The sequence below is a fragment of the Actinoplanes sp. NPDC049316 genome (assembly GCF_040677315.1).
In the GTDB taxonomy this organism is placed as follows: Bacteria; Actinomycetota; Actinomycetes; order Mycobacteriales; family Micromonosporaceae; genus Actinoplanes.
In genome coordinates, this window is record NZ_JBFAQM010000017.1 from 1 (window position 1) to 56,721 (window position 56,721).

50 protein-coding genes, 2 tRNA genes and 2 pseudogenes (1 of these 54 only partly in view) are annotated in these 56,721 nt (G+C 72.5%); 30 read left to right on the top strand and 24 right to left on the bottom strand.

Features of this window, described 5'->3' with window-relative positions; all coding sequences use genetic code 11:
* Window positions 1–1,530 (bottom strand): TPM domain-containing protein (locus tag AB0K03_RS24095; protein ID WP_364688440.1); only part of this gene is annotated, 1,530 nt, incomplete at its 3' end.
* Between the two features lie 65 nt (window positions 1,531–1,595).
* On the opposite strand from AB0K03_RS24095, the gene AB0K03_RS24100 reads away from it, so the two are divergent.
* Window positions 1,596–2,681, top strand: a complete 1,086-nt coding sequence (locus AB0K03_RS24100) for an S-(hydroxymethyl)mycothiol dehydrogenase (RefSeq protein WP_364688442.1) — start codon at window positions 1,596–1,598, stop codon at window positions 2,679–2,681.
* Entirely contained in the window at window positions 2,681–3,286 is a 606-nt protein-coding gene (locus tag AB0K03_RS24105; protein WP_364688444.1) for an MBL fold metallo-hydrolase, read from the top strand. Before AB0K03_RS24100 ends, AB0K03_RS24105 begins: the two co-directional genes overlap by 1 nt.
* Here the strand turns inward: AB0K03_RS24105 and AB0K03_RS24110 are convergent.
* Window positions 3,283–4,629: an MGH1-like glycoside hydrolase domain-containing protein gene (locus tag AB0K03_RS24110; RefSeq protein WP_364688446.1), complete on the bottom strand. Its 1,347-nt coding sequence runs from the start codon at window positions 4,627–4,629 to the stop codon at window positions 3,283–3,285. The two genes, AB0K03_RS24105 and AB0K03_RS24110, sit on opposite strands and share 4 nt — an antisense overlap.
* Window positions 4,630–4,761: 132 nt before the next feature.
* On the bottom strand, window positions 4,762–5,829 hold the full coding sequence (locus AB0K03_RS24115; protein ID WP_364688448.1) for a DNA polymerase ligase N-terminal domain-containing protein: 1,068 nt from the start codon (window positions 5,827–5,829) through the stop codon (window positions 4,762–4,764).
* Window positions 5,830–5,901: 72 nt separating this feature from the next.
* On the opposite strand from AB0K03_RS24115, the gene AB0K03_RS24120 reads away from it, so the two are divergent.
* The 4 genes from AB0K03_RS24120 to AB0K03_RS24135 all read left to right on the top strand — a co-directional run bounded on the left by AB0K03_RS24120 (window position 5,902) and on the right by AB0K03_RS24135 (window position 11,902).
* A complete protein-coding gene (locus AB0K03_RS24120) occupies window positions 5,902–6,567 on the top strand; it encodes a helix-turn-helix domain-containing protein (protein ID WP_364688450.1) in 666 nt (221 codons plus the stop codon).
* A 328-nt stretch (window positions 6,568–6,895) separates the two neighbouring features.
* The gene (locus AB0K03_RS24125; protein WP_364688452.1) at window positions 6,896–8,005 is read left to right on the top strand and encodes an FAD-dependent monooxygenase; all 1,110 of its coding nucleotides are present in this window, start codon (window positions 6,896–6,898) and stop codon (window positions 8,003–8,005) included.
* Between the two features lie 123 nt (window positions 8,006–8,128).
* Window positions 8,129–9,880 (top strand): cytochrome c oxidase subunit I, encoded by a 1,752-nt coding sequence (ctaD, locus tag AB0K03_RS24130; RefSeq protein WP_364688454.1) that lies wholly within the window; start codon window positions 8,129–8,131, stop codon window positions 9,878–9,880.
* 651 nt (window positions 9,881–10,531) lie between these two features.
* Entirely contained in the window at window positions 10,532–11,902 is a 1,371-nt protein-coding gene (locus AB0K03_RS24135; protein ID WP_364688456.1) for an MFS transporter, read from the top strand.
* A gap of 52 nt (window positions 11,903–11,954) precedes the next feature.
* Here AB0K03_RS24135 and AB0K03_RS24140 read toward each other — a convergent pair whose 3' ends face one another.
* From AB0K03_RS24140 to AB0K03_RS24150, 3 genes are all read right to left on the bottom strand, one after another.
* Entirely contained in the window at window positions 11,955–12,542 is a 588-nt protein-coding gene (locus AB0K03_RS24140; RefSeq protein ID WP_364688458.1) for an isochorismatase family protein, read from the bottom strand.
* Between the two features lie 25 nt (window positions 12,543–12,567).
* Window positions 12,568–13,851, bottom strand: coding sequence for a nicotinate phosphoribosyltransferase (locus tag AB0K03_RS24145; protein ID WP_364688460.1), 1,284 nt, complete (start codon window positions 13,849–13,851; stop codon window positions 12,568–12,570).
* A gap of 68 nt (window positions 13,852–13,919) precedes the next feature.
* Complete coding sequence (locus tag AB0K03_RS24150; protein WP_364688462.1) at window positions 13,920–16,505, bottom strand: LuxR C-terminal-related transcriptional regulator; 2,586 nt, start codon at window positions 16,503–16,505, stop codon at window positions 13,920–13,922.
* Between the two features lie 381 nt (window positions 16,506–16,886).
* On the opposite strand from AB0K03_RS24150, the gene clpS reads away from it, so the two are divergent.
* Together clpS and AB0K03_RS24160 are read left to right on the top strand one after the other, a co-directional pair.
* Complete coding sequence (clpS, locus tag AB0K03_RS24155) at window positions 16,887–17,177, top strand: ATP-dependent Clp protease adapter ClpS (protein ID WP_364688464.1); 291 nt, start codon at window positions 16,887–16,889, stop codon at window positions 17,175–17,177.
* A 40-nt stretch (window positions 17,178–17,217) separates the two neighbouring features.
* Entirely contained in the window at window positions 17,218–17,718 is a 501-nt protein-coding gene (locus AB0K03_RS24160; RefSeq protein WP_364688466.1) for a DUF2017 domain-containing protein, read from the top strand.
* A 58-nt stretch (window positions 17,719–17,776) separates the two neighbouring features.
* Here AB0K03_RS24160 and AB0K03_RS24165 read toward each other — a convergent pair whose 3' ends face one another.
* Window positions 17,777–18,643: an aldo/keto reductase gene (locus tag AB0K03_RS24165; RefSeq protein ID WP_364688468.1), complete on the bottom strand. Its 867-nt coding sequence runs from the start codon at window positions 18,641–18,643 to the stop codon at window positions 17,777–17,779.
* Between the two features lie 364 nt (window positions 18,644–19,007).
* Between AB0K03_RS24165 and AB0K03_RS24170 the strand changes: the two are divergent.
* From AB0K03_RS24170 to AB0K03_RS24180, 3 genes and pseudogenes are all read left to right on the top strand, one after another.
* Window positions 19,008–19,510: pseudogene (locus AB0K03_RS24170) on the top strand (M67 family metallopeptidase).
* Between the two features lie 63 nt (window positions 19,511–19,573).
* Window positions 19,574–19,873 (top strand): annotated as a pseudogene (locus tag AB0K03_RS24175) (MoaD/ThiS family protein); the annotation flags it as partial.
* Between the two features lie 136 nt (window positions 19,874–20,009).
* Complete coding sequence (locus AB0K03_RS24180; protein ID WP_364688470.1) at window positions 20,010–20,975, top strand: cysteine synthase; 966 nt, start codon at window positions 20,010–20,012, stop codon at window positions 20,973–20,975.
* A 229-nt stretch (window positions 20,976–21,204) separates the two neighbouring features.
* Here the strand turns inward: AB0K03_RS24180 and AB0K03_RS24185 are convergent, their stop codons facing one another.
* A complete protein-coding gene (locus tag AB0K03_RS24185; RefSeq protein WP_364688472.1) occupies window positions 21,205–21,627 on the bottom strand; it encodes a hypothetical protein in 423 nt (140 codons plus the stop codon).
* A gap of 259 nt (window positions 21,628–21,886) precedes the next feature.
* Between AB0K03_RS24185 and AB0K03_RS24190 the strand changes: the two genes are divergently transcribed.
* From AB0K03_RS24190 to rdgB, 4 genes are all read left to right on the top strand, one after another.
* Window positions 21,887–22,633, top strand: a complete 747-nt coding sequence (locus AB0K03_RS24190; RefSeq protein ID WP_364688474.1) for an MBL fold metallo-hydrolase — start codon at window positions 21,887–21,889, stop codon at window positions 22,631–22,633.
* Between the two features lie 266 nt (window positions 22,634–22,899).
* Window positions 22,900–24,117, top strand: a complete 1,218-nt coding sequence (locus AB0K03_RS24195; RefSeq protein WP_364688820.1) for a glycosyltransferase — start codon at window positions 22,900–22,902, stop codon at window positions 24,115–24,117.
* 261 nt (window positions 24,118–24,378) lie between these two features.
* Entirely contained in the window at window positions 24,379–25,107 is a 729-nt protein-coding gene (rph, locus tag AB0K03_RS24200) for a ribonuclease PH (RefSeq protein WP_364688476.1), read from the top strand.
* Window positions 25,104–25,718, top strand: a complete 615-nt coding sequence (gene rdgB / locus AB0K03_RS24205) for an RdgB/HAM1 family non-canonical purine NTP pyrophosphatase (RefSeq protein ID WP_364688478.1) — start codon at window positions 25,104–25,106, stop codon at window positions 25,716–25,718. The genes rph and rdgB overlap by 4 nt, the downstream gene beginning before the upstream one ends.
* Window positions 25,719–25,732: 14 nt before the next feature.
* Here the strand turns inward: rdgB and AB0K03_RS24210 are convergent, their stop codons facing one another.
* Complete coding sequence (locus AB0K03_RS24210) at window positions 25,733–25,942, bottom strand: hypothetical protein (RefSeq protein WP_364688480.1); 210 nt, start codon at window positions 25,940–25,942, stop codon at window positions 25,733–25,735.
* A 158-nt stretch (window positions 25,943–26,100) separates the two neighbouring features.
* On the opposite strand from AB0K03_RS24210, the gene AB0K03_RS24215 reads away from it, so the two are divergent.
* Window positions 26,101–27,351 (top strand): hypothetical protein, encoded by a 1,251-nt coding sequence (locus AB0K03_RS24215; RefSeq protein WP_364688482.1) that lies wholly within the window; start codon window positions 26,101–26,103, stop codon window positions 27,349–27,351.
* On the opposite strand, the gene hutH is transcribed toward AB0K03_RS24215, so the two are convergent.
* The 6 genes from hutH to AB0K03_RS24245 are packed head-to-tail and all read right to left on the bottom strand — an operon-like array spanning window position 27,348 to window position 34,974.
* Window positions 27,348–28,883, bottom strand: a complete 1,536-nt coding sequence (hutH, locus tag AB0K03_RS24220) for a histidine ammonia-lyase (protein WP_364688484.1) — start codon at window positions 28,881–28,883, stop codon at window positions 27,348–27,350. The two genes, AB0K03_RS24215 and hutH, sit on opposite strands and share 4 nt — an antisense overlap.
* Window positions 28,880–30,028 carry an imidazolonepropionase gene (gene hutI / locus AB0K03_RS24225; RefSeq protein ID WP_364688486.1) on the bottom strand — a complete coding sequence of 383 codons (1,149 nt, stop codon included), beginning with the start codon at window positions 30,026–30,028 and terminating at the stop codon, window positions 28,880–28,882. Before hutI ends, hutH begins: the two co-directional genes overlap by 4 nt.
* Entirely contained in the window at window positions 30,025–31,299 is a 1,275-nt protein-coding gene (locus AB0K03_RS24230; protein WP_364688488.1) for a formimidoylglutamate deiminase, read from the bottom strand. The genes hutI and AB0K03_RS24230 overlap by 4 nt, the downstream gene beginning before the upstream one ends.
* Entirely contained in the window at window positions 31,296–32,480 is a 1,185-nt protein-coding gene (locus AB0K03_RS24235) for an allantoate amidohydrolase (RefSeq protein ID WP_364688490.1), read from the bottom strand. Before AB0K03_RS24235 ends, AB0K03_RS24230 begins: the two co-directional genes overlap by 4 nt.
* On the bottom strand, window positions 32,477–34,114 hold the full coding sequence (hutU, locus tag AB0K03_RS24240; RefSeq protein ID WP_364688492.1) for a urocanate hydratase: 1,638 nt from the start codon (window positions 34,112–34,114) through the stop codon (window positions 32,477–32,479). The genes AB0K03_RS24235 and hutU overlap by 4 nt, the downstream gene beginning before the upstream one ends.
* A gap of 11 nt (window positions 34,115–34,125) precedes the next feature.
* Window positions 34,126–34,974: a MurR/RpiR family transcriptional regulator gene (locus AB0K03_RS24245; protein WP_364688493.1), complete on the bottom strand. Its 849-nt coding sequence runs from the start codon at window positions 34,972–34,974 to the stop codon at window positions 34,126–34,128.
* A 141-nt stretch (window positions 34,975–35,115) separates the two neighbouring features.
* Here AB0K03_RS24245 and AB0K03_RS24250 point away from each other — a divergent pair, with 141 nt between their 5' ends.
* The 5 genes from AB0K03_RS24250 to AB0K03_RS24270 are packed head-to-tail and all read left to right on the top strand — an operon-like array spanning window position 35,116 to window position 38,482.
* The gene (locus tag AB0K03_RS24250) at window positions 35,116–35,541 is read left to right on the top strand and encodes a hypothetical protein (protein WP_364688495.1); all 426 of its coding nucleotides are present in this window, start codon (window positions 35,116–35,118) and stop codon (window positions 35,539–35,541) included.
* Entirely contained in the window at window positions 35,535–35,768 is a 234-nt protein-coding gene (locus tag AB0K03_RS24255; RefSeq protein WP_364688497.1) for a helix-turn-helix transcriptional regulator, read from the top strand. The genes AB0K03_RS24250 and AB0K03_RS24255 overlap by 7 nt, the downstream gene beginning before the upstream one ends.
* Entirely contained in the window at window positions 35,765–36,739 is a 975-nt protein-coding gene (locus AB0K03_RS24260; RefSeq protein WP_364688499.1) for an NAD(P)-dependent alcohol dehydrogenase, read from the top strand. The genes AB0K03_RS24255 and AB0K03_RS24260 overlap by 4 nt, the downstream gene beginning before the upstream one ends.
* Before the next feature lie 30 nt (window positions 36,740–36,769).
* Window positions 36,770–37,531: an MOSC domain-containing protein gene (locus AB0K03_RS24265; protein ID WP_364688501.1), complete on the top strand. Its 762-nt coding sequence runs from the start codon at window positions 36,770–36,772 to the stop codon at window positions 37,529–37,531.
* A 42-nt stretch (window positions 37,532–37,573) separates the two neighbouring features.
* On the top strand, window positions 37,574–38,482 hold the full coding sequence (locus AB0K03_RS24270; protein ID WP_364688503.1) for an expansin EXLX1 family cellulose-binding protein: 909 nt from the start codon (window positions 37,574–37,576) through the stop codon (window positions 38,480–38,482).
* Here the strand turns inward: AB0K03_RS24270 and AB0K03_RS24275 are convergent.
* Entirely contained in the window at window positions 38,479–38,997 is a 519-nt protein-coding gene (locus AB0K03_RS24275) for a GNAT family N-acetyltransferase (protein ID WP_364688505.1), read from the bottom strand. The two genes, AB0K03_RS24270 and AB0K03_RS24275, sit on opposite strands and share 4 nt — an antisense overlap.
* Before the next feature lie 350 nt (window positions 38,998–39,347).
* Between AB0K03_RS24275 and AB0K03_RS24280 the strand changes: the two genes are divergently transcribed.
* Both AB0K03_RS24280 and AB0K03_RS24285 read left to right on the top strand, forming a co-directional pair.
* Window positions 39,348–39,572, top strand: a complete 225-nt coding sequence (locus AB0K03_RS24280) for a type II toxin-antitoxin system VapB family antitoxin (protein ID WP_364688507.1) — start codon at window positions 39,348–39,350, stop codon at window positions 39,570–39,572.
* Window positions 39,569–39,982: a PIN domain-containing protein gene (locus AB0K03_RS24285; RefSeq protein WP_364688509.1), complete on the top strand. Its 414-nt coding sequence runs from the start codon at window positions 39,569–39,571 to the stop codon at window positions 39,980–39,982. Before AB0K03_RS24280 ends, AB0K03_RS24285 begins: the two co-directional genes overlap by 4 nt.
* A 279-nt stretch (window positions 39,983–40,261) precedes the next feature.
* Here the strand turns inward: AB0K03_RS24285 and AB0K03_RS24290 are convergent.
* The 7 genes from AB0K03_RS24290 to AB0K03_RS24320 form a co-directional block, all read right to left on the bottom strand.
* Window positions 40,262–40,334 (bottom strand) — tRNA-Leu (locus tag AB0K03_RS24290).
* 227 nt (window positions 40,335–40,561) lie between these two features.
* Window positions 40,562–42,430 (bottom strand): methyl-accepting chemotaxis protein, encoded by a 1,869-nt coding sequence (locus AB0K03_RS24295; protein WP_364688511.1) that lies wholly within the window; start codon window positions 42,428–42,430, stop codon window positions 40,562–40,564.
* Window positions 42,431–42,592: 162 nt separating this feature from the next.
* The gene (bcp, locus tag AB0K03_RS24300) at window positions 42,593–43,063 is read right to left on the bottom strand and encodes a thioredoxin-dependent thiol peroxidase (protein WP_364688513.1); all 471 of its coding nucleotides are present in this window, start codon (window positions 43,061–43,063) and stop codon (window positions 42,593–42,595) included.
* Window positions 43,060–44,052: a hypothetical protein gene (locus AB0K03_RS24305; protein WP_364688515.1), complete on the bottom strand. Its 993-nt coding sequence runs from the start codon at window positions 44,050–44,052 to the stop codon at window positions 43,060–43,062. Before AB0K03_RS24305 ends, bcp begins: the two co-directional genes overlap by 4 nt.
* Window positions 44,049–44,777 carry a thioredoxin domain-containing protein gene (locus tag AB0K03_RS24310; RefSeq protein ID WP_364688517.1) on the bottom strand — a complete coding sequence of 243 codons (729 nt, stop codon included), beginning with the start codon at window positions 44,775–44,777 and terminating at the stop codon, window positions 44,049–44,051. Before AB0K03_RS24310 ends, AB0K03_RS24305 begins: the two co-directional genes overlap by 4 nt.
* Window positions 44,774–45,268, bottom strand: a complete 495-nt coding sequence (locus AB0K03_RS24315) for a MauE/DoxX family redox-associated membrane protein (protein ID WP_364688519.1) — start codon at window positions 45,266–45,268, stop codon at window positions 44,774–44,776. The genes AB0K03_RS24310 and AB0K03_RS24315 overlap by 4 nt, the downstream gene beginning before the upstream one ends.
* 96 nt (window positions 45,269–45,364) lie before the next feature.
* Entirely contained in the window at window positions 45,365–45,901 is a 537-nt protein-coding gene (locus tag AB0K03_RS24320; RefSeq protein WP_364688521.1) for a sigma-70 family RNA polymerase sigma factor, read from the bottom strand.
* A gap of 132 nt (window positions 45,902–46,033) precedes the next feature.
* On the opposite strand from AB0K03_RS24320, the gene AB0K03_RS24325 reads away from it, so the two are divergent.
* The 6 genes from AB0K03_RS24325 (at window position 46,034) to AB0K03_RS24350 (ending at window position 54,348) form a co-directional block, all read left to right on the top strand.
* Window positions 46,034–47,695 carry a copper resistance protein CopC gene (locus tag AB0K03_RS24325; RefSeq protein WP_364688823.1) on the top strand — a complete coding sequence of 554 codons (1,662 nt, stop codon included), beginning with the start codon at window positions 46,034–46,036 and terminating at the stop codon, window positions 47,693–47,695.
* A gap of 168 nt (window positions 47,696–47,863) precedes the next feature.
* Window positions 47,864–51,232: a hypothetical protein gene (locus AB0K03_RS24330; protein WP_364688523.1), complete on the top strand. Its 3,369-nt coding sequence runs from the start codon at window positions 47,864–47,866 to the stop codon at window positions 51,230–51,232.
* Window positions 51,233–51,295: 63 nt separating this feature from the next.
* Entirely contained in the window at window positions 51,296–51,595 is a 300-nt protein-coding gene (locus tag AB0K03_RS24335) for a pentapeptide repeat-containing protein (protein ID WP_364688525.1), read from the top strand.
* A 94-nt stretch (window positions 51,596–51,689) separates the two neighbouring features.
* Entirely contained in the window at window positions 51,690–52,280 is a 591-nt protein-coding gene (gene orn, locus AB0K03_RS24340; protein WP_364688527.1) for an oligoribonuclease, read from the top strand.
* Window positions 52,281–52,455: 175 nt separating this feature from the next.
* Window positions 52,456–52,531: transfer RNA gene (locus AB0K03_RS24345), tRNA-His, on the top strand.
* A 416-nt stretch (window positions 52,532–52,947) separates the two neighbouring features.
* Window positions 52,948–54,348 (top strand): LPXTG cell wall anchor domain-containing protein, encoded by a 1,401-nt coding sequence (locus tag AB0K03_RS24350; protein ID WP_364688529.1) that lies wholly within the window; start codon window positions 52,948–52,950, stop codon window positions 54,346–54,348.
* Between the two features lie 384 nt (window positions 54,349–54,732).
* Here the strand turns inward: AB0K03_RS24350 and AB0K03_RS24355 are convergent, their stop codons facing one another.
* Window positions 54,733–55,338: a MarR family transcriptional regulator gene (locus tag AB0K03_RS24355; RefSeq protein WP_364688531.1), complete on the bottom strand. Its 606-nt coding sequence runs from the start codon at window positions 55,336–55,338 to the stop codon at window positions 54,733–54,735.
* 415 nt (window positions 55,339–55,753) lie between these two features.
* Between AB0K03_RS24355 and AB0K03_RS24360 the strand changes: the two genes are divergently transcribed.
* A protein-coding gene (locus tag AB0K03_RS24360) for a DHA2 family efflux MFS transporter permease subunit (protein WP_364688533.1) crosses the window boundary here: on the top strand, window positions 55,754–56,721 show its 5' portion. Its footprint extends 622 nt past the window's final position; the window shows 968 of its 1,590 coding nt (coding positions 1–968); its start codon is at window positions 55,754–55,756; the stop codon falls past the right edge of the window.

Here is a 56,721-nt window from a genome sequence, read left to right on the forward strand (position 1 = left end):
CTGGCCGGGAGCGCCGCCGGCGCCCTGGCCGGGAGCGCCGCCGGCGCCCTGGCCGGGAGCACCGGCCGAGCCGCCGGTGCCGGCACCGCTCGAGGTGATCGCCGCGCGGCCGGCCGCGATTTCCACCTCCAGCTCGGCGATGAGCGCGTCGGCGGCGCTGCGGGCCGCGGTCAAGTCGGATGCCGCGCGGTGCACGGCCGCCACCAGCTGCTCGGCCTGCCCCACCGCCTGCTCGGCGGCCCGGACGGCGAGCGCCGCCTCAGCCCGAGCCCCGCCCGGCACCCCGGCCCCGGGCCCGGGCCCGGCCGCCTCGTCCGGTCCGTCGTCCGAGGTCGTCGCCGCGTCCGGGGCCCCGGCTCCGGGCCCGGCCGCGTTGCCCCGTCCGTCGTGTGAACTCGTCGCCGCCCCCGGCGTTTCCGCGGAGGTGAGCGCCGCACGCGCCCGTGCGATCGCGTCTGCCGCGAACTGCAGGCGTTCCCGGGCCTGGTCGACGTTTCCCGAGACGCCGGTCACCGTCTGGCCGTCGTACTCGGCGAGGAGCTTCCGCCGGACCGCCGCGGCCTCCAGCAGCGTCGCCTCGGCCGCGCGTCGCCGCTGGTCGGCCTCCGCCGCCGCCTCGGCCGCGCGGCCCTCCAGGTCGCGGAGCTCGTCGAAGGCCTCGGACTCCGCGTCGAGCCGGTCGTCGGCCGCCCGGCAGCGGGCGATGATCTCGGTGAGGGTGCGGCGGCGCGCCTCCTCGGCGGGTGCCGGCTCCTCCTCGAGGGTCATCCGGAGCCGGAAAGCCTCGGCCACGTCCTGGCGGGACGCCTCCAGCGCCGCGCGGAAGCGGGCTGTCTCGGCCTCGCCGTACTGGGCGGTGGCCAGGGCCAGCTCGCTCTCGCTGGCGCGCAGGTCGTCGTCGAGCTCGATCAGGAGCGCGTTGGCCTGGGCGGTCAGCTCGGCCGTCGGCGGCCCTTCCGGCTGGGCGGGAGCGGCCGGGCGGGCGCGGCGCCGGCGCAGGAAGACCCAGAGGAGGCCGCCGGCGATGACCGCCGCGAGGACCACGAAGATCCACACGTACGAGGCTGAGCCGCCGCCGGCCGCCTGCTCGTAGCCGGAGGTGGCCGCCACCACCGCGCCGGCCCAGTCGTTGCGGCTCAGCGCGGGCTCGATGTCGTCCCGTTCCACGTTGCGCAGTTCGGTGTCGGAGAAGCGGGAGTCCTGCGGGAACGACGTCCAGTACGCCCGGTCGCGAACGGCCACCGCCAGCAGCGCGTCGCGGTCGCCGAGGTCGCTCAGGCGGGCCGTCTGCTCCGTCCACTCCTGGGCCGGGGTGCCGTCGAAGGAGTCGACGTACACGACGAAGAGCTGGATGCCGGTCTTCTGCTGTAGCGAGCTCAGCGCCGCGTCCACCCGCGCGCGGTCGCCGCCGAGCGCGCCGGCCGAGTCGGTCACCTGGGTGGCCAGGCGGGACGGCGGATCCGCCCGGGCCGGCGCGGGCACGAGCAGCAGGGCCAGAGCGATCAACAGGATCCGGCGGGCGAACGTCACCCGCTCACCGTAGATCCTGGGACCGACACTTCGCGCCGCCGGGCGCGGGTGGCAAGGTGGTCATCATGAGCCAGCGAGTCAACGGAGCCATCGCCCGGGCCAAGGGTGCACCCGTCGAGGTCACCACCGTCGTCGTGCCGGATCCCGGCCCCGGCGAGGCCGTCGTCCGCATCCAGGCGTGCGGTGTGTGCCACACCGACCTGCATTATCGGGAGGGCGGGATCAACGACGACTTCCCGTTCCTGCTGGGCCATGAGGCGGCGGGCATCGTGGAGACGGTCGGCGAGGGCGTCACCGACGTCGCCCCGGGCGACTTCGTGGTGCTGAACTGGCGGGCCGTCTGCGGTCAGTGCCGCGCCTGCCGCAAGGGCAAGCCGTGGTACTGCTTCAACACCCACAACGCGGCTCAGAAGATGACGCTCGAGGACGGCACCGAGTTGTCGCCCGCCCTGGGCATCGGCGCGTTCGTCGAGAAGACGCTGGTGCACGCCGGTCAGTGCACGAAGGTGGACCCGGCCGCCCGGCCCGCCGCGGTGGGCCTGCTCGGCTGCGGGGTCATGGCCGGCATCGGCGCGGCCATCAACACCGGCGGCGTGACCCGCGGCGACTCGGTCGCCGTCATCGGCTGCGGCGGGGTCGGCGACGGGGCCGTGGTCGGCGCGGCGCTGGCCGGCGCCTCCACGATCATCGCGATCGACACCGACGACCAGAAGCTCGAGTGGGCCCGCAAGTTCGGCGCCACCCACACGATCAACGCGCGGGGCACGGACGTGGTCGCCGCGGTGCAGGAGCTCACCGGGGGCAACGGCGCGGACGTCGTCGTCGAGGCGGTCGGCCGCCCGGAGACGTACAAGCAGGCCTTCTACGCCCGTGACCTGGCCGGCACGGTGGTGCTGGTCGGGGTGCCGACCCCCGAGATGACGATCGAGCTGCCGCTGCTCGACGTCTTCGGCCGCGGCGGGGCGCTCAAGAGCAGCTGGTACGGCGACTGCCTGCCGTCCCGCGACTTCCCCATGCTCACCGACCTCTACCTGCAGGGCCGGCTCGACCTCGACGCGTTCGTCACCGAGGAGATCCGGCTGGACCAGGTCGAGGAGGCGTTCGGCAAGATGCACACCGGCGGCGTGCTGCGCTCGGTGGTGATGTTCTGATGGGCGTGCGCGTCGATCACGCGGTTACCAGCGGCACGTTCTCGCTGGACGGGGAGACGTTCGACGTCGACAACAACGTGTGGGTGGTCGGCGACGACAGCGAATGCGTGGTCGTCGACGCTCCGCACTCCGTACCCGCGATCCTCGAGGTGGTGGACGGCCGCAAGGTCGTCGCGATCGTCCTCACCCACGCCCATGACGATCACGTACGCGTCGCCCCGGAGCTCGCGGAGCGCACGGGCGCGCCGTTGCTGCTGCACCCGGCCGAGGACGTGCTGTGGAAGCTGACGCACCCGGGCGTGCCGATGCCCGCGCCGCTCGCCGACGGCCAGGAGATCACGGTCGCCGGCACGACGCTGCGCGTGCTGCACACGCCGGGTCACAGTCCGGGGGCCGTCTGCCTGTACGCGCCGGACCTGGGCTGCGTCTTCACCGGTGACACCCTGTTCCAGGGCGGCCCGGGCGCGACCGGCCGCTCCTACAGCGACCGGCCGACGATCGAACGGTCGATCCGGGAACGGCTGCTCTCCCTGCCCGGCGACACCGTGGTGCACACCGGCCACGGCCCCGACACCACGATCGAGGCGGAGTCGAAAAGCCTCTAGGCCGCGTGGGCGTAGGCGGGCACCGAGCGGTCGGCGAGCAGGTCGAGCGTGAGCGCGGCGGTCCAGCTGAAGCTCGGCGCCCCGATGCCCCGGCCGGTGACGGGGTGGAAGTACTCGAAGTGACCGGAGCCGTGGACCAGCCGCAGCATCGCGAGGCGGAGGTCCTCGGCCTCGTCCCGATACCCGTGCACCAGCATGCCCCGGCGCAGCAGCCAGTTGACGTTGATCCAGATCGGCCCTCGCCAGTAGCGCAGCGGGTCGAAGCCGGGCGCGGTCCGGTCGTAGCTCGGCACCGGCAGGCCGGTGGCCTCGGGCAGGCCGAAGCGCGGCGACGCGGCCTCCGCCATGACGGCGGCGGCCCGGTCCGCCGTCAGGTCCGGCAGCATCAGCGGAAGCAGGCCGTTGATGCATCGGGCCGGGCTCAATGCACGGGTACGCACATCGCGCGAGCGGAACGTGGCCGTGCTCTCGTCGTACAGGTGTCGGCAGACAGCCTCGGTGATCTCCCGTGCCCGACGCCGGTGCCTGCCGGCGTCGGCGCCGACCACCCCGGCGATGTGGGCGAGGGCCAGTTCCGCGGCGGCCAGGATCGAGTTGAAGCCGGGGCACTCCACGACGAAGCCGTGCCGGTGGGTGAGGTCCGTGTCGGCGTACCCGCCGTCCCGGTAGTTCGCGACCAGCCCGACATACCGGGCGTAGTCCAGGTCGGTGGGGCGGTGCGCGGCGTCGGCGACCTCGAGGTCGCGGCGACGGAAGCGCCGCAGCAACCCCAGATCGGCCGGTACGGCGGCCAGCGCCGCATCCCATGACGGGCTGTTGTCGAGGCCGGACTCCCACGGGTGCACGATGCTGGCGAGCCCGTCGCCACCGGCGTCGCGGCGTCCGCTCAGGTAGTCCTGCTGAGCCACGAGCCGCGGGTAGAGCCACTTGAGCTGGTCGCCGGCCTCGCGGGCGCACACGGCGCCGTGCGAGACGGCACGTCGGTAGACCTCCCAGGCGGCGAGGGCGTGCAGCGGCGGCTGGGTCAGCCCGGTGCTGCCGCGGGCCGGCCGTCCGGCGTACGCGGGCACGTCCCAGAACGCCGGCCCGGGGAAGTAGTCGCCCTCGGCGGTGCCCGGGTCGAAGACGATGTGCGGCACCCGGCCGTCGGGCCACTGCGCGTCGAAGAGGCTGCGCAGGTCGCGCCACGCGCGCGTCGGATTCACGTACGCGAGCCCGATGGCGATGAATGCGGCGTCCCAGCTCCACTGGTGCGGGTAGAGACGGCGCGACGGCACCATGTGGTCGGCGGACCAGTTCGTGTCGAGGACGGCAGCGGCGGAGTTCCACAGTTCAGCAGACATGTCACGAGTCACAGCGCAGGTCGGGAGCATCTGCATACTGACCTTTCCGCCGCCGGGACCAGCAAACCTCCCTGATCGGACGGGCCGCGCCGAGCTGAAGCACTATCGGCGGAAATACGGCGCTTCGCGTCATCACGCGTCGATCGAGAGCCAGAGCCGGCTGCGCCGCCCCGGCAAATACGGCGAGTCGAGGCGCTTCGCGACGATGCCGCCGAGGCCCTGCGCCCGGGCCGCCTCGAGCGCGAAGGTGCCACCACCAGGGAAGTACGGCGGCGTCTGCCAGTTCTCACCGGCCACGCCGAGCCCTTCCAACAGCTCCCGTCGCTCGGAGTAACGCATGAGTTCCACCGTCGAGTGGCCTTCCAGCCACAGCAGGTCGTACGCCAGGAACTGCACCGGGGTCCGCTCGGCCGCCCGGCGGGCGGCCGCGGGATCGCGCGGGGCCTTGCGGCGTTCGAGCAGGTCCGGCGACACGGACGAGCCGTCGAAGGCCGCGATCTCGCCGTCCAGGACGGCTTCCAGGGGCGCGAGCGCCTCCCCGAGCGGCCGCACCTCCGGATACCACGAGGTGACGTCGTCACCCGCCGCGTCGGTCAGGCGTACGCGACCGCCGGAGACGTACGCGATGGTGCGGCGGCCGGCCCAGCTCAGCTCGTACCCCCAGTCGCCGTCGTCCGGGGGCAGCCCGGCGGCCCTGGTCGCGAGCATGGGTTCGACGGCCTCGGGCATGCTCTCCCAGCCGGGCTCCGGCGGGTCCATGCGGCGCACCATCCAGTCGCGGCCACCGGTCTGGAAGAACACGTACCGGCCCGAGGTGCGGTCGCCGTGGAACGTGACACCGATCTCGTCGTCGCGCCATTTGTCCGCCTCGTACGTGCCGCGGTCGTGGATCGTCATGCGGCCGCCGCCGTACTCGCCCTCCGGGATGTCGCCGGCGAAGTCGAGGTATTCCAGCGGGTGGTCCTCGGTGTGTTTCGCCAGGTAGTTACGGGCCCGGTCGCGGGGGAGGCCGCGTGGCACGGCGAACGACACGAGGACGCCGTCGCGTTCCAGCCGGACGTCCCAGTGCAGGCTGCGGGCGTGGTGCTGCTGGATGACGAACCTGTTCCGGCCCGTCGGCCGGGGCCGGCCGCGCGGTACGGGCTCCGGCGTGCGCCGCGCGTCTCGCTTGCGCCGGTACTCGGCCAGTTGGTCGGTCATTCATCGATTGTCCGCCCGAACTACACCAGTGTCATTCGCTGAACTGTCGTACCCCCGTGGCACGGTCGGCCCATGTACGCCGAATGGCCCTCGACCCTGCCGCACGTGATCGCGTGGCGCAGCACCGTGCCGCCCGGCACCCCGCCGAAACGCATCCTGCCGGACGGCTGCCTCGACGTGATCTGGCAGGACGGCCGGGTCTTCGTGGCCGGACCGGACACGACGGCGCAGCTCGCCGCCGTGCCGCCGCACAGCCGGCTCTTCGCCGTGCGTTTCGCCGACGGCGTGGGTCCGTCCGTGCTCGGTGTCCCCGCCGACGAGCTGACCGACCGGCGGGTGCCCTTCGACGCGCTCTTCAGCCCCGCCGAGACGCGCCGGCTGGCCGAGGCCGGCGATCCGCTCGCCGCCCTCGAGGCCTTCACCCTGCGCCGGCGGCACCGGCCGGACCGGGCGATGGTCGCGCTCGCCGCCGGCGCCCGGGCCGGCGCCCCGATCGGCGCGATCGCGGAGTCCTGCGGCCTCAGCGCGCGGCACCTGCACCGGCGCTGCACAGCCGCCTTCGGGTACGGCCCGAAGACGCTCGCCAAGATCATGCGGATGCAGCGCGCCGTGGCGATGGCCCGGCGCGGCCGCCCCTTCGCCGACGTCTCCGTCGCAGCCGGGTACGCCGACCAGGCCCACCTGGCCCGCGACGTGAGGGCGCTGGCCGGGGTGCCGCTGAGCAGGCTCGTCCGATGAGGACCGTCCCGCGCGCCGCCGGGCCGGGGGTGCGGATCGTCCCGCGCGCCGCCGGGCCGGGGGTGCGGATCGTCCCGCGCGCGGCCGGGCCGGGGGTGCGGATCGTCCCGCGCGCGGCCGGGCGGGTGGGCGATGAGGATCGTCTCGCGTGCCGCCGGGCCGGGGATGGGGCTCGGCCGGGCGCGGCCGGGCCGGTGGATCGGACACTTCGGAGTGTCCGTCTCGAACAAAACGGACGTGACCAACGACGCGGGTTTCGTGGTTCGGTGGCGGCCGGTAGTGTCTTGGCTCCGACGCGTATCGAACACCCCTCGGAGGCGGTGCTGCGATGACCTTGCGCATCCTTGTCGTGGGCGCCGGCGTCAGCGGTCTCGCCGCCGCCCGAGGCCTCCGGATCGCGGGCTTCCGCCCCGACGTGGTGGAGGAGCTGCCCGCCACCATGCTGCCGGGCGCCGGCATCTACCTGCCCGGCAACGCCTCCCGGGCGATGCGCCAGCTGGGCCTCGACGCTCCGCTGCGCCCGCTCGGCGATCTCATCTTCCGGCAGGTCTTCCAGGACAGCGCCGGCCGTGAGCTGTTCGAGATGGACGTCGCCGCGCTCTGGGCAGGCGTCGGGGAGTCCCGCGCCCTCGCCCGCGCCGACCTGCAGCAGGTGCTGCTGACCGGCGTCGGTGGCGAGGTGCGCTACGACATCGCCGTGCGTGACCTGGCGATCGTCGACGGCGCTGCCAAGGTCGAGTTCAGCGACGGCGCCGTCGCCGAGTACGACCTCGTGATCGGCGCGGACGGGCGGCGCTCCACGGTGCGGGCCAAGGCCGGGCTCGGCGGGGCGGCGACCCCGACGGGCCAGATCGTCTACCGCAGCGTGGTCGGCGGCGGGCCGCCGCTCAGCGACTGGACGGCGCTCCTCGGGCGCCGTTCGCAGTTCGTGGCCATGCCGATGGGTGGCCGCCGGCTGTACTGCTACGCCGACGAGACGGTCGATCCCTCCGCGGCGAACCCCGCGGACCCCCACGCCCGCCTGCGCGAGCTGTTCGGCGGCTTCGGCGGCTGCGTTCCCGCCGTCCTCGACGCGATCGAGAAGGTCCAGGTGGCGCGGACGGACGAGGTCGTGATCGACGGCTGGTCGACGGGGCCCGTGCTGCTGGTCGGTGACGCGGCCCACGCCACCGCGCCCAGCCTGGCTCAGGGCGCGGCCATGGCGCTGGAGGACGCCGTCGTGCTCGGTGAGGTCCTCAAGGCCGCCGGCGGCGACGTCCCGGCGGCGCTGCGGGCGTACGAGCAACGCCGGCGCGGACGCTGTGACCAGGTGCGCGAGCGCACCCGCGAGCTCGACCGGACCCGCGACGTGCCGCCCGGAGACCGCGACCCTATGCTGCGGGAGCGGGGTCAGCAGATCTTCACCGATCAGTACCGCGGGCTGGTCGAGCCGTTCTGAGACCCGGGTGGTCTTTGGTCACCCCGCGCCCGCCGGGGGTCGGCGGGGGACTATTCTGCCTGCGAGGTACGCCCTTCACGCGGGCGTACGCAGTGGGACGAAACGAGACACCGGAGGCTATCCGTGACGACCGTCGCGCCTAAGCCGATCGTGACCAGGCCCTGGCCGGTCAGGCAGCAGGTCAAGGGTTCGGCCATCGCGCGGATCCTGCGGACGACCGACGCGAAGCAGATCGGGATCATGTACATGATCACGGCCTTCGTGTTCTACATCCTCGGCGGGTTCATGGCGCTGCTCATGCGCAGCGAGCTCGCCCGCCCGGGCATGCAGTTCCTGTCGCCGGAGCAGTACAACCAGCTGTTCACGATGCACGGCACGATCATGCTGCTGTTCTTCGCGACGCCGATCGTGTTCGCATTCGCCAACTTCGTGGTCCCGATCCAGATCGGCGCCCCCGATGTGTCGTTCCCGCGGCTCAACTCGTTCGCGTACTGGCTGTACCTGTTCGGCGGCACGATCACCATCGCCGGCTTCCTGACGCCCGGTGGCGCGGCGGACTTCGGCTGGTTCGCGTACACGCCGCTCAGCGACTCCCTGCACTCTCCGGGCGTCGGCGGCAACATGTGGGTGGTCGGCCTGGCGCTCTCCGGCCTCGGCACCATCCTGGGCGGCGTCAACATCATCACGACGATCATCACGCTGCGCGCGCCCGGCATGACGATGTTCCGGATGCCGATCATGACGTGGAACATCCTCGTCACCAGCCTGCTGGTGATCATGGTCTTCCCGTTCCTGGCCGCCGCGCTGTTCGCGCTCGCCGCCGACCGCATCCTCGGCGCCCACGTGTTCGACGTGAACACCGGCGGGCCGATGCTCTGGCAGCACCTCTTCTGGTTCTTCGGCCACCCCGAGGTCTACATCATCGCGCTGCCGTTCTTCGGCATCATCACCGAGGTCATCCCGGTCTTCAGCCGCAAGCCGGTCTTCGGTTACAAGGGCCTCGTCGGCGCGACGCTGCTGATCGCGGCGCTGTCGATGAGCGTGTGGGCGCACCACATGTTCGTCACCGGCCAGGTGCTGCTGCCGTTCTTCAGCTTCCTGAGCTTCCTCATCGCGGTCCCGACCGGCATGAAGTTCTTCGTCTGGATCGGCACGATGTGGCGGGGCCAGATCAGCTTCGAGTCTCCGATGCTCTTCGCCATCGGCTTCCTGGTGACGTTCCTCTTCGGTGGTCTCTCCGGCGTGCTGCTGGCGGCCCCGCCGATCGACTTCCACGTCTCCGACTCGTACTTCGTCATCGCGCACTTCCACTACGTGCTGTTCGGCACCATCGTGTTCGCGGTGTTCTCCGGCATCTACTTCTGGTTTCCGAAGATGTTCGGCCGGATGCTCGACGACCGCCTGGGCAAGGTCCACTTCTGGCTGACCTTCATCGGCTTCCACACCACGTTCCTGGTGCAGCACTGGCTGGGCGCCGAGGGCATGCCGCGCCGGTACGCCGACTACCTGCCCACGGACGGCTTCACCACACTGAACATGATCTCCACGCTGGGCGCGTTCGTGCTCGGCGCGTCGACCCTGCCCTTCATCTACAACGTGTGGAAGTCGTACAAGGTCGGCGAGCTCGTCACGGTCGACGACCCCTGGGGCGCCGGCAACTCCCTGGAGTGGGCGACGAGCTGCCCGCCGCCGCTGCGCAACTTCGACCGCATGCCGCGCATCCGCTCGGAGCGCCCGGCCTTCGACGCGAAGTACCCGGAGCTGGCCGCGGGTGAGCAGTCCATCTCCGGCCCGCCGGAGGGCGGCGCCCGCATGCTGCACCCGGACTCGGACGGCGGCGCCACCTACAAGGAAGACCTCAGCGACCACAAGTAAGCAGAGCTGACGCTCGCGTAGCACCGAGAAGCCCGCCCCGGGGTCCGACCGCCTGGGCGGGCTTTTCCGTGCCTCACGCCTGCCCGCACCCAGCCCGACCGCCCGAACGTCCCTGACCACCGGCCCTGGTCGCCGCCTTACCACCGCGCCGGCCGCCGGTCGCCGGTCGCCCCGGCTGCGGCGCCGAGCCGTCCCGGCCGCTGCGCCGGCCGCAGCGCATCGCACGTGGCCTTGCCGGGCTGTTTGTGCCGCCGAAGCGGTCGCCTCGGTGCCGCTCAGCTGCACCCGCTCGCGCAGCGGTCGCGTCGGCCCCGCCGGGCTGCGCCGGCTCGCGCGGCGGGCTGCAGCGGTCGCGTCGGCCCCGCCGGGCTGCGTCGGCTCGCGCGGCGGGCTGCAGCGGTCGCGTCTGCCCCGCCGGGCTGCGTCGGCTCGCGCGGCGGGCTGCAGCGGTCGCGTCTGCCCCGCCCGGCCGCACTGACCCCCAGCAGGGCCGCAGCGGCTGACCCCCGCGCCGCACATGCCCGTCCCGGCAGGCCGTTGCGCACAGCGATATCCGGCCCGTGACGCGGGGCTGCCCGGGGTGAGCTCCGTCAAATGCATTGGGAATGTCGTACCCCTGGCGGAGACTGTCGGGCGGAGGTTAGGACCGCAATGACACTCACGCCTTACCGGGAGACGCTCGCCCTGCGCGGGATCAAGTCGCTGCTGATCGTGGCGACGCTGGCCCGTATTCCGATCACCGCCGGGAGCGTCGTGCTCACCCTGCACGTCACCCAGGACCTCGGTCTCGGGTACGGCGCCGCCGGGCTGGTGGGGGCCGCCTTCACCGTCGCCGCCTCGCTCGGCGCCCCGGTGATGGGCCGGATCACCGACCGCAAGGGGCTGCGTCCGGTCCTGGTCCTCACCACCGTGGCCGAGGTGGCGTTCTGGACGGCCGCGCAGGGCGTCCCGTACTGGGCGCTGCTCGTCGCCGCCCTGATCGGTGGCTTCCTGACCTTGCCGGCGTTCGCGGTGGCGCGGCAGTCGATCGCCGCGCTCGCGCCCGAGTCGCACCGGCTTCCCGCCTTCGCCCTCGACTCCATCACCACCGAGCTGTCGTTCATGGCGGGGCCCGCGCTGGGCGTGCTGATCTCCACGACCGCCGGGGCCCGGGTGGCGATGCTGGTGGTCGGCGGCGGCATCCTGCTGTCCGGCGTCGGGCTCTACCTGCTCGACCCGCCGATCCGCGGCCACGACGAGGCGCCGATCTCCGCCGGTCACCGGGTGCCCCGCAGCGCCTGGCTGCGTCCCCGCCTCATCGCCGTGCTGGCCATCACCAGCGCCGCCACGCTGGTGCTCAGCGGCACGGACGTCGCCGTGGTCGCCATGCTGCAGCACTCCGGCGAAGTGGAGTGGACGGGGGCGGTGCTCGCCATGTGGGCGGCGTACTCGTTGCTGGGCGGATTCACGTACGGGATGGTCCGGCAGGGCCTGCCGCCGCTGCTCCTGCTCGCCCCGATGGCCCTGCTGACGATCCCGGTCGGCCTCGGCGGCTCGCACTGGTGGCTGCTCGGGCTGCTCCTGCTCCCGGCCGGCGCCCTGTGCGCGCCGACGATCACGGCCACGGCCGACGCGGTGAGCCGTCTGACGCCCGCCGCGGCGCGCGGGGAGGCGATGGGGTGGCACAACTCGTCGCTGACCGTCGGCGTGGCGCTCGGTGCCCCGCTGGCCGGCGTCGTGATGGACGCGCTGTCGCCGACCTGGGGCTTCGCCACGGTCGGCGGGGTGGGCGTGCTGGTCGCGCTGCTCGTCGCCCCGATCGAGCTGCGCCGCCGCCGCGCCGAAGAGGCCGCGGAGGCCGAAGAGCCCGAAGAGGCCGCGGAGGTGGTCGAGGCGGCCACCGAGACCGCGCGGGAAGCGACCGCCGAGCCGGCCGCGCAGGGCGCCGGGACCACGGCCGTTGAGGTCGGCGCGTGGGAGAACGGCGCCGCGGGACCGGCTGTGGCCTTCCCCGCCGAGGATGCGCCGACCGCGGCTCGCTAGAGACGGTTCCGCGGGCCGGTCGGCGACCACCGGCCGGCCCGCGGATGCCCGGTCAGCCGGCGAGGACGACCGGCGTCCCGGTCGTCGTGACCGCCGCCTCCTCGAACTGCCGCAACGCCGCCGCGGTCGTCGCCTCCGCGACCCCGGCCGTCATCCCGAGCAGCACGGTCGTCTCGAAGCCCGCCTTGCGCGCGTCCAGGGCCGTCGCGCGGACGCAGTGGTCGGTCGCGATGCCCACCACGTCGACCTCGGTGACGTCGCGGGCGCGCAACCAGTCCGCGAGGTGTTCGCCCGCGTCGGTGTGGCCTTCGAAGCCCGAGTACGCCGCCGCGTGCTCGCCCTTGTGGAACACGGCCTCCACCCGGTCGGTGGCCAGGTCGGGGTGGAAGTCGGAGCCGGGGGTGCCGACCACGCAGTGGGCCGGCCAGGAGTCCACGAAGTCGGGGTGTGCGCTGAAGTGCGCGCCCGGGTCGATGTGGTAGTCCTTCGTCGCCACGACGTGGTCCCAGCGGCGGCCGGGGTCCGCGGCGGTGAGCGCCGAGGAGATGGCCGCCGCCACGCCCGCGCCGCCCTGGACGGCCAGCGAGCCGCCCTCGCAGAAGTCGTTCTGCACGTCGACGATGATCAAGGCTCGAGTCACGAGGACCTCCGATTTTCTCAGGGACTCAGCTGTGGACCACGGTGACCGGGATCGCCGGGTCACCGGCCGACAGCTTCAGACCCTCCCACGGGATGGAGATCAAGCACTGCCGGAGGTGGTCGCGGGACTCCTGCAGCGTCGGCAGGTCGGCGATCTCGCCGCCCGCCACGAACGAACGCTGCAGCAGCCGGTCGTTGGCCTGGTGGTCCGGCACGCCCTGGGAGACGATGATCTCCTCGGTGGCCGTACCCGTCGGCTTGTGGCGCCGGATCGCCGTCTTGCGGCCGCCGACCGTCGCCTTGTTCTCCGAGCGCTTGACCACCGGGCGGCCCTCGACCTCGACGAGCTTGTAGACCAGGCCGGCCGTCGGTGCGCCCGAGCCGGTCACCACCGCGGTGCCGGCGCCGTACATGTCGACCGGTTCCGCGGCGAGGGTGGCGATGGCGTACTCGTCCATGTCGCCGGAGACGACGATCTTGGTCTCCGTGGCGCCCAGCGAGTCGAGCAACTCGCGGGAGTGCTGGGCCAGCACCGACAGGTCGCCCGAGTCGATGCGGACGGCGCGCAGGTCGGGGCCCGCGACCGCGATGGCGTTGCGGATGCCCTGCGCGATGTCGTACGTGTCCACCAGCAGCGTCGTGTTCTTGCCCAGCGCCGCCACCTGGGAGGCGAACGCGGCGCTCTCGTCGTCGTGGAGCAGGGTGAACGCGTGCGCGGACGTACCCGTGGTCGGGATGCCGTAGCGGCCGCCGGCCGCGAGGTTGGACGTCGAGGCGAAGCCCGCCAGGTAGGCCGCGCGCGCCGCGGCCACGGCGCTCTCCTCATGGGTACGGCGGGAGCCCATCTCGATGATCGGCCGGCCGCGGGCGGCGGTGACCATACGGGCCGCCGCGGAGGCGATCGCGCTGTCGTGGTTGAGCACCGACAGGATGAGCGTCTCCAGCACCACGCACTCCGCGAAGCTGCCGGACACGGTCAGGATCGGCGAGCCGGGGAAGAACAGCTCGCCCTCGGCGTACCCGTCGATGTCGCCGGTGAACCGGTAGTCCGCCAGCCAGGCGGCCGTCGTCTCGTCGACGATGCCGGCCTTCCGCAGGAAGGCCACGTCCTCGTCCCGGAAGCAGAAGTCGCGGATCAGCTCGATGAGCCGGCCCTGGCCGGCGGCGACGCCGTAGCGGCGGCCGGAGGGCAGCCTCCGGGCGAAGACCTCGAACACGCTGCGGCGCTCGGCCGTGCCGTCCTTCAGGGCGGCACTGACCATGGTCAGCTCGTAGTGGTCGGTCAGCAGCGCGGGTGCGAAGTGGTTCACAGGTCGCCTCCTCGGCCACGGCCGGCGGAACGCGAGCGGAACTCGGTGCAGTCAGTCACGCGACCACCCTATTGCGGCAGGAGCCGCAGCGCCGGAGCTAGCTCGGACCGGCCGTTCACCCCCAGCTTCGTGTAGACGCGCTGTAGGTGGTTTTCCACGGTCCGTGGGGACAAGAAGAGCCGGTCGGCGATCTCGCGGCTGCGGACGCCGCCGGCCGCCAGTTCGGCGACCTGCCTTTCGCGTACGGTCAGCGACGGCTGGACCGCGCGCAGAGCGGGCGTACGCAGCACGTCGCAGCGCGCCAGGATGTCGGCGAGCAGGGTGCTGGCCGGCAGCGCGCGGGCGTCCCGGGCCGTGCGGAAGATCCGTACGGCGGTCGCGGCGGCTTCCGCGGCGAACACCTGGTAGCCGAGCAGCGTGAACTCCCGGGCCACCGCCAAGTGCTCCTCCCCGTCGGCTCCCGCGCGGGCGTGCCGGGCGAACAGCGGCGTGACCCGGCCGCCGACCGTTTCGGCGAGGTCGGTGATGCGTTCGACGGCCAGGTCCGCACGGCCCAGCCGGACCATGTCGTACAACAGGAGCAACTCGTGGGCGTGGAAGCCGTCGGCCCGCGCCCGGACCACGGTCTCCGACAGCACGCGTATGGCGGCAGCCATCTCGCCCGCACACGCGTGGGTCCAGGCGCGCGCCTGTTCGCGCCATGGGTAGTACAGCTTGAGGGTTCCCTCGCGAGCGCCCTCGGCGATCTCCAGCGACGCCGTGGCCAGGGCGACGTCACCGCGCATCGCCGCGATCTTCGCGCGCCCGAAGTGGGCGCCGCCGTCGTAGAGACGCGCCGAGGAGAGTGCGGCGCAGGCCTGTTCCGACGCGCGCAGAGCGTCGCCCGTACGGCCGCGCAGCAGACTCACCGACGCCTGCAGCATGGAGATCCACCCCGAGCCGAAGCCGAATCCGCCGGCCAGGGCCAGGTCGGCGAACTCGGCGGCCAGAATGCGGTCGATCGCCGGCAGGTCGTGCGCGAGGCTCACCAGCGTTCCCTGCGTCGTCTGGAAGGCGAACTGCAGCGTGGGAGTGTCGCGCCGCCAGGAGCGGGTTTCGGCCTCGACCACGGTGAGCAGCTTTCGGCTGCCCTCGAAATCACCGTCGACCGCTCGCAGGAACGCCGTCACGCACTGCGCCAGCGCCCGGGCGGGCGGGGCCGCGGCCGGCTCGTCGGCCACGGCCGCCGTCAGGGCGCGAGCCCGCGGCAGATGGTTGAGCTGCAGCCGGATGAACGACTCCAGCGCCCGTATGCGGGCCACATCGGCCGGGTCCGTCAGCTCGACGGCGGCCAGCGTGTCGGCCGCCCGGACGTCGCCGAGCCCGAAGAACTCGACCGTCGCCCGCGCCGCGATGTATCGGGCGTCCCGCTCCGGCGCCTCGTCGAGGACCGCGAGGGCCTGCAGCGGCTCGTCGAGGAACAGCAGCACGGTGGCGAGCAGCTCGATGGCCGGATACCCGGCGCCGGCGTCCCGGGCGGCCGCGGCGAGCCGGCGCGCGAGCATCATGTCGAACTTCCCGAACGCCTGGGTGGCCGCCCCGAACAGTAGGCCGCTGTCCTGGGCCGTACCGGAGTCGAGCCGCCAGACCGCCACCCGCAGCAGGTCGTCGCGGCGCCGGGCGCCGGCCTCCTCGACGAGGTCGGCCAGCGTCGCGAGCAGCCGGCGCGCCCGGGTCACCGGGCACCGGCGCCGCACCACCTCGCCGTAGAGCGGGTGCCCCAGGCGCACGTCCCGGCGGCGCTCGTCCTCGACGACCCGGATCAGGCCGCGCTCCTCGGCCTCCTCCACGGCCGCCGGGTCGGCGGCGCGCAGCAGCAGCGGCAGCCCGATCGGCTCGCCGAAGGAGACCAGCTCCAGCACGTCCCGCACCCCGCCGGTCAGGCGCCCGACGCGCGCGTCCACGAGCTCGGCGAGGCTGGGCGCCAGCGCCAGGCGGCCGGTCCAGCGCCAGAAACCGTACGCCTGGACCAGCTCGCCCCCGCTCACCGCGGCCATCACGAGCTCCCGCAGCAACAGCGGGTTGCCGCCGCCCAGGCGGCTCAGGCGCTGCGCCGAACCGGCCTCGACCGGCCCGCCGACCAGCGTCGTGAGCAGCGCGCGGGACTCCTCGAGCGTGAGCGGGGCGAGCTCGGCATGACTCACCAGGCCCTCGGTCCACAGTGCGCTGACCGGCGGCGGCACCGGCTCGGAGGTGCGCAAGGTGCCGAGCAGCGTGGCGTCCTCGCGCACGAGCAGGTGGGCCAGCGCGGCGGAGGGCGGGTCGAGCAGATGGGCGTCGTCGACGGCGAGCACGATGGGCCGCCCGTCCGCGACCGCGCGGAGACTGTCCACGGCCCAGCGGATGAGTCCGGCGGGGGAAAGCCCGGCGGGCGGATCCGCCGGCAAGATCTGCGCCAGCCCGCCGAACGGCAATCCGGAACTCGCGATGTTGGCCGACGCGCGAAATACCGCCCATCTGTCGGCCGGAAGTGCGCTCACCGCCTCCCGCAGCAAACGGCTCTTGCCGATGCCGGCCACGCCGCTGAGAATCAGACCGCGCTCGGTTTCGCTGGTCGCGACCGTCTGGAGGCGGGACAACTCGGCGGAACGCCCGATGAAATCCCAGTGCTCCACGGACCCAGCATATCGAGATTCGTCATCGTTGAATCACCGCCTGTACCCCCTTGGGGAATGAGTATCCGAGGATCAAACGGTGAGTAATCCGACACCTGTTATGGCACCCGTGCCGCCCATTACGGTTCGGCGGTGCCGGCGCGACGTGCCCGGGCCCTGCCTGGCGGGGCGGGCCCGGGCGCCTGCCGGCCCTCCGCGCCCTCCGGGCCTTCCCGCAGGCGTCCCCGGGGGGTCTTCTCGCACGCGCGCCCTCCGGGGCCTTCTCGCAGGCGGCTGACCGGCGTGATCCCAGCGCTCCGACGACGTTCGACGCGGGTTCGTGATCGCGTCTTCCCCCGGCGGCCCGTCCCGTGCCCGGATCGGCGTGGCACGATGGGGGGCATGGCGATGCCTCAGGTCGCTCCTGTCGAGACGCCGCAGATCGAGGAGGTACCGGCTGATGACCGGCCGTGGGTGACGATCGTCTGGGACGATCCCGTCAACCTCATGTCGTACGTGACATGGGTGTTCCAGAAGCTCTTCGGCTACAGCCGCGACAAGGCCGAGCAGCTCATGCTCGACGTGCACAACAAGGGCAAAGCTGTGGTGTCGACCGGCGCGCGGGAGCGGATGGAGATGGACGCCTCCCAGCTTCATGGCTACGGTCTGTGGGCGACGGTGGACCGCGCGTGAATTGTCAGCTTCAGATCGATACTGGGCGGGTGATCGACTGATGTTCCGGCGCAACGGCAACCAATGTGTGGCCACGTTCGCCGTGGACGAGGTACGGGTGCTGCGCAAGGTGGCCGGCGAGGTCGTCGGGCTGCTCATGGACGGCTTCGACCACACCGACCCCGTCGTGACGCGGCTCTTCCCGGACATCTACCCCGACCGGCCGGACGACTCGGCCGAGTTCCGCCTGTACACCGAGGGCGACCTGAAGACGGGCAAGATCGACCAGGCCGGCGCGATCCTCGCGGCGCTGCCCGACGACGGCCCGGGCGAGGTACGCCTCGACGGCGAGGAGGCCGAGGCCTGGCTGCGGGCGATCAACGACGCCCGGCTGGCCATGGCGACCCGGCTCGACATCCGGCCGGACACCGACCTCGGCGATGAGCTCGACGAAGCCGTCATCCACGATCCCGGTTCGAGCCGGGTCTTCCAGCTCTCGGTGTACGCGTACCTGGGGTATCTGCAAGAGTCGCTGCTCAACGCGCTGCCGGAGATCGAGTAGCGGTTCGCGTCCCCGCCGCCGGCGGTGTGTCGCTTCCGCCGGCGGCGTCTCGTGGGACTCAGCTGCCGGCCGCGTCCAGCTCACGCAGCTCGGCGTCGTCGAGCACCAGCTCCGGCGCCTGCGCCGAGTCGGTGATCGACTCCGGCCGGCTCGCGCCGGGGATCGGGATGACCACCGGGCTCTTCGCCAGCATCCACGCCAGTGTGACGCGCTGCGGGCTCACGCCGTGCGCCTCAGCCACCCGGCCGAACGCGCCGAAGCGCTCACCGAGCTCGCTCGCCCGGGTGATGCCGCCCAGCGGCGACCAGGGCAGGAAGGCGATTCCCAGCTCGTCGCAGAGCCGCAGCTCCTCCTCCGACGAACGGAACGCGGGCGAGAACTGGTTCTGCACCGACACCAGCCGGCCGCCGAGGATCTCCTGCGCCTGCCGGATCTGCTCGACGTTCGCGTTCGAGATGCCGGCCATCCGGATCTTGCCCTCGTCGAGTAGGTCGCGGATCGCGCCGACGGACTCCGCGTACGGGACGTCCGGGTCCGGGCGGTGGAACTGGTAGAGGCCGATCGCCTCGACCCCGAGCCGCTTGAGCGACGCCTCGGCCGCCTCCCGCAGGTGCGCGGGAGAACCGTCGAGGGTCCACGAGCCGTCCCCCGGGCGCAGGTGCCCGCCCTTGGTGGCGACCAGAACCCCGGAGGTGTCGCCGCCCCAGCCCGACAGGGCCTGGGCGATCAGGGTCTCGTTGTGCCCCACCTCGTCGGCGTGCAGGTGGTACGCGTCCGCGGTGTCGATCAGCGTCACGCCGGCATCCAGGGCGGCGTGGATGGTGCGGATCGACCGGTCGGTGTCGGGGCGCCCCTCGATGGACATCGGCATGCCGCCGAGCCCGATGGCGCCCACCTGGGTGTCTCCGATTGTTCGCTGCTTCATGCACCCGGACTACCCGCCACCGTGCCGGATACGCCCCGCCGCCCGGCGTGACGTCGGTCGCCCGTACGGCGTCGTCGTGGCCGGCCTGTCACCTGGCGGCGCTTGGCGGCGCTTGGCGGCGCTTTGCAGGGGCCGGCGTGGCCCTGGGTGCTGCCTCGGGTGCGCTTTCGCGGGCCGCGCCGGCCGCTGGCTGCGCTTTCGCGGGCCGCGCCGGCCGCTGGCTGCGCTTTCGCGGGCCGCGCCGGCCGCTGGCTGCGCCTTCGGGGGTCGCGCCGGCCGCCGGCGGCCGCGCCGGCTTCTTCCCGGATCGCGCGTGAGGACTGCCACGCCCGCCTCGCGCCCGGGTGAAGGTAATGTGAAGCACGTGCTGACCATCGACAGCGCGATCATCGAAGCGATCGTCGCCCACGCCCGCCGGGACCACCCCGACGAGGCCTGCGGCGTGGTCGCCGGCCCGATCGGCAGCGACCTGCCGACGCGGCACATCGCCATGGACAACGCGGCGCGGTCGATGACGTTCTACGAGTTCGACTCGATGGAGCAGCTGCGGGTCTGGCGCGAGATGGACGACAACGACGAGGAACCGGTCGTCATCTACCACTCGCACACCGCGACCGAGGCTTATCCGTCCCGCACGGACATCTCGTTCGCCGGTGAGCCGGGCGCGCATTACCTGCTCGTCTCGACCCGTGAGCCGGATTCCGAGGAAATCCGATCGTTCCGTATCGTGGACGGTGTGGTGACCGAGGAAGAGGTCAACATCGTGGATGCGACGGTGGACGCGTGAGTATGAGTGTGGACGGGCACGCCGTCCAGTCGTACATGTTCGGGCAGAGCCCCGCGTCGGTCTATTACGAGTGTCGCTGAGCGGCACTCCCGGACCCGCACCCGAACGTTTCTCGACACACTCTTTCTAGGAGCATTCCAGTCATGGCTATCGAAGTTCGCGTCCCGACCATCCTGCGCAGCTACACCGGCGGCGCGAAGATCGTCGAGGGCTCCGGCGACACGCTGTCCGGCCTGATCGACGACCTGGACGCCAAGCACTCGGGCCTCAAGGGCCGGCTGATCACCCCCGAGGGTGGCCTGCACCGGTTCGTCAACATCTACGTGAACGACGAGGACGTCCGCTTCCTCGGCGCGCTCGACGCCAAGCTCAGCGACGGCGACTCGATCACCATCCTTCCGGCCGTGGCCGGTGGCGCGCTCGGCTTCGCGGCGGCGGCGGCCCTGCTCGGCCGCTCGGGCGTCGCGCCGGCCTTGTCCGGCCGCTCCGGCGTCGCGCCGGCCGTGTCCGGCTTCGCCGCGCCGGTCGCGCTCGGCCACTCGGGCGCTGTCACTGGCTCCACCGAAGGCGAGTAATCTGATGGCTCGCTACGAGAGCCTTCTGGACGCCTGCGGAGGCACGCCGCTCGTCGGTCTGCCCCGGCTGTCACCGACGGTGCCCGAGGGGGCGCCGCCGGTGCGGCTCTGGGCCAAGCTCGAGGACCGCAACCCGACGGGCAGCATCAAGGACCGCCCGGCGCTGTTCATGGTGCGCGAGGCGGAGGAGTCCGGCCGCCTCCGTCCCGGCGACACGATCCTGGAGCCGACCAGCGGCAACACCGGCATCTCCCTGGCGATGGTCGCGAAGCTGCGCGGCTACCGGCTGGTCTGCGTGATGCCGGAGAACGTCTCCGCGGAACGCGTCCAGCTGCTGCGCATGTACGGCGCCGAGATCATCTTCTCGCCGGCGGCGGGCGGCTCCAACCAGGCCGTCGCGGTGGCGAAGCAGATCGCGTCGGAGCACCCCGACTGGGTCATGCTCTTCCAGTACGGCAACCCCGCCAACGCCCGCGCCCACTACGAGACGACAGGCCCGGAGCTCCTGCACGACCTGCCCACGATCACCCACTTCGTGGCGGGCCTCGGGACCACGGGCACGCTCATGGGTACGGGCCGTTACCTGCGCGAGAAGGTGGAAGGCATCCAGATCGTCGCGGCGGAACCCCGCTATGGCGAACTGGTGTACGGCCTCCGCAACATCGACGAGGGCTACGTCCCCGAACTGTACGACGCGACGGTCCTGAACCGCCGCTTCTCGGTGGGCACCCGCGACGCGGTCCTGCGTACCCGTCAGCTCGTCGAGGTGGAAGGCATCTTCGCGGGCTTCTCGACCGGAGCGATCCTGCACGCGGCTCTCGCGGTGGCCCACGAGGCGGTCAAGGCAGGCCGGCGCGCGGACGTGGCCTTCGTGGTCTGCGACGGCGGCTGGAAATACCTCTCGACCGGCGCGTACGGCGGCACCCTCGCGGACGCCGAGGACGCGCTCGAGGGACAGCTCTGGGCCTGACCGGGATTCCGGGCGGCCGGAGCCGCCCGGACCCCCGGCGCCTTGCCCGCGTTGGCGGGTCATCTGCGTCGGCGGGCCACCTGCGTCCCGTCACCCGCGTTGGCGGGTCATCTGCGTCGGCGGGCCACCTGCGTCCCGTCACCCGCGTTGGCGGGTCATCTGCGTCGGCGGGCCACCTGCGTCCCGCCACCCGCGTTGGCGGGTCATCTGCGTCGGCGACGGCGGACCGTCAGTAGGCGACCGCGAGCATGATGTCCGCGGTCAGCGGCACGGCCGCGGCCAGCAGCAGGAGCCACGGCAGGACCCGCCGGTGGATGGACAGGAACGCCCCCACCGACAGTGCCACGCTCACCATGCCGAGGAACGCGAGCACCCACGTGTACCAGCCGGGCACGCCGCCGCCGATCTGGGACACCAGCCCGCGGACGCCGATGCCGACCCCGGCCAGGCCCAGGACCGCCGCGTAGATCGACATGCCGAGCAGGCGGCGGGCGCCGGGGGCGGGGTCGTCGGCCGCAGGGAAGCGGAACAGGACCTCTTCCCCGGCGGGTTCCGTGCCCGCGGGGCCCGTGGGTTCCCAGCCGAACGGCACGACTTCCGGGGCCGTCACCTCGCGTGTGCGTACCTGTTTCTGAACCTCGGTCGTCGTCACTTTCGCTCCTCCGATTTGCCCGGTGTCGTCCCTTCACCGTGTGCAACGGGAGCGACTCACAAGGCGTAACGCGACCGAAAATGACCCAGCTCACGGCCGGTGTGACATACGTTGTCGATTTAGCGACAAATCGATCAGACGTTTACGTGACGCGCTGGTCCCGGCGTAGGCTGCGCAGCGTGATTGACTGGTCTGCATTCCCAGCCGAGGGGCGGGCGGTGGGGACGTGGACGACCGAGCGTGAACCAGAGGGACCCGCATGCGACTGACCGTTCTCGGCTGTGCCGGCAGTTTCCCCGGCCCCGAGTCGGCCTGTTCCGCCTACCTCGTGGAGGCCGACGGCTTCCGGCTGCTGATCGACTTCGGCTCCGGCTCCCTGTCCGCCCTCCAGCGGTACGCGGGCATCGACGCCGTCGACGCGATCCTCCTCACTCACCTCCACTGCGACCACATGCTCGACGCCTGCACGTACGTGGTGGTCCGCCGTTACGCCCCCGGCGGCCCGATGCCGCCGCTGCCCGTCTACGCGCCCATGGGCGCCGCCGAGCGCATCTCCGCCGCGTACAGCGCGGAGAACGAGCCGGTCGACGACGTCTACACGTTCTACGGCCTGCAGCCGGGCACGTTTCCCATCGGCCCGTTCACGGTCACCGCCGACCGGGTCAACCATCCGATCGAGACGTACGGCGTCCGCGTGGAGCACGACGGCCGTGTCCTGGCGTACTCGTCGGACACCGCGCCCTGCGAACCGCTGCTGCGCCTGGCGCAGGACGCCGACCTGTTCCTGTGCGAGGCCAGCTACCTCGACGGCGTGGCCAACCCGCCCGACCTGCACCTCACCGGTCGCGAGGCGGGCGAGGCGGCCACCAAGGCCGACGTCGGCCGCCTGCTGCTGACCCATCTGGTTCCCGCCTGGGGCTCGGAAGCCTCTACTGTGGAGGCCGCCTGCGCCGCGTACGCGGGTCCGGTGGAGGTGGTTCGCCCGGGTGCCCGCTACGATCTCTGAGCTTGCCGAGGGGACGGCACGAGCGCACCATCGGAATCGATTGTGACCTTGGAAGGCCCTGCATGACCGATTGCACCGAACTGCGCTTTCCGTCGGCGGGCAACGGCCGTGCCGGTGAGGGCCAGGAGGGCATGCCCAGCAGACTCGGTATGACCGACTGCACCGAACTGCGCTTTCCGTCGGCGGGCAATGGCCGTGCCGGTGAGGGCCAGGAGGGCATGCCCAGCAGACTCGGCATGACCGGTCGATCAGTGGGCGGGCGTGGACTGCGCATCGTCCGACTGGCGAACTTCGTCTCACCTCGCTCCGGCGGCCTGCGTACCGCGCTGCGCCACCTCGGTGAGGGCTATCTGAGGGCAGGTCACGAGCCCATCCTCATCGTGCCGGGCCGGGAGCGCTCCGACGAGATGACCGAGCAGGGCCGCGTGATCACGCTGCCGGGTCACCACCTGCCGCGTACGGGCGGTTACCGCGTGCTCGCCGGCCGCCGCGAGCTGACCCGGCTGCTGGACGATCTCGCCCCCGACCGCATCGAGGTCTCCGACCGGTCCACGTTGCGCTGGACGGGCCGCTGGGCGCGCGAGCGCGGCGTCGGGTCGATGATGGTGTCCCACGAGAGCCTGGCCGGCCTGCTCGGCGTCTGGGGCATGCCGCACCGGGACTCGCTCGCCGACCGGCTGAACCGGCGCACGGCGGAGACCTTCGACCAGATCGTCTGCACCACCGCCTTCGCCGCGGCCGAGTTCCGCCGCCTCGGCGTGCCCAACCTCGTGGAGATCCCGCTCGGGGTCAACCTGCGCCAGTTCCACCCCAGCCGCCGGGATCCGGGGCTGCGCGAGCAGTACGCCCGCCCGGACGAGCTGCTCGTCGTCTACTGCAGCCGGCTGTCCGCGGACAAGCGGCCGGAGCTGGCCGTCGACACGATCGCCGCGCTGCGGGCCGCGAAGGCTCCCGCCGTGCTGGTCATGGCCGGCGACGGCGCCCGCCGGGCCGCCCTCGCCTACCGCTCGGCGCGGCTGCCGGTGCGCTTCGCCGGTCACATCACCGACCGTGACGCCGTCGCCGCGCTGCTCGCCACCGCGGACGTCGCCGTCGCGCCCGGCCCGGTGGAGACGTTCGGCCTGGCCGCCCTGGAGGCTCTCGCCTGCGGTACGCCGGTGGTCGTCAACGCCGCCAGCGCGCTCCCCGAGGTCGTCGGCGAGGCGGGGGTGGCCGTGCCCGGGACTCCGGAGGCCTTCGCGGAGGGCGTACGCGTCCTCATGGAGCGTCCGGAGCATGCTCGCCGAGCCGCCGCACGGGCCCGGGCCGAACTGTTCGGCTGGCCGCAGGCCGTCGAGGGGTTCCTGCGGGCGCACGGAGCGCAGACGGCGCTGCGACCGCCGACCGTCATGGCTCGGCAGAGCGCGCGGGCCCTGCGCCCGGCGGTGCCGGCCTCGGTGGCGACCTCCACGGTCTGGGCCGCCGCTTCGTCGGATCATCTCTGACCTCCTTCCTCGCGGGTCGAAGCATGGCAGCCCGTCCATGATCGAAACGGGGTTGTCCACAGAAGCCGGACCGGGCTGTCGCGCCGGCGGCCCCGGCCGCGCGGCCAGGTGGGGGCGTTGTCCACAGAGCGGCGCTCTGGCCACGCGACCAGGTGGGCGTTGTCCACAGAGCGGCGCCCCGGCCGTCGCGGCCCCAGCCGTTGTCCACAGGCCCGGCACCCGGCGGCGCGAAGTCGTCACCGTCCGCCTAGGCTCTTGGCCATGGCACGCCCCGACGGCCGAGAGCCGGATCAACTCCGTCCTGTGACCCTCACCCGCCGGTGGAGCATCCACCCGGAGGGTTCGGTGCTGGTCGAGTTCGGCAACACCCGCGTCCTGTGCACGGCCAGCGTCACCGAGGGCGTTCCGCGCTGGCGCAAGGGCTCCGGCCTGGGCTGGGTCACCGCCGAATACGCGATGCTGCCGCGCGCCACGAACACCCGCGGCGACCGGGAGAGCGTCAAGGGCAAGGTCGGCGGCCGCACCCAGGAGATCTCCCGCCTGATCGGGCGCAGCCTGCGCGCGTGCATCGACCTCAAGGCGCTCGGCGAGAACTCGATCGTGCTGGACTGCGACGTCCTGCAGGCCGACGGCGGCACCCGCACCGCGGCGATCACGGGGGCCTACGTGGCCCTCCACGACGCGGTCACCTGGCTCGCCGACCGCAAGTCGCTGTCGGGCAAGCCGGCGTCGGTGCTGCACCGCTCGATCCAGGCGGTCAGCGTCGGCATCATCGCCGGGGAGGCCCGGCTCGACCTCATGTACGAGGAGGACGTCGCGGCCGAGGTCGACATGAACGTGGTGTGCACCGGCGACGGCGACTTCGTCGAGGTTCAGGGCACCGGCGAGGCCAACGTGTTCCGCCGCGACCAGCTCGACGCCCTGCTCGACCTCGGTGTCCTGGGCTGTGCGGAGCTCGCCGCCGCCCAGCAGAAGGCCCTCGCGTCGTGACCGCCCGCCTGCTGCTGGCCACGGCCAACAAGAAGAAGCTCCTCGAGCTGCAGCGCATCCTCGACCTCGCGCTGGGCGTGGGCAGGACCGAGCTCGTCGGCCTCGACGACTTCCCCGGCTATCCGGACGTTCCGGAGACCGGCCTGACCTTCGGCGAGAACGCGCTCATCAAGGCCCGGGAGGGGGCGTCGCGCACCGGTCTGCCCACGGTCGCCGACGACTCCGGCCTCGCCGTGGACGCCCTCAACGGCATGCCCGGCGTCTTCAGCGCTCGCTGGTCCGGCCGGCACGGCAACGACCAGGCGAACCTGGACCTCGTCCTGGACCAGATCGGTGACGTGGCGGACGAGCACCGCGGCGGCGCGTTCGTGTGTGCGGCGGCGCTGGTCCTGCCCAACGGCCGGGAACACCTCGTCGAGGGCCGCCAGACCGGGCGCATCCTGCGCGCCCGCCGCGGCACGGGCGGCTTCGGGTACGACCCGATCTTCCTCGGCGACGACCAGGACCGGACCAACGCGGAGCTGAGCCCGGAGGAGAAGGACGCGATCAGCCACCGGGGGAAGGCGTTCCGGGAGCTGGCGAAGGTGATCGCCAAGGAACTGCCCCGCTAGCGGATCGGAGCACCTCACTTGTCCGGCGGTGGGCGGGTGAGCCCGGTCAGGTGGACGGCGAGCTGGTCGATGAGGCGGGGGACGTCGTAGCCCTCACGCATGCCCGTGGACCGGGCGGCCTCGCGCAGGAAGTCGGTCAGGGCGCGGTAGACGGCGGCTTTGATGATGGCGTACTGCACCCAGAGACCGAATGCCACCAGGAGCAGCATCACCCAGCCGTCCATGTCGTCCCCCCTCGCTCCGGTGCTGTTTCGATCCTGCCGGGGCGAGAGCGACCTGGTGACGTTTTCGTCCGAGTCGCCCCGGCGGAGGCGCGTGCGAGGCCGAGGCGGGGGAGGTGAGCGGGCTGTCGGACTGGCCGCCTGCCTCTACGATTTCCCCCGTGAGAACACGGGGGATGGTTGCTGTCGTCGCTGCTACCGGCATGCTGGCCGCCGCGGGCGGTTGTGACCCGGGCGGCCTGCCGGCCCAGGAGGTCGAGGTCGTCGCCGGCGCCGGGGAGAACGACGGCGGTGGCGCCGCCGACGCGTTCATCGACGGGCGGCTCGTCGACATGGTCATGGGCGGTGACGGCGTCCTCCGGGTGCTGACCGAGGAGAAGACCGCGCTGACCGTGTGGACCGTCAAGGACACGCGGCTCACCCGGGTCGCCGTTCCCTCGATCAAGGCGGACCACATCAGCCAGGCGACCGTCGGGCCCGGCGGGGACGTGTACGTGGCCCTCTGGAACGGCAACGGCGGGGTGTGGCAGATCAAGCCGGACGGCTCCACCGCCCTCAAGATCGGTATCGATCGGGACACGTACCGGGGGGATCGGAAGGCTGCTCCGGACGGCGCGGCGGTTGCCGGGGCGTACGTGCGGTATCTGCACGGTGTCGCGTTCTCCGCCGACGGGCGCGTGTACTTCGCCGAGGAGCGGATCGAGCCGGCGACGCATCAGCTCGTGCGTACGGTCGAGAACGGGAAGTTGAAGACCGTGCTGGGGCGGGACCTGGCCGGGCTCACCGAACGGCAGTGGCGCTCGGCGCGGACCAGCACCGGCTTCCCGGACGGTACGCCGGCCCGCCAGGTCGCCGTGGAAAACGGGCTGAACGACCCGCTCGGGGTCGCACCGGACGGCACCCTGTACGCGGCGCCCGGTCGTCGCAGTGTCGTGGCCGTGAAGCCGGACGGTACGGCTCGCGAGGTCATCGGCAACACCGGCGGGGGCATCGACGAGGACGTCGAGGAGCCGGACGAGCCGTTCGCCGACCGCGGTCCGGCGCGCCGGGCCCGGGTGAACCTCTCCGGCACCGGCACGATCCGGGCCGGGTTGAGCAACGCCAGCCTCGTCGTGGACACCGCCGGCGACCTGTACCTGACCAGCTCGCGCACGGAGCGCGACTACCTGCCGGAGACGTTCGAGTGGACCGGCGACGTCAGCGACACCCAGCGCGAGCTGCTCGAGCGGTCCAAGGAGCAGCGCCGCGGTGACACCGAGGTGCTCCGGGTGAAGCCGGACGGCTCGCTCTCGACGGTCGCCGGGCACGCCGACGCCGTCGCGGTCGACCCGTCCTGGGTGTATCTGGCGCGCGCCTTCACCGACGTCGACGGCAACCCCCGCGTCCTCGTGGTGCGGACCCAGAAGCGCTAGAGCAGCGGGCCGACAGCCGCCTCGATCTCCGTCCGCAGCGCCCGGTCCGCGATCACCGCACGCCCCTGTTCCAGCACCGGAGCCAGGAACCGGTCCGGCCCGGGCTCCCCGGCGAAGCCCTCCACCGCGGCCACCGCGGCCCGGCCCGCCGGGGACGGGCTCAGCGGCGCGCGCAGCTGGATGCCGCGTACGGCCGACAGCAGTTCGACCGCGAGCAGGCTCGTCAGGTTGTCCAGGACCGTCCGCAGCTTCTTCGCCGCCGCCCAGCCCATGGAGACGTGGTCCTCCTGCATGCCGCTGGTCGGTAGCGAGTCGACCGACGCGGGGTTGGCCAGCCGGCGGTTCTCCGCGACGATGCCCGCCGCCGTGTACTGGGCGATCATCAGGCCCGAGTTGACGCCGGCGTCGGGGGAGAGGAACGGGGGGAGCTCGCGGTTGCGGGCCACGTCGAGGAGCCGGTCGACGCGGCGTTCCGCGATGGCGCCGACCTCGGCGGCGGCGATCGCGAGGAAGTCGGCGGCGAAGCCGAGCGGCGCGCCGTGGAAGTTGCCGGTCGACTCGACACGACCGTCGGTGAGCACGACCGGGTTGTCGACCACCGAGCGCAGTTCCCGCGCGGCGGTCGTGCGGGCGAACTCGAGGGTGTCGCGGGCCGCCCCGGCGACCTGCGGCGCGCAGCGCATCGAGTACGCGTCCTGCACCGCGTGCGCGAGGTCGTCGCGGTGCGAGTCCATGATCGCCGAGTCCTGCAGCAGCTTGTGGATGTTCGCGGCCGAGGACGCCTGGCCCGGGTGCGGGCGGATGCTGTGCAGCTCGGGCAGGAACGGCCGTTCCGAGCCGAGCATCGCCTCTATGGCCAGCGCCGCCGTCACGTCCGCCATCGCGAACAGGTGCCCGGCGTCCTCGATCGCCAGCAGCAGCATGCCGAGCATGCCGTCGGTGCCGTTGATCAGGGCGAGGCCCTCCTTGGCGACCAGGTCCAGCGGTTCGAGGTGCGCGGCGTGCAGCGCCTGGGCGGCGTCGACGCGGGCGCCGTCCTTGCCGAGCACCCAGCCCTCGCCGAGCAGCACCAGCGCGCAGTGGGCGAGCGGGGCCAGGTCGCCGGAGGCGCCCAGCGAGCCGTGCTCGGGCACCCACGGCGTGATGTCGTGGTTGAGCAGGTCGACGAGGCCCTGCGCGAGCTTCGGCCGTACGCCGGACAGCCCCAGCGCCAGCGAGCGGACCCGCAGCAGCATCATGGCCCGCACGACCTCGCGGGGCATCGGCGCGCCGACCCCGGCCGCGTGCGAGCGGATCAACGCGTGCTGCAGCTCGGCGCGGCGCTGCGGGGCGATGGAGGTGTTCGCGAGCGCGCCGAAGCCGGTGCTGACGCCGTACACGGGCCGGCCGGAGGCCTCGATGCCGTCGACGATGGCCCGGCTGCGTCCCATGGCCGCGACGGCTTCCTCGGAGATCTCGACCTTCGCGCCGTGCCGGGCGACGGCGACGACGTCGGCGGGGGTGATGCCGGTGGGCTGGACGATGACGTTCATAGCGGCACTCCGTCGTGCAGAACTGTGCTGATGAGCGGGACTCCGGGCCGGTAGGCCAGGTGCAGGTGGGAGGGGGCGTCGAGCACCACCAGGTCGGCGCGGGCGCCGGGGCGCAGCACGCCGATGTCGTCGCGGCGCAGCGCGCGGGCGCCGCCCGCGGTCGCCGCCCACAGCGCCTCGGCCGGCGTCATCCGCATCTCCCGGACGGCGAGGGCGATGCAGAACGGCATGGACGACGTGTACGAGGACCCGGGGTTGCAGTCGGTCGCCAGGGCGACGGTGGCGCCGGCGTCGAGCAGCCGGCGGGCGTCCGGGTACGGCGACCGCGTGGAGAACTCGGCGCCCGGCAGCAGCGTCGCCACGGTGCCCGAGCCGGCGAGCGCGTCCACGTCGGCGTCGCTGAGGTGGGTGCAGTGGTCGGCGCTGGCCGCACCCAGATCCACGGCGAGGCGTACGCCGGGCCCTTCGGTGAGCTGGTTCGCGTGGATCCGCAGCCCCAGGCCCGCCTTGGCGCCCGCGGTCAGGATGGCGCGCGCCTGGTCGCCGTCGAACGCGCCGCGCTCGCAGAACACGTCGATCCACCGCGCGTACGGGGCGGCCGCGTCGAGCATGTCGCCGCTGACCAGGGTCACGTAGTCGTCGGGGCGGTCGGCGTACTCGGCGGGGACGACGTGCGCGCCGAGGTACGTCGTCTCGGCCGTGACCTCGCCCGCGAGGCGCAGGCTCCGGACCTCGTCGGGGACCGTGAGCCCGTACCCGCTCTTCATCTCGACCGTCGTCGTGCCCTGCCGGCGCATCTCGGTGAGCAGCCGCCGCACGGCCGACCGCAGGTCGTCGTCGGTGGCGGCGCGGGTCGCGGCGACCGTGGTCCGGATGCCGCCGCCGGTGTACGGCTCCCCGGCCATCCGCGCGGCGAACTCGGCGGCCCGGTCGCCGGCGAAGACGGGATGCGCGTGACTGTCCACAAAGCCCGGTACGACAGCGCGTCCCCGCACGTCGAGGCGTTCGTCGGCGGCGGGGGCCTGCGTGGCCGGGCCGATCCAGGCGATCCGCTCGCCGTCCACGACGATCGCCGCGTCGTGCACTGTGCCCGTTGCGGGGTCGTTGGTGACGAGCTCACCGATGCCGGTGACGAGCAGGCTCATCGGATCGCCTCGCGCAGCGCGGCCGGTACGTCGAAAGCCGTGTGCCGCCCGCCGTCGACGATGACGCGGCCGTCGCAGATCACGTGCGTGACGTCGGCGTTCGTGGCCGCGAACACCGTGCCGGACGGGTCCACGCCGGCCGTGCGTACCGAATCGAGGCGGACCGCGACGAGGTCCGCACGCTTGCCCACCGCGATCTCGCCGGCGTCGTCCCAGCCGAGCGACGCGTGCGCGGTCGCGGCCGTGAGCAGTTCGCCGGCCGTGAAGTGGCCGCGGCGTTCGGTGGCGAGGCGCTCGTCCAGCTCGACGCCGCGGGCCTCCTCGAACAGGTCGATGACGGCGTGGCTGTCGCTGCCCAGGCTCAGCGGCACGCCCGCGTCCGCGAGCCGCCGCGCGGGACCGATCCCGTCGGCGAGGTCCCGCTCGGTGGTCGGGCACAGGCAGACGCCCGTCCCGGTTCCGCCGAGCAGCTTGATGTCGCCGTCGGTCAGATGGGTGCCGTGGACCGCGGTGGTGCCGGGACCGAGGATGCCGTGGCGGTGCAGCAGTTCCGTCGGGGTGCAACCGTGCACGGCCTGGCACGCCTCATTTTCCGCACGTTGCTCGGATAGGTGCAGGTGCAGGGGTATATGTCCGGCTAAATGGGTGAAAAAGGGCGTGGGCACGGCCCGGACCGAGTGCAGTGCGGCGCCGTGGATCCCATGCTCAGCGGAGGACAGCGTCGCGACCCGGGACACCCACCCGTCCAGGTCGCCGTCGCCGAAGCGGCGCTGCACGCCCTCGAGCGGCCGACCGTCCACACCGGACGTCAGGTAGAGCGTGTCGAGCAGGGTGATGCGGATGCCCGCGTCCCGGGCTGCCGCCATGAGTGCGTGACCCATCGCGTTCGGGTCCGCGTACGGGGTGCCGTCCGGGTTGTGGTGCAGGTAGTGGAACTCGCCGACGCACGTGATGCCGGCCAGGGCCATCTCGCCGTACACGGCCCGGGCCAGCGCGTAGTAGCTGTCCGGGTCGAGGCGGGCGGCGACCTCGTACATGCGCTCGCGCCATGTCCAGAAACTGCCGCGGTCGCCATGCGTACGCCCGCGCAGCGCCCGGTGGAAGGCATGCGAGTGCGCGTTGGCGAGGCCGGGCAGCACCAGCCCCGGCAGCGGGGTGCCGCCGGGCGCCGCACCGGGGGCCACCGCGGTGAACCGGCCGTCGTCCACCTCCACGGCGACGTCGCGTTCGACGCGGCCGCCCACCCACGCGTGCTCGGCGAAGTACCTCACAGCAACGCCTCGAGCACGGTCGCGAGCGCCGCTACGCCGGCGGCGCAGTCCTCGTCGGGGGCGTGCTCGGCGGGGGAGTGCGAGATGCCCGTCGGGTTGCGGACGAACAGCATCGCGGTCGGTACGTGCGCCGACAGCACCCCCGCGTCGTGTCCCGCCCCGGTCGGCAGGATCGGGGCGCCGCCGAGGATCGTGGCCAGCCGCGCGGCGAGACCGGAGTCGAAGGTGACCTCCGGGGAGACCGACTCCGGCTCCACGACCAGCTCGGTGCCGTCCTGTCCGGCGCGCTCGGTCGCCCGCTTCACCACGGCCTCGACGAGCCGGTCCAGTGTGCCGGTGTCCGCGGCGCGCGCGTCGAGCCAGCCGCGGACCAGCGACGGGATCGCGTTCGTGGCGTTGGGGGTCACCTCGACGCGGGCCACGGTGGCGTGCGCCCCGGCCTGCCGCGCCTCCTCGTTCGCCGCGAGCACGGTGGCCGCGTACGTGAGCATCGGGTCGCGCCGGTCCGCCATGCGCGTGGTGCCGGCGTGGTCGCCGGAGCCGGTGAAGTCCATCCGCCAGCGCCCGTGCGGCCAGATCGCGCTCGCCACCCCGACCGGGGCATCCATCTCGACGAGCGCGCGGCCCTGCTCGATGTGCAGCTCGACCACCGCGGAGATCCGCCCGACGAGGTCCGGCAGCGCGCCGGCCGGGCGTACGCCCAGCGCCTCGCCGAAGGTCACCCCGTCCCGGTCGCACAGTGCGGCGGCCCGCTCGGGGTCGATGGCGCCGGTCAGCAGCCGGGAGCCCAGGCACGGTACGCCGAACCGCCCGCCCTCCTCCTCGACGAACGCGGCGATGCCCAGCGGCCGGCCCGGCTCGACACCGCGGCCCCGGAGCGCGTCGACGGCCAGGAACGCGCTGACGATGCCGAGCGGGCCGTCGTACCCGCCGCCGTGCGGCACCGAGTCGAAGTGCGAGCCGGTGACCACCGCGCGGTGGCCCCACGGCGTACCCCACCAGGCGAACAGGTTGCCGTTGCCGTCCTCGGTCACCAGCAGGTCGCGCCGGGCCGCCTGGTTGCGGAACCAGTCCCGCAGCACCAGTTCCGGCTCGCTCAGCGCGTACCGGAGATAACCGCCGCCCGGTTCGCGACCGATGGTCGCGATCTCCTGCCAGAGCCGCGCGAAGGCCGCGGTCATGATTCCCTCATCGGGATGCGCACGTGCGCGGCCGCGGCGGACTCGTAGCCCGCGTCGACGTGCCGAATGACGCCCATGCCCGGGTCGTTGGTGAGCACCCGCTCGATCTTCTGACCGGCGAGCGGCGTGCCGTCGGCGACGCAGACCTGCCCGGCGTGGATCGAGCGGCCGATGCCCACGCCGCCGCCGTGGTGGATCGACACCCAGCTCGCCCCGCTGGCCGTGTTGACCAGGGCATTGAGCAGCGGCCAGTCGGCGATCGCGTCCGAGCCGTCCAGCATGGCCTCGGTCTCCCGGTACGGCGACGCCACCGACCCCGAGTCGAGGTGGTCGCGGCCGATGACGATCGGGGCCGACACCTCGCCGCGCGCCACCATGTCGTTGAAGCGCACGCCGGCCTTGTCCCGCTCGCCGTAGCCGAGCCAGCAGATCCGCGCGGGCAGCCCCTGGAACGCCACCCGCTCGCCGGCCATCCGGATCCACCGGGCCAACGGGTCGTTGTCCGGGAACAGCTCCAGCACCGCCCGGTCGGTGGCCGCGATGTCGGCCGGGTCGCCGGAGAGCGCCGCCCAGCGGAACGGGCCCTTGCCCTCGGCGAACAACGGGCGGATGTAGGCGGGCACGAAGCCGGGGAACGCGAACGCGCGGTCGTAGCCGCCGAGCTGCGCCTCGCCGCGGATCGAGTTGCCGTAGTCGAAGACCTCCGCGCCGCCGTCGAGGAACCCGACCATCGCCTCGACGTGCCGGGCCATGCTGTGCCGCGCCCGGTCGGTGAACTCCTCCGGCTTCGCGGCCGCGTAGGCGGCCGCGTCGGCCACCTCCACGCCGGTCGGCACATAGCTCAGCGGGTCGTGCGCGCTGGTCTGGTCGGTCACGATGTCGATGGGTACGCCGCGACGCAGCAGCTCCGGGAACACGTCGGCCGCGTTGCCCACGACCCCCACCGACACCGCGCGCCGCTCGGCCTTCGCGGCGGTGGCCCGCTCGACCGCGTCGTCCAGGTCGTCGGCGATCACGTCGAGGTAGCGGGTCTGCACCCGGCGCTCCAGCCGGGACCGGTCCACGTCCACGATCAGGCAGACGCCGCCGTTCATCGTCACCGCGAGGGGCTGCGCGCCACCCATGCCGCCGCAGCCCGCGGTCAGCGTCAGCGTGCCGGACAGGTCGCCGCCGAACCGCTTGGCGGCCACCGCGGCGAACGTCTCGTACGTGCCCTGCAGGATGCCCTGGGTGCCGATGTAGATCCACGAGCCCGCGGTCATCTGGCCGTACATGGTCAGACCGAGCTTCTCGAGGCGGCGGAACTCCGGCCAGGTCGCCCAGTCGCCGACGAGGTTCGAGTTGGCGATCAGCACGCGCGGCGCCCACTCGTGCGTCCGGAACACGCCGACCGGGCGGCCCGACTGCACCAGCAGGGTCTCGTCGCCCTTCAGCCGGTCGAGCTCCCGCACGATCGCGTGGAACGACGGCCAGTCGCGGGCGGCCTTGCCGGTGCCGCCGTACACGACCAGGTCGTCGGGGCGCTCGGCCACATCGGGGTCGAGGTTGTTCATCAGCATCCGCTTGGCGGCCTCCTGCGGCCAGCCCTGCGCCGTGTACGCCGTACCGCGCGGTGCGCGTACCGTCTCCGGCATCCCGTCCTCCTTCACGCTTCGAAGATGTGGCGGCGGGCGGCCGTCGCCTCGAACTCCTCCAGACGGCGCTGCGCCTGCTCCGGCGCGGCGTCACACATCGCCTGCAGCACCACCATGGCCAGCGCCATCGGGCCGGTGTGCAGGTCGAACACGAGCTGGGTGCCGACCGGCGCGCTCAGCACCACGTCGGCGGACTCCGCGACCGGGCTGACCCCCGAGTCGGTGAGCGCCACCACCGCCAGCCCGGCGGCCTTCGCCTCCCGGATCGCGTCGAGCGTCTCCCGCGGATACCGCGGCAGCACGACCGCCAGCAGGGCGCTCGCCCCGGCGGCCCGGGCCTGGTCGATCCGGTCCAGCAGCATCGTTCCGCCGCCGTCGAGCACCCGGACGTCCGGATGCACCTTCGCGGCGAAGTACCCGAAGTACGCGGCCAGCGGCGCGGCCGCCCGCAACCCCAGCACGGGCAGCGGCCGGCTGGCGGCGAGCAGCCCCGCGGCCTGCTCGACCGCTTTCAGATCGCCGAGCTCGTCGGCCATCCACTCCAGATGCCGGGTCTCGGCCCGCAGCGCCCGCTGCATCGCGTTCTCGCCGCCGTCGGGCTGCCCCGCCGGCACCCCGGCCAGCGCCCGCAGCTCCCGGCGCAGGGCGGGATAGCCGGCGTACCCGAGCGCCATCGCGAACCGGGTCACCGACGGCTGGCTCACCCCGGCCAGCTCGGCCACCTCGGCCGCGGACAGGTACGCCGCCGACGGCCCGTGCTGCACCAGGCTCTGCGCGATGCGCCGCTGCGTCGGCGTCAGCCGGGCGCCCTGGAAGAGATCGAGCACCCGCCCGACCGGCCTGGCCGCTGCCTCATTCACACGAGCAGACTATGCATAAAAACTTTCACAGCGCTAGTACCGCTTCGGATGGCGCGAGGTGGATGTCAAGTTTCTTGTACATCGAGTCAAGAATTTGCTACCTTCGTGGTGTCAAACTTTTTAGACATGCGGAGGGCGTCGATGGTGTTCGAGGAAAAGCGGGCGTGGATCAGGCTCGTGGTGGCCGTGCTCGGCTATGCGGCGTACGTGATCGTCATCCTGGGCCGCCTGGACGGCCGGACGTTGCCCGAGGTGCCCTACCGCGACGTTCTGGTGTGGACCGTCGGCGCGGCGATCGTGGCCTCCGTGGTGGCCGAGGTGGCGATGAACTCGGTGCCCGGCGCGTCGCGGGCCACCGACGAGCGGGACCGGGAGATCGGCCGGCTCGGCGAGCACGTCGGCCAGTCGTTCGTCGTGATCGGCGCGCTCGCCGCGATGCTCATGGCGATGGCGGAGTGGGACCGGTTCTGGATCGCCAACGTCGTCTACCTCTGCTTCGTGCTGTCGGCCGTCCTCGGCGGCACCGCCAAGGTCGTGGTCTACCGCAGGGGCGTGCCGCAGTGGTGAAGCCGACCCGGGTCACCAACCGCATCCGCGCGCTGCGTTTCGCCCACGACGAGATGACCCAGGCCGACCTCGCCGAGCGCATCGGCGTCACCCGGCAGACCCTCAACGCCATCGAGCAGGGCAAGTACTCGCCGAGCCTGGAGGTGGCCTTCCGGGTCGCCCGGGTCTTCGGGGTGCCGCTCGACGACGTCTTCCAGTACCCGGAGACCTCCGAGGAGCAGACATGAGAGCGATCGTCCGCGACAGTTACGGCCCGGCCGGCGGCCTGAGCCTGCGAGCGGTGGACCGGCCGCCGATCGGCGAGAACGACGTGCTGGTCCGGGTGCGCGCGGCCGCGGTGGACCCCGGCGTATGGATCTTCATGACCGGCCGGCCGCTGGCCGTACGGCTGGCGACCGGGCTGCGCCGGCCGCGGGTCGCCGGTCTCGGCCGCGACCTCGCCGGGGTCGTGGCCGAGGTCGGCGCGGGCGTCACCGGCCTGCGTCCGGGCGACGAGGTGTACGGCACGTGCAAGACCGGCTCGCTCGCCGAGTACGCGGTCGCCCCGCAGCAACGACTGGCCCCCAAGCCGGCGAACCTCACCTTCGAGCAGGCGGCCGCCGTGCCGGTCTCCGGGGTCACCGCCCTGCAGAGCCTGCGCGTCGCCGGGGTGAGCGCCGGGCACCGCGTGATGATCATCGGAGCGGGCGGCGGGATCGGTACGTTCGCGGTCCAGCTGGCCCGGGCGTCCGGCGCCGCGGTCACCGGCGTGTGCAGCGGGTCCAAGGCCGAGCTGGTGCGCTCGCTCGGTGCCGGGCACGTCATCGACTACACCCGCCAGGAGATCACCGGTGGCGGCGAGCGCTACGACGTCGTCATCGACACCGCGGGCAACCGCCCGCTGTCGACGCTCCGGCGGACGGTCGTCGAGCGCGGGACGATCGCTCTGGTCGGCGGCGGTCACGCGCGCGGGCGCTGGCTCGGCGGTTTCCAGCGGCAGATGGCCGCGCCGGTGCTCTCGCTGCTCGGCGCCGCCCGGGTGCGCGGCGTGACCGCACGGGAGGGCCGGCGCAGCCTGGAGGAGCTCACCCCGCTGCTGGAATCCGGGGCCGTGACCCCGGTCCTCGGCGCGACCTACCCCCTCGGCGACGCGGCGGCCGCCATCCGCGAGCTCGAGCAGGGCCACCCCACCGGAAAGATCGTCGTCACTGTCGGATGACCGGCGGGCGGCGTGTGCCACCCTGTGCGGATGCGGATCACGTCGCTGCACACGTACCCCGTCAAGGGTTGCCACCGCCTCGACCACGACGAGGCGGTGGCCGAACCGTGGGGCCTGGCCGGCGACCGCCGCTGGATGGTGATCGACGCCGACGGGGTGGGGATCACCCAGCGCGAGGCACCCGCCCTCACCGGCCTGCACGCCGTGCCCCGGCCCGGCGGCATCGTGCTCAACGGCGTCGACGTCGCCGAACCCGTGGACAGCCCGGAGACGACCGTGCACGTCTTCCGCTCCCAGCCGCCGGCCACCGCCCGGCTCGCCGCCGCGGCGCAGCCCGTGCTCAGCGACCTCCTCGGCCGCGATGCCCGGCTCGCCTGGCTCGGCGACCCCGCCACCCGGCAGGTGTCGTTCGCCGACGGCTTCCCCGTCCAGCTCGCCAACGAGGCGTCGCTCGACGCCGTCAACGCCCACCTCGACGAACCCGTCCCGATGACCCGCTTCCGCCCCAACATCGTCATCGCCGGCGCCACCGCGTGGGCCGAGGACGCCTGGATCGGCAAGCGTCTGCGCGTCGGCGACGTGACGTTCCGGGTCGCCGAGCACTGCCGGCGCTGCGTGGTGACGACCATCGATCAGGAGACCGGCGAGATCGGCCGCGAACCCCTGCGCCTGCTCGGCGCGATCCGCCGGTACGGCGACGGCCTGCGCTTCGCCATCCAGCTCGTCCCGGACGTCGCCCCAGGTGAGACGCAGGTCATCCGGGTGGGGGAGCCAGTCTTAAGCGTCCCTTAGAGGAGTTGCCCGGCCCGCCGTACCCGCGCAGGATGCCTCAGCGTGACAGCTCATCGCCTCCTGCGCCCCCGCTGGCTCGCCACCGGCGGCGCCGTCCTCCTGGCCGGCGTCCTCGGCGTAGCGCTGCTGCTGCAGAACGGCGGCGGCGCCTGCGCCGCCCCGCCGACCAGCGCCAAGCACAAAGGCAAGGCCACCTTCTACGACCTCGCCGGAGCGACGGGCAACTGCAACTTCAAACCCCCCGCCGACGACCTGTACGTCGCCCTGGGCCGGACCGAGTACTCGGCGGCCCTGTCGTGCGGCAGCTACATCGACGTCACCGGCCCCAAGGGCAAGGTACGCGTCAAGGTCTTCGACTCCTGCCCCGAATGCACCCCCGGGTGGCTCGACCTCAGCCGTACGGCCTTCAAGAAGATCGCCGACCCGGCACAGGGCGTCGTCCCCATCACCTACCGGGCCGTCCCCAACGCCAAGACCCCGGGACCGTTCAGCATCACGTTCGCCGAAGGCTCGTCCCAGTACTGGTGGGCAGTCCTCATCGACAACCACGCGAACCCCATCAAGTCGGTCAAGGCGAAAGGGCCGGGCGGCAGCTGGATGACCGCCACCCACGCCGACTACAACTTCTGGATCATCGACCGGCGCACCGGCGGCGGCCCGTTCCAGATCAAGATGACCGACATCTACGGCAACACCGTCACGGCCAAGAACATCAAGCTCATACCCCAGAAGAAGCAGGCGACATCCGTACGCTTCGCGGGAGGCTCGACCGTCACGGCGTCCCCGCCCACGTCCCCCTCCGCATCCCCGTCGCCCTCGCCGTCGCATGCCAAGAAGAAGGCGTCACCGGTGTCGCCGTCGGCCACACCGCCGCTCGAGGTCGCAACCGTCGAACCGACCCCCGAGGAAGACCTCGCGCTGGCCGCCGCGGCCCCGAAGGCGACCTGCTAACGCAGATCGAGCCACATGAACACCTCATCCCGGTCGTCCCCGGGCGCCACCCGCAGCGCGCCCGGGACCCGGCCGATCACCCGGTAACCCGCCTTGGCGTAGAAGCCCTCCAGGCCGTGCCCGTCCCGCAACGTCACCTGCAGCCCGTCCAGGCCCAGGCCGCGGCCCACCGCCGCGGCCTGCCGCATCAGCGCCGCCCCGTACCCGCGGCCCTGACTTCCGGGAAGCACCATCACCCGCTTGAGCACCCGCCAGTGCGCCTTGAGCTCGAAGCGGTTGTCGACGACGAACAGCATGGCCGCGAGACGGTCACCGTCCATGCCGATCAGCAACCGGTCCGGACCGTCCACGACATCGGCGAACGCCGCCTCCGCAACCGGCCGCACGTCGTCCCGGGTGACGGGAGCGACGAAACCGACCGCACCGCCGGCATTGGTGGCCTCGGTCCAGAGGTCGACGATCTGCTCCCGAAGGTGCAGGGTCAGTGGGGGATCGAGAACGAAGGTCAACGCCATGCGCCCATCGTCGCGTCGCGAGCACGCCCCCGGCCACGACCGGCGTCACACTCACGCGAGCCGCGAGCCGCGAGCCGCGAGCCGTCGGGCCGTGGCGGTGGACCTGACCGAGGCGCTCGACCTGCTCGAGCACGGCTGCACCGGCGCGCCGCCGGCCGCGACCGGCGTCCTGGCGACACGGGTCGCAGTGGCGGGCGTTTTCGCGCCGCCGGCCGCGGGGGAGGCACCGGCAGGGGCCGGCATGGATGACGCGGAGGGCGGCGTTCGACTGTCGGACAGATGCGACGGTGCATCGTCTGCTATGTTGGCGATGTACAAGCGTCTTGTACATTCTCAACAGGGGGTCTGTCGTGGCCGTCACCCAGATTGATCTCGATGATGACGCGTTGGCCGAGGCGATGCGGCTCTCCGGCGCGCGCAGCAAGAAAGAGACGGTAAACCTCGCCCTCCGGGAGTACGCCGCTCGCCATCGCCGCATCGCAGCGCTCGATCACTATGCCGCCGCGGCTCAGAACTGGGACTTCGAGGCTTGGCGGGACATGCACAACGCCGGCAAGACACCACCCGCTGCATGATCCGCTACCTGGCCGACTCATCGGCACTGTGGCGGCTGCTGCGCGATCCGGGCGTACGGGCCGGGTGGGCCGACGTCATCTCCGATCACGCCGTCGGATCATGTCAGCCGCAGCGCACGGAGTTTCGCCGCTCGGCACGCAACCTCGACGAGTACGAACAGATGACCTCCATGTTCGTCGACCTCTATCCCGACGTCCCGGTACCGAAGTCGGCGTGGCAATGGGTCGAGTCCGCCCAATACCGCCTGATGCGTTCCGGCGCACACCGGGCGTTGTCGTGCGTGGATCTGCTGATCTGCGCCAGCGCCGCTGTCCGCGGGCTCGTGATCCTGCACGACGACAACGACTTCGCCACGGCCGCACGACACCTTCCCGACCTGGCCGAACGACGAGTCCACTCGCTTCCTTGACCTGTCGGCGAGACCTCGGGCGCGCACTGCCCGGAATCCCGCATCATCACTGAACCTTTTTCAACGTGGCGAGGCCGATCGCGTCCGCCGCCGGCCGACGGCCCGGCGCCGTCGGGCTCGATGTCAGGTTGAAAAGGGTTCATTGTCATGAGAGAAAATCCGCCCTTCGACCTCGCCGGCTCGGTCAGGCGGCAAGGGCGCTGCGCGCCAATCGTCCGGGGTCCCTCGGGCCACCTGTGACTGGGTGAAAGCGCCGAGGTCGAGCGGACGTATCGGAAGTGGGGCCGGCGGGAGTCGAACCCGCACTTGCATGTTCCTAAGACATGTGCCTCTGCCTTTGGGCTACGGCCCCCGGTTCTGGACCACCACTCTAGGGTGTGCAACGGAGCTGACCCATGCCGGTCCCGGCCGGCGTCATCGACATCGAGGCGAACGCCGGACGTGGGTGACAACGTACCGATGTCGGTCAGGGAGGTTCATCGCCGAGGCCGGCGGATCGGCGTACGGCACGGCGGCCGCCTCGCGGGTCCAGGCCGCGTGACGGCCGCCGTGGGTCGACGGTCCGGCGGGGTTGCGTGCTCAGTAGCGGAACATTGCCAGACTCTTCTGCAGGTCGTGGGCGACGCGGGCGAGCTCGTCGGCTGCGCCGGCCGTGTTGGAGGCCGCGTTGGTGGTTTCCGCTGCCGCTTCCGCGACCTCGGCCACGTTGGCGGCGATCTCGGTGGAGCCGCCCGCGACCTCGCCCACGTTGCGGGTCATCTCGTTGGTCGTGGCGGTCTGTTGTTCGACCGCCGCCGCGATGGCGGTCTGGGTGGCGTTGATCTGGTCGATGACCGCGCCGATCTCGCCGATGGCCGCGACGGCCGCCGCCGAGTCGGTCTGGATGGCGCCGACGCGCGTACGGATGTCCTCGGTGGCCCGGGCCGTTTCCTGGGCGAGTTCCTTGACCTCGCCGGCGACGACCGCGAAGCCCTTGCCCGCGTCGCCGGCGCGGGCGGCCTCGATGGTCGCGTTGAGGGCGAGCAGGTTGGTCTGTTCGGCGATGCCGGTGATGATTTTGATGACCGAGACGATCTCCGCGGACGAGGTGCCGAGCTGCTGGAGGATCTCGCCGGCCTCGGTGGAGATGCGGACGGCCTGCGCGGCGACGTCGGCGGCGCTGGAGGTGCTGCGCGCGATCTCGCTGATGGAGGCGCCGATCTCCTCCGCGCCGGCGGAGACCGTGGTGATGTTGTGGCTGATCTCCTCGGAGGCCGTGGTGACGGCCTGGGCGCGGCCGGCGGAGCGGGCCGCCGAGTCGTTCATCTGGCCGGCGACCGCGGTGAGCTCCTCGGAGCTGGAGGCGAGCGTGGTGACGTTCTCGCCGATGGTGCGCATGGCGGCGGTCAGCCGGTCGAGGGCGGTGTTGAGGGCTTCGCCCATGCGGCCGACCTCGTCGCGTCCTTTGACGTCGAGGCGCTGGTCGAGGCGGCCTTCGGCGAGCCCTTCGAGGACCTTGACGGTCTGGCCGAGGGGGCGGGCGATGGCGCGGCTGACGACGACGGCGATGACGGCGGCGAAGGCGACCGCGCCGGCGATCAGCACGATGGTGATGATGCGGGCGACGTCGGCGTTCGAGCGGGCCTCGGCCATCTGGCGCTGGGCGGCCCGGTCCTCGATGCCGGCGAGGTTGTTCAGCGCCACGGTGATCTTGGCGGTGAGCGGGTCGATGAAGTTGTTCTGGGCGCCCAGGTAGGCGCTCATGCTGTTCGCCTGGGCGGCCGGGACGAGTTGCTGGTCGCGTACCTTGCGGTATTCGGCGAGGGCGGCGACGAAGGCCGCGCGGTCCGTGGCCGTGCCGGCGGTGATGTTCGCCGAGTAGGCCTTCCAGTTGTCGTCGATGTCGCGGTCGATGCGCTGCAGGGCCATCTGCACGTTGCTGACGTCCGCCAGGGGTGAGCGCAGGATCAGCTTGTCGGCCAGGGCGGTCGCCTGCTGGACGTCTGCGCGGACCTCACCGATGAGCCGGATGGCCTGGGTGCGCTTCTGGTACATCGTGTTGAGGCGGTCGTTGGCGGAGTTCAGCTCGAGCAGGCCGAACGCGCCGACGGCGATGACGAGGAGGCTGAGCACGCCGAAGCTGGCGATCAGCTTGTGCGACACCTTGAGGTTGTGCCAGAGCCGCAGCCCGTTGCGGCCGGTCCGCTTGGCCGGCTTCGCGGCGTGCCCGGGCGCCTTGCGGCCGCGCCGCGACCGCGCGCCGCGGCCCCCCTTGGCGGTCCGGCCCCCCGCGGCACGGCTGCCGGCCGCGGTACCGTCCGCCGCCGCGCTCCCGTGGCTCACGGCATCGCCGACCGCGGTGCTCCCGTGGCTCAAGGCATCGCTGGTCGCGGCGCCGGCGGCGGTCGTACCGCGGCGGAGCTTGCCGCCCAGGCGCAGGCGGCGGGACGACTTGGCGGCTGTCGGCATCGGCGGTCTCCACGGAAATGTCGGTGAGACTCGTGCACGACCTTGCGAACCGCGTCTCCGACCTGCGTGGAGATGCGGTCCGAAGGGGTCGTGGACAAAGCCCCGTCGCGTACCGTTTCTATCGGCACCCGACCTCAGGATCCGCGAAGTTCGCCCGGAAAGTCAGTCGATAGCGAGATCCCGTCGCAGCTTTGCCACGTGTCCCGTCGCCTTGACGTTGTAGAGGGCGTGTTCGACGACGCCGTTCTCGTCGATCACGAAGGTGGACCGGATCACGCCGGTCACGGTCTTGCCGTACATCTGCTTCTCGCCGTACGCGCCGTACGCGGTCAGCACGCTCTTGTCCTGGTCGCTGACCAGCGGGAACGTGATGGCGTCGCGGTCGCGGAACTTGGCCAGCTTGGCGGGCACGTCGGGGGAGATGCCGACGACCTCGTAGCCGGCGGCCTGCAGGGAGCCCAGGGAGTCGCGGAAGTCGCAGGCCTGCTTGGTGCAGCCGGGGGTCATGGCGGCGGGGTACGCGTACAGCACCACCTTGCGGCCGCGCAGATCCTTGAGGCTCAGCGTGTCGCCCTTGTCGGTGGGCAGGGTGAAGTCGGGGGCCGGGTCGCCCGGCGAGAGCCGCTCAGTCATGCGCTCGACGATATCGGGGCTGGGGTGGCCGAGCGCAGCCGCAGCAGCCCGGTGGCGGCCATCCCGGCGCCGGCTCCCGCGGCGGTCAGCACGGCGGCGCGCGGCACCCAGCCCGGCCCGGGGAAGTTCACCACGGCCTGGGTGAACACTCCGGCGTCGGCGAGCCCGCCGAAGATCGCCAGGGCCGCGCCGCCGAGCAGCAGCATGAACGGCGTACGCCCGCGCAGGGTGAGCGCTCCCGCGGCGATGGCGAGCGCCGCCGCGCCGATCGCCGGGGCGGTTCCCTCCGCGCCGAGGCTCGCGCGCGTCACCGCGTACCCGAGGGTGATCGTGCCGGCGACCAGCGCGACGGCCCCCACCCAGCGCGCCCGGCCGCGGCCGAGGGCGGTGACCGCGACGGCCAGTCCGGCCGCGCCCAGCCACCACGCCCAGGCGGCGGGTGGCGGCTCCCACGTCAGCGTTCCGCGTACCTCGACGGTCGTGACGCCTTGCCGCAGCGGCACGGACCAGTCGCGCAGCTTGTGCGCTCGGGAAGGGTCGGCCTGCGCCTGCGGCGGCAGGCCGGGGCTCAGCCAGTGGGTGCGCTGGTCGTGCCAGCGCACGCTGGTGCCGGTGGAGATCCGCTGCCATTGCGGGGGTGCGGCCGGATCGGCATTCGACGGTACGGGGGTGTCACCGTCGAGGGTCCGATTCGTGTACGCGGCCGGCGAGTTGACGTTCTGGTACGTGCCGTCGGGGCGCACCTCGAGGTACGGCTCGTCGCGGTAGCCGAGCACCTCGACCGTGCGCCCGGTGTCGTTGGTGAGTTCCAGGCGCGCGCCGGCCTCGACCGCGCGGACGCTGAGCCCGGGGACCGCCGCGCTGAGCCCGGTCACCTCGGTGCGGTACGCGGTGGCGTCGGGCGCGTCGCCACCGTGGGCGGAAGCGGGACCGGCCGGTACGACGAGCGCACCGGCCAGCACCGCGGCGAACAGGAGCCCTTTTCTCACGCGCCGGCCGCTCCGACCGCCGCGCTGAGCGCCTCCGGGGTGGGGTTGTCGAGCTTCTTGCCGGCGACCATCACGGTGGGTGTGCCGGTGACGCCGCGCGCCGAGGCGGTGTCGGTGACCTTGGTGGCCCACGCCGTGTACGTCTTGTTCTTGATCGCGTCGGCGAAGGCCTGGTCGGTGAGCCCGACGGACTTTCCGAGCTCGATCAGCTTGGCGTCGTCGAGACCGGCGCTGTTCTCCGGGGGCTGGTTGGCGTACAGCGCGTCGTGGTACTCGAGGAACTTGCCACCCTCCGCCGCCGCGGCTGAGGCCCCGGCCGACCGGGTCGAGTACTCGGTGCTGGAGTAGCGGTCCAGAATCGCGATGGGGTGGTAGCGCACGGTCACCTTGCCGGCGTCGACAAGCTGGGTGAGCGTCGGACCGGCCCCCGTCTCGAACTGGTGGCAGGCCGGGCACATGAAGTCCTCGTAGATGTCGATGATCACGGGACCGCTGCCGCGCGCGAACGCCGTACCGTCGTCCACCGCGGTCGGCGGCACGGTCAGCTTGCCGCTGGTGCCCTTGTCCTGGCTCGCGACGGCGGCCCACCCGATGAGGCCGGCGAGAACCAGCAGGGTGACGACTCCGACGGTGGTCCAGAGGGTGACGGTACGGCGGCGTTCGCGGGCCAGCTGCTCCTGCACGATCCGTTTCGCCTGCGCGCGTTCCTTGGTGCTCTTGCTCACTGGTCGTCCCCCATCAGGATGCCGTCGATCGAATAGCGGGTCCGCGGGCGCCACAGCAGGATCCCGGCGAGCACGAGGAAGCCCAGGTCGCGGGCGATGTCCCAGCCGTACGCGGGCCGGACGCCGGCGCCGAGCTGACCCCCGGTGCTGAAGCAGCCGCAGTCGATCTGCAGGCCGCGGACCCACGCCGAGACGATCCCGGCGATGAAGATCATCAGCAGGGCTGCGGAGATGCCGGCGCTCAGCCGTACGGCCAGGCCCGCCAGCAGCAGCAACCCCAGCGCGATCTCCAGGAACGGCTGCGCGGCCCCGATCACCTTGGCGATCTCGTACGGGAAGATCTGGTACGCGTTGACCGCCCGCCCGGAGGCGGCGAGGTCGCCGACCTTGAGTCCCCCCGCGACCAGCCACACCGCGGCGAGGCCCAGCCGGGCCACGGTGGAGATCCACGGCCACACCTGCGTCGTCCGGGCGGTCTGCCCGATCTCCATGCTCACGCCCCCTTAGTCGGCGCCCGGTGCCGCCGAGTTCCGTCCTACCGGCTGGGGGTTTGCTGTGTGACGGGTCGAAGGTCCCGATCGTGGCCGTCAGCCGGCCTGTGCCGCGGCGACCGCCGCCACCAGCTCCTCCCTCGCCCGGGCCACCCGGGACCGGATCGTGCCGACGGGGACATCCTCCACCTCGGCGGCCTCCGCGTAGGACAAACCGAGCACCTGGGTCAGCACGAACGCCGTCCGCCGCTCCTCGCCGAGGCGGCGCAGCAGGTCGGCGGCGCCCAGCCGGTGCGCGGGGTCGGGGTGCTGCGGCGGGTCGGTCCAGGCCTGGGCGGCGAGCCGGGCGTCCAGCCGGCGGCGGCGCACCACCGCACGCAGATGGTCGGCGCAGGTGCGCCGCGCGATGCCGAGCAGCCACGTCCGCACCGAGGCCCGTGCCTCGAAGGCGGGCAGCGCCTTGAAGGCGCGCAGGTACGTCTCCTGCGTGAGGTCGTCGGCGGCGCCCGGGTCGACCAGCGCGGCGGTGAACCGCCAGACCTCGGCCTGCGTGCCGCGGACCAGGGCGGCCTGCGCGCCGGCGTCGCCGGCCCGGGCCCGCAGCGCCAGCGCGGTGAGGGGGTCGGGTGTCACCGCCGAATCGTACGCGGGCGAGAAATGCCGGACCGGTGCGGAACTATGGGCGCTGCCCGGACGACCCTTCTAGGTCCGCCCGGCGGGCAGCGCGCCGACCGCGTTGCCGGGACCGCTGAGCCATCGGGGAGCATTGCTCGCATGACCGTTGATCGACGCCGGGCTTCGGCCGCCCTCGCGGGGCTGGTGTTCGGGATGCTCTGCGCCGTTCTCGGGCCGGCCGGCCCGGCGAGCGCGCACGCCGCCCTGGTCGCCAGCGACCCGGGCAGCAACACGATCGTGCCGGACGCTCCCAACAAGGTCACGCTGACCTTCAGCGAGTCGGTGCAGCTGATCTCCGGCAAGATCCAGGTACTGGCCCCCGACGGCAGCCGCGCCGACCAGGGCGAGCCGCAGGCCGCCGGCAGCACGGTCACGATCCCGCTGCGCTCCGGCGGCGGCCGCGGCACCTATCTGGTGAGCTACCGCGTCGTGTCCGCCGACAGCCACCCGGTCGCGGGCACGCTGACCTACTCGGTCGGTGCGCAGTCCACCCCGCCGAGCGAGGACCAGGTCGCCGAGTCGGTCGACCCGGTGGTGCGGGCACTGATCCCGGTCGGCAAATACCTCGGGTACGCCGGCCTGGTGCTGCTCGTCGGCCCGGTGCTGGTCCTGGCGCTGCTGTGGCCGCACCGGCTCTCCCGCGTGGGGCCGGCCCGGCTCGTGTGGACCGGCGTGGGCCTCGTGCTGGGCAGCACGGTGCTCGCGTTGTGGCTGCAGGCCCCGTACACGACCGGCACGGGACTGTTCGACGTCTCCGGCGGCGACCTGCGCGACGTGCTGGGCAGCACGTTCGGCGCGGTCATGCTCGTGCGCCTCGGCGTGATCATCGCGGCCGCGTTCCTGCTGCGGCCCCTGCTGACCGGCTCCGGCGGCGACTCCCGGTCCGACCTTGCCCTGCTCGGCGTCCTCGGCGTGGCCGCGCTGGCCACCTGGCCGCTGACCGGGCACCCGACCGCCTCACCCGTCGCCGGGGTCTCGGTCGTGGTCGACGCGATCCACCTGGCGGCGATGGCGGTCTGGCTCGGTGGCCTCGTCATGCTCGTCGGGTTCCTGCTGCGCAGAGCCGACGAGCGTGAGCTCGGCGCGATCCTGCCGATCTGGTCGCGCTGGGCGGCCACCGCGGTCGCCGCGCTCATCCTGGCCGGGACCGTGCAGGCGCTCATCGAGATCGCGTCGTTCAAGGGCCTGTACGACAGCACGTACGGCCGGCTCATCCTCGCGAAGGTGGCGCTGGCCGCGACGGTGATCGGCGTGGCCGCGTACTCCCGGAAGCTGGTGCGCAGCCGCAGGGCCGAGACCGGACCGGGCACCCTGCGCCGCGTCGTGGCGGTGGAGCTGGCGATCACTGCGGTGGTGCTCGGCGTGACGGCCGCGGTGGTGCAGATCGCGCCGCCGCGTACGGCCGAGGCGGCGGAGGCCGGGCAGAACAACACGACCATCACGCAGACGGTCTCCGACGACTCGGTCAGCCTGCAGGTCGACGTTTTCCCGGCGACCGTGGGCAACAACTCCCTGCACCTGTACGCGTACACGCCCGACAACAAGCCGCTGCCGGTCGTCGAGTGGATGGCCACGGCCGCGTTGCCCGCCAAGGGGATCGAGCCGATCGAGGTGCCGTTGCTGCGCATCACGGACTTCCACGCGGTCGGCGACATCGCGCTGCCGGCGGCGGGGGAGTGGACGTTCAAATTCACCGTACGCACCAGCGACATCGACCAGTCCACGCTGACGATGAAGGCGACCATCTCGTAGCCGCCGTACCGCCTCGCGAGGCCCACGCTCCCGGTGAGCGTGGGCCTCTCTTTTTGCTCGTCAGCGGTGTCTCTCACGCTTATAGGGTCTAAGTAACCGTTTATCCATTTTGGTGTTATTTGGATCTGTATGGTCTGCGCAGTACGCACCGAGAAGGGGGAGATCGACATGCGGGTGCTCCGCACGATCCTCGGCATGCTGTTGCTGACCGCGGGACTGCCGGCGCTGCTGGCGGGAGGCGCCTTCTGGGCCGCCATGCAGCACCGTGACGCGGGCGGCGCCTTCAGCGGAACCATGCAGCGGGTGGCGACCTCCGGGTACGCCGTGGTCGTCGACGACGTGGACGAGCTGCTGCGCAAGGACGCGCCGTTCGCCCGCTTCGGCGACACGCGGCTGCGCCTCACGGCCACCTCGGGCGACGCGCCGGCCTTCGTGGGCCTCGCACCCCGCGACCGCGCCGACGCGTACCTCGCCGACATCCCGCGCATCTCCGTCTCGGCGATCGACCTGGGCACGGGGGCGCTGCCGGTGACCAGCAAGCTCGTACCGGGCACCCGCGCCCCCGAGCAGCTGCCCGGCCGGGAACGCTTCTGGCTCGCCGCGGGCGTCGGCGCGGTCGACTGGAACCCGACCATGCTGCGCGACACCCGCTACAGCCTGATCATCATGAACCCCGCGGCGCAGCCCGGCGTACGCCTCGAGTCCACCGCGGCCGTCCGCCCCGGCTGGCTCAACCAGGCCACCTGGGCCCTCCTCGTCGGCGGCACCCTCCTCGTCATGCTCGGCATGATCATCCTCGGCTGGCCGGCCCGCCGCCGCGAGGTCGTCTACGTCGTGGAACCCAGCCAGGTCCCCGACCTCATGCAGGCCATCGGCGCCCCGCTCCCGCTGAGCCGCGTCGGCGGAGGCCGCCACTCGGCCACCCACCGCCCCCGTACGCTCGCCGACTGCCAGCCCCGAAGCCGTCCACCGGCACTGACCTGGCCGCCGTCGGGCAAGTCGACCAAGCCGTCGGAGCGCGGCGCGGCCATCCCGATGCCGGCCGCTGCCCCGGCTGCCGCGCCTGAGCCTGTCGCTGCCGGATCCGCTGCCTCGGCTTCCTCGCCGGGCGCGGGCTCCCTGGCCACCGCGGCTGCCGCTTCCTCGCCGGTTGCCGCTTCCTCCGGTCCGGTTTCTTCCGGTTCGGCCGCTTCGGTTCCGGCCTCTTCCGGTCCGGCCCTCTCCGGTCCGGCGTCTTCGGATCTGGCTTCTCCTGGCTCGGCTTCTCCGGGTGTGGCTTCTTCCGGTCCGAGCTCTCCGGCGCCGGGCGAGCCCCTCAACTTGATCACGCCGCGGAGCACGCCGGCGCCCGGCGCCGCTACGCCGGACCCGGTCGTCACCCGTACGCCGGCCCGCCGCCGATCCACCGCGCCGCAGCCCACCGACCCGCCGATCTTCCAGGCGTCGGCGGTGGGCGCCTGGGTCGCGGAGACGGCGGCGGCCCGGGCCCGCGAGACAGAGGCGCGTGCGGCTGCCGCGCTGAGCGCGTCCCGCAAGGCCGATCAGGGATCGTCCGCGTCTGGTGCCCGCGCTGCCGCTGCCGGCCCCGCCGCTTCGGATGCTCCTGCTGCCGCTGCTTCGGTGGCTGAGTCGGGCATGCCGGCCGGGCCGGCTCCGTCAGGTCGATCCGCCGGGTCTGTGCCGGACGGCTACGACGTGGTCGTGGTCGGGCTCTCGGTGCCCAAGGGTGCGGACAAGACGGACAATTCCGGTGCACCGGCTTTCGTTACGCCGGCTTCCGCGGCGCCGGCGCCTGCTTCCGTGACGCCGGCGCCTGCTTCCGTGACGCCGGCGCCTGCTTCTGCTGCGCCGGCAGCTACTTCCGCCTCCGCTGGGTCGGCGCCCGCTTCCGCGGTGCCGGCGCCCGCCTCCGCGGTGCCGGCCAAGCCGGCGGTAGCCAAGCCGGCCGCGACGGAGCCCGTCGCGACGAAGCCCGCCGCAACCCAACCGACGGCCGGTGCCGTCCCGTCGAAGCAGCCTGCGGGTGCTCCTCCGCGCCCGGCCTCCGGCAGTGACAAGGAGGCAGCCGCCCCAGCGGTGAAGACGACCCCGTCGACCCCTGCCCCGACCTCGCCTGCGACGTCGGCTGCGTCGCCTGCCGCGGCGTCGACCGTCTCGGCACCCTCCACGACGTCGACCGGCTCTGCGTCGTCCGCGGATTCGGCACCGTCGGGGATCCTCGCCTCCGCCCACGTGCGGACGGACCGGTCACCCACGCCTACTCCGCTGGCGCCGTCGGCCTCGAAGCCGGCACGTCCCGTCAAGGCGACCCCGCGGAACGCCCTGTTCGGTGGCCCGTCGGCGAACGCCTGGGCTGCGACCGGCCTCACCAGGGCCGACTCCGGCCGCGTGGGCACTTCCGCCGACGCTGCCAAACCGTCGACGCCGCCTGCGGCGAAGCCGTCCACCGGGCCTGCTGCCGCTCCGGCCGCGCCTGCTGCTCCTGCGGTGCCTCCTGCTGCGGCCGTGCCTGCTGCTCCCGGTGTGCATGCTGCTCCCGCTGTGCCCGCGGCGAAGCCGTCCACGGCGCCTGCCGCTGCACCAGCCGCGCCTGCGGCGAAGCCATCCACCGCGCCCGCTGCGGCTCCGGCCGCGTCCACCGCGGCCAAGCCGGCTCAGCCGGAGGTCACCGGCAAGCCGGCCAGGGGAGACACCGCGCCGACGCCGGCCAAGCCGATGTCCCCGGCTCCCGTTCCGTCGTCGCCGACGGCCCCGCCGCCCGCTCCGGCCCCGAACCCGGCGCCCGCCCGTCCGGCGGTCCCGGCGCCGTCGCGGCCGACCGAACCCGCCCGGGAGCCGGTCCCCGCCGGCTCGGCGAAGGGGGAAGCCGGCAAGCAGACCTCGTCGGCGCCGTCCCAGGGGCCGGTCGACGCGGTCCGGGCGGAGAAGCCGGCGGACGCGCCGGAGACTCGGATCGCCGGGCAACGTACCGAGCAGCGCGGCGTGAGCGTGCAGCCTGCGCAGACCTCGACGACAGTCGCGGAACCCGCGAGCCAGACCAAAGCTGGTTCCCCGCCCAAGGTGGCTGAGCAGGCCAAGCCCCTCAACCAGCAGAAGGCGGTGGAGCAACCGAAGCCGGTCGACCAGCAGAAGACGGTGGAGCAGCCGAAGCCGGTCGACCAGCAGAAGACGGCGGAGCGGCCCAAGCGGCCTGAGCAGCAGAAGCTCGCGGAGCGGCCCCAGCAGCAAGCCGAGCAGCAGAAGGTTACTGAGCAGCCGAAGCCGGCCGACCCGCGGAAGGCCGCCGAAGAGAGCGGCCGGCAGAAGGTCGCGGACCGGCAGGAAGCGGCCGATCAGCCGAAGACCACGGCAACTGCCAAGAAGGGCCTTCTCGGCAGCTACAAGGACGAGGTCGCCGAGCTGCTCAGCGGCGGGAAGGCGAAGCGGCGGCGGAATGTCACGGCCTCCGGGTTGCCCGCTCCCGATCCGGAGATGCAGGAGCCTCCGATCAAGCTGACGCGGCCGCCTCGCCGTGGCCGGGGAGCCGGCAAGGACTGACAACCACATCATCGGAAGCCCCGGGCGACGAAGCCCGGGGCTTCCGTCTTGCTGCCGACGGGCATGGAGGCAACGCGCTTGGAGGTTGCGCGCCCAGGAATCGCGCGCTTGGCGGCCGCGCCCAGAGGCCGCGCGTCTGAAGCCGCGTGTCTGGAGGGCGCGCGTCTGGAGGGCGCGTATCTGGAAGCCGCGTGTTTGGCGGGCGCGCGCCTCCGGAGTGCCGAAAGGGCCCTCCGCGCTGCCGACGCGGAGGGCCCTTTACCGGGGGAACGGAGTAACCGAAGGGGGGCTTCGTCCGTTAAGCACAGTTTAGCCCCTCGGGGGTCGAACTGGGTAGTCCTGGCACCAATACGGACAATCTAGGGTGAATGAGCGGTACGGGGCGTGTGGGTCCCGAACAGGTGGGTGCGGCGACACGTGCCCGCGCGTGCCGCCCTGCACCGCGTAGGCTGATCGCGTGGCGGATCTTCTGGTATGGATCGACTGTGAGATGACCGGGCTCGACCTCGGCAAGGATGCCCTGATCGAGGTGGCGGCCCTCGTCACCGACCCCGATCTCAACGTGCTGGGCGACGGCGTCGACCTCGTCATCCACGCCGACGACGCCGCGCTGGACGGGATGCCCGAGGTCGTCCGCGAGATGCACGCGAAGTCCGGCCTCACCGAGGAGGTACGCCGCTCCACGGTCACCATGGCCGAGGCCGAGGAGGCCGTCCTCGCGTACGTGAAGCAGTTCGTGACCAGCCCGCGCACCGCCCCCCTGTGCGGGAACTCGATCGCGACCGACCGGGGTTTCCTGGCCCGCGACATGCCGGCGCTCGACGGCTTCCTGCACTACCGCATGATCGACGTCTCGTCGATCAAGGAGCTGGCCCGCCGGTGGTACCCACGCGTGTACTTCGGCCAGCCGCAGAAGGGCCTGGCGCACCGGGCGCTCGCGGACATCCGGGAGAGCATCCGGGAGCTCGAGTACTACCGCCGCACGATCTTCGTCCCGCTGCCCGGCCCGGACGTCGACCAGGCCCGAGCCATCGCCGCGGACCTCTAGCGCCGGCAACCCGGCCCGGGGAAGCTGCCGGTCAGGGGCCGCAGCCGACTGGCCGGCCGGCGAAGACGAAGAGCTGCGCCGCGCCGGACGGTAACCCGGTCGACGGCCGGGCGGGGGATCCGGCTATGCTTGTCCGGCGCACGCTGCGAGGGCTTCCTCGGCGGCGAGTGGCATGGTGGTCGTAGCTCAGCTGGTAGAGCACCGGGTTGTGGTCCCGGGGGTCGCGGGTTCGAGTCCCGTCGATCACCCCACGAAAGCCCGCTCCTAGGAGCGGGCTTTTTGCTGCCCCGGGGCCGCCCGCGCCGCCCATGCCGGCCCGCGCCGCCCATGCCGGCCCGCGCCGCCCATGCCCCGCCCATTCCGCCCGACGGCGCCTGCTGTCCGACGGCGCCTGCTGTCCGACGGCGCCTGCTGTCCGACGGCGCCTGCTGTCCGACGGCGCCCGCTGCCCGAGGGCGCCGACCCTGCCGACGGGCGCCCGCGCTGCCCGAGAGCCCGGCCGCCCGGAGGGCTTCGGCGCAGGCGTCCCGACGGGCCGTCCGCACGATCCGTCCCTTCGTTCCGGTCACGGTCCTGAGTCGACCGCGCGTGACCTTCGCCGGTACCCACGGCCTCGCCGGGATGAGTAGGGTGTGCCCCTCTTTCCTATCCACGGGGGTACCACCGCATGACCAGAACCTTACGATTCGTCGTCGCTTCGGCCGCGGCGCTGCTCGGGTCGGCCGTCCTGCCCGGCGTCGCGGCCGCTGCTCCGGACACCCCGGATTCCGTACGGCTGGAATCGGTCGGCGAGCGCTCCATCGAGTCCGGGCGCATGTCGGGGCTGCATTTCCGGCCCGGCGGCATCACCCGTGGGCCCATCGGCGTGCACAACCGCAACGGTTCGACGGTCGACGGCCTCGTCGCGCAGCTGACGTTGCCCAGCGACGATTTCCTTTTCGCCCGCCGCTACGACAACTGCTGGTACGCGCTCGAGGGCAAGCCGGACTCGGCGTGGTGCGAGTTCGACACGAAGATCCCCGATCAGGCCACGCTGCAGCTGGCCGGGCCGGTCGTGAAGGCCGCGGATGACGCGGGCCCCGCGCTCAACGAGGCGGTCACCGTACGCTGGGTCAGCCGCGCCTGGGCGCAGGCGGCGGGCGGCATCGAGGCCCTGTCCAACGAGGACGCCACGGCGGGCACCACCGCCGTACGCGGCTCCGGCGGCACGCTCACGCTCGAGGCGGGCTCACCGTGGTTGAGCACCTTCATGGGCGCCGCCACCATGTTCCCCGTCCACGTGGCGCCGACCGATGGCCCGTCGGGCGCCCCGGACATCCTGCCGCCGTCGAACCCCGACAGCGCCGACCTCGACGCCGTGCAGGAGCGTACGGCCGCCGGCGAACGCCCGAAGGCCACGTCCGTCAAGCGCGGTGAGGTCGTGCCCGGCGTGATCGGCGTCCGCAACGCGGGCGACGCCGCGGTGGACGGCCTGGTCGTCGAGCTGCGTCTGGCCGACGACGACATGATCTTCGCCAAGAAGTACGACAACTGCTGGTACGCCCTGGAGGGCAAGCCGGACTCGGCCTGGTGCGAGTTCGACCGCGCCCTCGCCCCCGGCGCCACCCTCAAGCTCGGCAGCGGCGTGGCGATCGCGACCCAGCAGCGCCTCGGTGACATCACCAAGGACATCCGCTTCCGCTGGGCCGGCTCCGGGTGGGCGCAGGGCCACGGGGGCGTCCACGATCTCGCCGAGATGTCGGCGACCCCGGGCACCGACGTGGTCCGCGGGACCGAGGGCACGCTGACCCTGGCGGCCGGTTCCCCGGACCTCAAGCCGGGCCTCACCGGCGCGGCCGACTACATCCTGTTCACTGTGCCGCCGGTCGCCGACGAGCCCACCACGCCGCCGGCCACCCCGGCCGCCCTGCCGGCGACGCCGGGCACGGGGGGCGGCGAGGGTGGGGGCGGCCTGCCCATCACGGGTACGCAGACCGCGACCGTCGCGGGCGTGGGCGGCGGGCTGCTCGTCGCAGGCCTCGTCGGGTACGCGGTGGCCCGCCGGCGCAGGACCCGCTTCATCGCCTGATCCGCACAGGCAAGACGCCCTCGGCGCCCCGGTCCGTCACCGGCGCCGGGGGCGTTCTGCTGGGTGGCGTGCCCGCGGGCACTCGCAGGCTCGTCGAGCACGGGCCGCCTGCGGACGACGAACCGAAGCGGCAGTCCGGTGTGGTCCGTCGGAGGACGGAAGAGCCGGAGGACGAGAAGAGCCGGAGGACGGAAGAGTCGGAGGGCGAGAAGCGCCGGAGGGCAAGAAAAAGCGCCGTTGCGAATTCCACGGGGGAAGAACTCGCAACGGCGTTGTCAGTGAGAGTAGTCGATGGAGTGTCAATCGTCCATCTCGGCCGTCGAAAATGCCTCAACAGGCACTCCGATCCGGGCCGGTGTGCCTGCATCACCCCTCAGCTGAGGGTCAGTCGATCGCCGGACCGGCCGCCGCGGAGCGTTCCTCCGGTCGCGGGTCGCCCGGGCCGATCGCCGCCGGGCCGGCCGGCGTGGAGTCCGCCCCCGGACGCCGGCCGTCCCGGGCGATCGCCGCGGGGCGCTCGGCCGGGCACGGGTTACCGGGGTCGATGGCCCGCAGGATGCGGCGGCTGATCTCGGCGAGCCGGCGGGTCTGTGCCTTGGTGAGGGGGTCGAAGACCAGGGTGCGGGCCGCCTCCACGTGACCCGGAGCGGTCGCCGTGACCTTCTCCCAGCCGGCGTCGGTGAGGATCGCGAGGGTGAAGCGGCCGTCGGTGGGGTCGGGGGTGCGGCGTATCCACCCTCGCTTCTCGAGCCGGCCGACGGCCTGGGACATCCGCGGGAGGGAGCCTTCGGCGAACATCGCGAGCCGGCTCATCCGCATGCTGCGCCCCGGCGCCTCCGACAGCGCGGCCATCGTCTGGTACTCGAAGAGGCTGATGCCGGCGTCACGCTGCAGTTGGGCGTCGAGGGCGGACGGGAGCCGTACGAGCAGGCCGGTCAGCGTGCACCAGGTCTGCAACTCCTCGGCGTCCAGCCAGCGGGGCTCCTCCACTCCGCCACTATAACTTAAGCGATTAAATGACCCGCGTCTCAGATCGCTTGCCTGTTTAAGTCACCGTGGCTACGGTTCACTCAACTGTTGAAGTCATCGACCCTCAAGGGCATCGTGGGCGGCGATCCCGGCGGGAGCATCTTGCCAATCCGGCAAGGGCCTTTGCCGTTTGCGCCGACGTGGCCGATGATGGTCATCGCCGGGCGCAGCGGCCGCAACTGGGAAAACACGGCGCGCAACGGAGCGTGCCCTGTTACCGTCCGCGAGCGGAGCCCCGGCACGTCCAGCCAGAGCTGAAAAGCAGAGACCAACGGACTAAGTGAGACAAAAGGGCCGTCGAGACCGGCGGACCTGACGCCGCCCGCGGGGGATGCGCGGCCATCGGCGCCCGCCGCCCTATCGGAGAGATTCGCTTGTGACCAGTCAACCCGTGGCCGCGCCCGACAAGCTGGACGCCGCCGTACTCAAGATCGCCGGGGTGGTGGTCCTCGGCGCGATCATGTCGATTCTCGATGTGACCGTGGTGAGCGTCGCGCTGCCCACGTTCCAGACCGAGTTCGACGCCTCGTACGCCCGGGTCGCCTGGACCATGACGGGCTACACGCTGGCGCTGGCCACCGTGATCCCGTTGACCGGCTGGGCCGCCGACCGGTTCGGCACGAAGCGCCTCTACATGGCCGCGCTCGTGCTGTTCACGCTGGGCTCCGGGCTGTGCGCCACCGCCGACTCGATCGGCGAGCTCATCTCGTACCGGGTGCTGCAGGGCCTGGGTGGCGGCATGCTGATGCCGCTCGGCATGACCATCATGACGCGGGCCGCGGGCCCGCAGCGGATCGGCCGGCTGATGGCCGTGCTGGGCATCCCGATGCTGCTCGGGCCGATCGGCGGCCCGATCCTGGGCGGCTGGCTCATCGACATCGCGAGCTGGCACTGGATCTTCCTGATCAACCTGCCGATCGGTGCGGTCGCGCTGGTGTACGCGTGGCTGGCGCTGGCCAAGGACACCCCGGAGCCGTCGGAGTCGTTCGACTTCGTCGGCATGCTGATGCTCTCGCCCGGCCTGGCGCTGTTCCTGTACGGCGTGTCCTCGCTGCCCGAGGCCGGCACCTTCGCCGCCACCAAGGTGTGGCTGCCGATGGCTGTCGGCGCCCTGCTGGTCGTGGCCTTCGTGCTGTACTCGTTCAAGCCGAAGCATCCGCTGCTGGACCTGCGCCTGCTGCGCGACCGCAACCTGACGGTCGCGTCGGTCACGATCGCGGTGTTCACGGTCGCGTTCATGGGTGCGGGCCTGCTGTTCCCCAGCTACTTCCTGCAGGTACGCGGTGAGTCGACGCTGCACGCCGGCCTGCTGATGGCGCCGCAGGGCATCGGCGCGATGGTGAC

What these genes read in the sequence shown, in the direction of transcription:
- AB0K03_RS24100 (WP_364688442.1), top strand. Translation starts at nt 1,596, where the DNA reads ATGAGCCAGCGAGTCAACGGAGCCATCGCCCGGGCCAAGGGTGCACCC.
- AB0K03_RS24105 (WP_364688444.1), top strand. Translation starts at nt 2,681, where the DNA reads ATGGGCGTGCGCGTCGATCACGCGGTTACCAGCGGCACGTTCTCGCTG.
- AB0K03_RS24110 (WP_364688446.1), bottom strand. Translation starts at nt 4,629, where the DNA reads ATGTCTGCTGAACTGTGGAACTCCGCCGCTGCCGTCCTCGACACGAAC.
- AB0K03_RS24115 (WP_364688448.1), bottom strand. Translation starts at nt 5,829, where the DNA reads ATGACCGACCAACTGGCCGAGTACCGGCGCAAGCGAGACGCGCGGCGC.
- AB0K03_RS24120 (WP_364688450.1), top strand. Translation starts at nt 5,902, where the DNA reads ATGTACGCCGAATGGCCCTCGACCCTGCCGCACGTGATCGCGTGGCGC.
- AB0K03_RS24125 (WP_364688452.1), top strand. Translation starts at nt 6,896, where the DNA reads ATGACCTTGCGCATCCTTGTCGTGGGCGCCGGCGTCAGCGGTCTCGCC.
- AB0K03_RS24135 (WP_364688456.1), top strand. Translation starts at nt 10,532, where the DNA reads ATGACACTCACGCCTTACCGGGAGACGCTCGCCCTGCGCGGGATCAAG.
- clpS (WP_364688464.1), top strand. Translation starts at nt 16,887, where the DNA reads ATGGCGATGCCTCAGGTCGCTCCTGTCGAGACGCCGCAGATCGAGGAG.
- AB0K03_RS24160 (WP_364688466.1), top strand. Translation starts at nt 17,218, where the DNA reads ATGTTCCGGCGCAACGGCAACCAATGTGTGGCCACGTTCGCCGTGGAC.
- AB0K03_RS24165 (WP_364688468.1), bottom strand. Translation starts at nt 18,643, where the DNA reads ATGAAGCAGCGAACAATCGGAGACACCCAGGTGGGCGCCATCGGGCTC.
- AB0K03_RS24180 (WP_364688470.1), top strand. Translation starts at nt 20,010, where the DNA reads ATGGCTCGCTACGAGAGCCTTCTGGACGCCTGCGGAGGCACGCCGCTC.
- AB0K03_RS24190 (WP_364688474.1), top strand. Translation starts at nt 21,887, where the DNA reads ATGCGACTGACCGTTCTCGGCTGTGCCGGCAGTTTCCCCGGCCCCGAG.
- rph (WP_364688476.1), top strand. Translation starts at nt 24,379, where the DNA reads ATGGCACGCCCCGACGGCCGAGAGCCGGATCAACTCCGTCCTGTGACC.
- AB0K03_RS24210 (WP_364688480.1), bottom strand. Translation starts at nt 25,942, where the DNA reads ATGGACGGCTGGGTGATGCTGCTCCTGGTGGCATTCGGTCTCTGGGTG.
- hutH (WP_364688484.1), bottom strand. Translation starts at nt 28,883, where the DNA reads ATGAACGTCATCGTCCAGCCCACCGGCATCACCCCCGCCGACGTCGTC.
- hutI (WP_364688486.1), bottom strand. Translation starts at nt 30,028, where the DNA reads ATGAGCCTGCTCGTCACCGGCATCGGTGAGCTCGTCACCAACGACCCC.
- AB0K03_RS24235 (WP_364688490.1), bottom strand. Translation starts at nt 32,480, where the DNA reads ATGACCGCGGCCTTCGCGCGGCTCTGGCAGGAGATCGCGACCATCGGT.
- hutU (WP_364688492.1), bottom strand. Translation starts at nt 34,114, where the DNA reads ATGCCGGAGACGGTACGCGCACCGCGCGGTACGGCGTACACGGCGCAG.
- AB0K03_RS24250 (WP_364688495.1), top strand. Translation starts at nt 35,116, where the DNA reads ATGGTGTTCGAGGAAAAGCGGGCGTGGATCAGGCTCGTGGTGGCCGTG.
- AB0K03_RS24260 (WP_364688499.1), top strand. Translation starts at nt 35,765, where the DNA reads ATGAGAGCGATCGTCCGCGACAGTTACGGCCCGGCCGGCGGCCTGAGC.
- AB0K03_RS24265 (WP_364688501.1), top strand. Translation starts at nt 36,770, where the DNA reads ATGCGGATCACGTCGCTGCACACGTACCCCGTCAAGGGTTGCCACCGC.
- AB0K03_RS24275 (WP_364688505.1), bottom strand. Translation starts at nt 38,997, where the DNA reads ATGGCGTTGACCTTCGTTCTCGATCCCCCACTGACCCTGCACCTTCGG.
- AB0K03_RS24285 (WP_364688509.1), top strand. Translation starts at nt 39,569, where the DNA reads ATGATCCGCTACCTGGCCGACTCATCGGCACTGTGGCGGCTGCTGCGC.
- AB0K03_RS24295 (WP_364688511.1), bottom strand. Translation starts at nt 42,430, where the DNA reads ATGCCGACAGCCGCCAAGTCGTCCCGCCGCCTGCGCCTGGGCGGCAAG.
- bcp (WP_364688513.1), bottom strand. Translation starts at nt 43,063, where the DNA reads ATGACTGAGCGGCTCTCGCCGGGCGACCCGGCCCCCGACTTCACCCTG.
- AB0K03_RS24315 (WP_364688519.1), bottom strand. Translation starts at nt 45,268, where the DNA reads ATGGAGATCGGGCAGACCGCCCGGACGACGCAGGTGTGGCCGTGGATC.
- AB0K03_RS24330 (WP_364688523.1), top strand. Translation starts at nt 47,864, where the DNA reads ATGCGGGTGCTCCGCACGATCCTCGGCATGCTGTTGCTGACCGCGGGA.
- AB0K03_RS24335 (WP_364688525.1), top strand. Translation starts at nt 51,296, where the DNA reads ATGGAGGCAACGCGCTTGGAGGTTGCGCGCCCAGGAATCGCGCGCTTG.
- AB0K03_RS24350 (WP_364688529.1), top strand. Translation starts at nt 52,948, where the DNA reads ATGACCAGAACCTTACGATTCGTCGTCGCTTCGGCCGCGGCGCTGCTC.